Origin of the sequence: Fluviirhizobium alvei (assembly GCF_030551875.1) — a bacterium.
Classification (GTDB): domain Bacteria; phylum Pseudomonadota; class Alphaproteobacteria; order Rhizobiales; family Rhizobiaceae; genus Rhizobium_E; species Rhizobium_E alvei.
Genome location: NZ_JAUOZU010000013.1, coordinates 169,546 through 211,926, shown reverse-complemented (window position 1 = coordinate 211,926; position 42,381 = coordinate 169,546). Strand labels below are relative to the sequence as shown.

Here is a 42,381-nt window from a genome sequence, read left to right as displayed (position 1 = left end):
AGAAAAGCTCCGCTTCGCTATCCGCGAAGGTGGCCGTACCGTCGGTGCAGGCATCGTCGCCTCCATCATCGAGTAATTTTGGGCTTTACAAATCAGGTGGCAGGGGCCTAAAGGGTCCCTGCCATCGTTTGAAGCAAGAATAAACATTCAAAACGGTCCGCTCTGCGGACTTGTTGAACAAGGACTAGTTGAATGAACGGCCAGAATATCCGTATCCGCCTCAAGGCGTTCGATCACCGGATCCTCGATGCCTCCACGCGCGAAATCGTCTCGACGGCGAAGCGTACGGGTGCACAGGTTCGCGGTCCCGTGCCGCTGCCGACGCGGATTGAACGTTTCACCGTGAACCGTTCGCCGCACGTGGACAAGAAGAGCCGCGAGCAGTTTGAAATGCGGACGCACAAGCGTCTTCTCGATATCGTCGATCCGACTCCTCAGACGGTCGACGCGCTGATGAAGCTCGATCTCGCCGCCGGCGTCGACGTCGAAATCAAGCTCTAAGTCCGGCGAAAGCCGAAATAACAAGGAAGGAACGTGGCGCAAGCCAACGGCTTCCAGGAACGGGAAACCGGAAGATCGTGATGATCTGACGGAATCCTTAAACAAGAGGCACGAAGGGGCAAAACCCCGGATGGACTTCTAAGAGGAAATGAACCAATGCGTTCAGGTGTGATTGCACAGAAGGTGGGGATGACCCGCATCTACACAGATGCCGGTGAACATGTTCCCGTAACAGTGTTGCGCATGGAAAACTGCCAGGTGGTGGCCCAGCGCACAGAAGAAAAGAACGGATACACGGCCGTCCAGCTCGGCGCCGGCGTTGCCAAGGTCAAGAATGTGTCCAAGGCCATGCGCGGCAACTTCGCGCTTGCCCAGGTCGAGCCGAAGGCAAAGCTTGCCGAATTCCGCGTGACCCCCGAAAACATGATCGATGTCGGCGCCGAACTCGCCGCTACCCATTTCGTTCCGGGCCAGCTCGTCGACGTGACCGGCACCTCCATCGGTAAGGGTTTTGCCGGTGCGATGAAGCGGCACAATTTCGGCGGTCTCCGCGCGACACACGGCGTGTCCGTCTCGCACCGCTCGCATGGTTCGACGGGTAACCGTCAGGATCCGGGTCGCGTCTTCAAGAACAAGAAGATGGCCGGCCACATGGGTCAGACCCGCGTGACCACGCAGAACCTCGAAGTCGTTTCGACGGACGAGGATCGCGGTCTCATCCTCGTGCGCGGTGCCGTTCCCGGCTCCAAGGGCGCATGGATCATCGTTCGCGACGCCGTCAAGGCGGGCATCCCGGCTGACGCTCCGCGTCCGGCTGGCATCCGCGCAGCCAAGTAAGGGAGCCTCAAAGATGGATCTCACCGTAAAAACGCTCGAAGGCAAGGACGCTGGCAAGGTTGCCGTCTCCGACGCCATTTTCGGCCTTGACCCCCGCGAAGACATCATCGCTCGCATGGTGCGCTATCAGCTCGCCAAGAAGCGCCAGGGTACGCACAAGACCAAGACCCGCAGCGAAATCGCTCGCACCGGTTCCAAGATGTACAAGCAGAAGGGTACGGGTCGCGCTCGTCACCATTCGGCTCGCGCTCCGCAGTTCCGCGGCGGCGGTCGTGCTCACGGCCCGGTTGTTCGCAGCCACGCTCACGATCTTCCGAAGAAGATCCGCGCTCTTGCTCTGCGTCACGCCCTGTCTGCCAAGCTGAAGGCTGAAGACCTGATCGTTGTCGATCAGCTCGTTTCCGCACAGGCAAAGACCAAGGAACTGGTCGGTGCTCTCAGCGGTCTCGGCCTGAACAACGTCCTGTTCATCGGCGGTGCCGAACTTGATGCAAACTTCAAGCTCGCCGCCCAGAACATTCCGAACGTCGACGTGCTGCCGGTTCAGGGCATCAACGTCTATGACATCCTGCGCCGCAACAAGCTCGTTCTTTCCAAGGCTGCGGTTGAAGCTCTGGAGGAGCGGTTCAAATGACTGATCTTCGCCACTATGATGTGATCGTTAAGCCCGTGATCACGGAAAAGTCGACCCTGGTTTCCGAAAACAACCAGGTCGTCTTCAACGTCGACAAGGCCGCTTCGAAGCCGGAAATCAAGGCTGCCGTCGAAGCACTGTTCGGCGTCAAGGTCACCGCGGTCAACACCCTGGTTCGCAAGGGCAAGACCAAGCGCTTCCGCAATACCCTCGGCAAGCAGCAGGACGTCAAGAAGGCCGTCGTAACTCTGGCTGAAGGCCAGACGCTCGACGTGACCACCGGTCTCTGAGGAATAAGACAATGGCATTGAAAACATTCAATCCGGTAACGCCGAGCCAGCGCCAGCTGGTGATCGTCGACCGTTCGGGCCTCCACAAGGGCAAGCCTGTCAAGGCGCTGACCGAGGGTCTTAACTCCAAGGGCGGCCGCAACAACACCGGTCGGGTTACGGCCCGCTACCAGGGTGGTGGTCACAAGCGCTCCTACCGTCTCGTGGACTTCAAGCGTCGCAAGTTCGACATCGAAGCAACCGTCGAGCGTCTGGAATATGACCCGAACCGCACCGCTTTCATCGCGCTGATCAAGTATGCCGATGGCGAGCTGAGCTACATCCTGGCTCCGCAGCGTCTCGCTGCCGGCGACAAGGTGATCGCGTCCACCAAGGGCGTCGATGTGAAGCCCGGCAACGCTATGCCGCTCGCTTACATCCCGGTCGGCTCCATCGTCCACAATGTGGAAATGAAGCCGGGCAAGGGCGGTCAGATGGCTCGTTCGGCTGGCACCTATGTCCAGCTCGTCGGCCGCGACCAGGGCATGGCCATCCTTCGCCTGAATTCGGGTGAACAGCGCCTCGTTCCCGGTTCGTGCATGGCTACCGTCGGTGCCGTGTCCAACCCGGACCATGGCAACATCAACGACGGCAAGGCCGGTCGTTCGATCTGGAAGGGCAAGCGTCCGCACGTTCGCGGCGTTGCGATGAACCCGGTCGACCACCCGCACGGTGGTGGTGAAGGTCGCACCTCTGGTGGTCGCCATCCGGTGACTCCGTGGGGCAAGCCCACCAAGGGCAAGCGTACCCGCACCAACAAGTCGACCAACAAGTTCATCATGCGCTCGCGTCATCAGCGCTAATTGAGAGAGGAAGTCATTAATGGCTCGTTCAGTATGGAAAGGCCCGTTCGTTGACGGCTATCTTCTCAAGAAGGCTGAGAAGGTTCGCTCCGGCGGTCGTGCAGAAGTAATCAAGATGTGGAGCCGTCGCTCCACCATTCTTCCCCAGTTCGTTGGTCTGACGTTCGGCGTCTACAACGGCAACAAGCACGTTCCCGTGCTGGTTTCGGAAGAAATGGTCGGACACAAGTTCGGCGAGTTCTCCCCGACCCGGACCTATTACGGTCACGGCGCGGACAAGAAGGCGAAGAGGAAGTAATCATGGGCAAGGCAAAAACCGAACGCCGGCTCAAGGACAATGAGGCGCAGGCAGTAGCCCGCACCATTCGCGTGAGCCCCCAGAAGCTGAACCTCGTTGCCGCAATGATCCGTGGCAAGAAGGTCGAGCGCGCTCTCGCTGAGCTCGAATTCTCCCGCAAGCGTATCGCTTCGACTGTCAAGAAGACGCTCGAATCGGCTATCGCGAACGCCGAGAACAACCATGACCTCGACGTCGACGCTCTCGTCGTCGCCGAGGCCTATGTCGGCAAGTCGATCGTGATGAAGCGCTTCCACGCCCGTGGCCGTGGCCGTGCATCGCGCATCGAAAAGCCGTTCTCGCATCTCACGATCGTGGTTCGCGAAGTCGCCGAAAAAGGGGAGGCCGCATAATGGGTCAGAAAATCAATCCGATCGGCTTCCGTCTCGGCATCAACCGGACCTGGGATAGCCGCTGGTTCGCAGACAATGCCGAATATGGCCAGCTGCTGCATGAAGACCTTGCCATCCGCAAGTATCTCATGGACGAGCTCAAGGCTGCCGGCATTGCCAAGGTCGTCATCGAACGTCCGCACAAGAAGTGCCGCGTGACCATCCACTCAGCTCGTCCGGGTCTGATCATCGGCAAGAAGGGCGCCGACATCGAGAAGCTTCGCAAGAAGGTCTCGGACATGACTTCCTCCGAAACGCACCTCAACATCGTTGAAGTGCGCAAGCCGGAAATCGACTCGACGCTGGTTGCCCAGGGCATTGCCCAGCAGCTCGAGCGCCGCGTTGCCTTCCGTCGTGCCATGAAGCGTGCGGTTCAGTCGGCCATGCGTCTCGGTGCCGAAGGCATCAAGATCACCTGCGCCGGCCGTCTCGGCGGTGCGGAAATCGCGCGTACCGAATGGTATCGCGAAGGCCGCGTTCCGCTGCACACGCTGCGTGCGGATATCGATTACGGCGTCGCCGAAGCCCACACCGCTTTCGGTGTTTGCGGCATCAAGGTCTGGATCTTCAAGGGTGAAATCCTTGAGCACGATCCGATGGCCTCCGAGCGTCGTGCCGTGGAAGGCGACAACCAGGGCGGCAACAACAATCGCCGCCGCGAGAACGCTTGATAGCGGTCCGGCAGATTTCGGAGAATAGAAAATGTTGCAGCCAAAGCGTACAAAGTTCCGCAAGCAGTTCAAGGGCCGTATCCATGGCGTTGCCAAGGGTGGTTCTGACCTGGCGTTCGGCGAGTACGGCCTGAAGGCCCAGGAGCCCGATCGCGTCAATGCACGTCAGATCGAAGCGGCTCGTCGTGCCATCACCCGTTACATGAAGCGCGCCGGTCGCGTCTGGATCCGCGTGTTCCCGGACGTTCCGGTTACCGCCAAGCCGACCGAAGTTCGTATGGGTAAAGGTAAGGGTTCCGTCGAATACTGGGCTTGCAAGGTCAAGCCGGGTCGAATCATGTTCGAGATCGACGGTGTCAGCGAAGAAATCGCCCGCGAGGCTCTGCGTCTGGGAGCTGCCAAGCTCTCCGTCAAGACGCGCTTCGTCCAGCGTATCGCCGAATAAGGAGAGAGCAGATGAAAGCGTCTGACGTGCGCGCACTGAGCGCCGACCAGCTCACTGAAGAGATCGCGAAGTTGAAGAAGGAGCAGTTCAATCTGCGTTTCCAGCAGGCTACCGGCCAGCTCGAAAAGACAGCCCGCTTCAACGAGATCCGCAAGGATATCGCCCGGATCAAAACTATCGCCCGCCAGAAGGCGGCCGAAGCCAAGGCTTGAAGGAACTAGGAAATGCCGAAACGCATTCTGCAGGGCACCGTAGTCAGCGACAAGAACGACAAGACCGTTGTGGTCCGCGTCGAGCGTCGTTTTGCCCACCCCTTGCTTCAGAAGACGGTGCGCCGTTCCAAGAAGTACAAGGCTCATGACGAAAACAATGCCGTGAAGACCGGTGATGTCGTTTCCATCGAGGAATGCGCACCGATTTCCAAGGACAAGCGCTGGCGGGTTGTGACCGTTCACTCCTGAGAGCGCCTGATAGCTTGACAAGAATGATCGCCCGGAAGACCTCCGGGCGTGAACTCTTTTTGAGAAAAGACTTGCTTTTGGGCGCGTTTCCTATATGACGCGCCCATTCCACTGAAATTGGGACTGAAAAGCCGGGCCAGGGGATGGGGTGTTTTGCCCATGTCCAACCATTCCGGTCATAACAAGAAGGCGACCTGACATGATTCAGATGCAAACAAACCTCGACGTGGCGGACAATTCCGGCGCACGTCGTGTCATGTGCATCAAGGTGCTGGGCGGCTCCAAGCGTAAGTACGCATCGATCGGCGACATCATCGTCGTTTCGATCAAGGAAGCCATCCCGCGCGGCCGCGTTAAGAAGGGTGACGTGATGAAAGCCGTGGTGGTTCGTACCGCCAAGGACATCCGCCGTCCGGATGGAAGCGTGATTCGCTTCGACAGCAACGCAGCCGTTCTCATCGACAACAAGAAAGAGCCGATCGGCACCCGTATCTTCGGACCGGTTCCGCGCGAACTTCGCGCCAAGAACCACATGAAGATCATCTCGCTGGCTCCGGAAGTGCTGTAAGAGAGGGAACGACTGAGATGCAAAAGATTCGCAAGGGCGACAAGGTCGTCATCTTGACCGGCAAGGACAAGGGCCGTTCCGGCGAAGTCCTCCAGGTCATGCCCAAGGAAGACCGCGCCATCGTTCGCGGTATCAACGTGGTGAAGCGCCATCAGCGCCAGTCTGCTTCCCAGGAAGCCGGCATCATCACCAAGGAAGCCCCGATTCACCTGTCCAACATCGCGATCGCCGACCCCAAGGACGGCAAGCCGACCCGCGTCGGTTTCAAGATCGATGGCGACAAGAAGGTTCGCGTGGCAAAGCGTTCGGGGGTATCGATCGATGGCTGAAGCTAAGTACGAGCCGCGGCTCAAGAAGGAATATGTTGGTCGCATCCGCGCTGCGATGCAGGAGCAGTTCTCCTACGCCAACGAGATGATGATCCCGCGTGTCGACAAGATCGTCATCAACATGGGTGTTGGCGAAGCAACGGCTGATTCGAAGAAGCCGACTGTTGCTGCTGCCGACCTCGCAGCTATCGCTGGTCAGAAGCCGGTGATCACCCGCGCCCGCAACTCCATCGCCGGCTTCAAGGTCCGCGAAGGAATGCCGATCGGTGCCAAGGTGACCCTGCGTGGCGCCCGCATGTATGAATTCATGGATCGTCTGGTCAACATCGCGCTGCCGCGCGTTCGCGACTTCCGCGGCCTGAATCCGAAGAGCTTTGATGGCCGTGGCAACTTCGCCATGGGAATCAAGGAGCACATCGTGTTCCCGGAAATCAACTACGACAAGGTTGATCAGATGTGGGGCATGGACATCATCGTTTGCACGACGGCGCAGACGGACGACGAGGCACGGGCTCTCCTGAAAGAGTTCAGCTTCCCGTTCCGCACCTGACCGTAACGACGAGCGTAGAAAAGGAACGTACACATGGCGAAAACAAGCGCAGTTGAAAAGAACAAGCGCCGCCGTAAGCTGGTTGCCCAGCAGGCCAACAAGCGGGCCAAGCTGAAGGCAATCATTTCGGACCGCAATCTTCCGATCGAAGACCGGTTCAAGGCTACCCTCAAGCTGGCCGAACTGCCGCGCAATGGCTCCAAGACCCGTATTCGCAACCGTTGCGAAGTGACCGGTCGTCCGCGCGCATTCTACCGGAAGCTCAAGATGTCGCGTGTCGCTCTGCGTCAGCTCGGCAACTTCGGGCAGATCCCCGGTGTCGTGAAGTCGAGCTGGTAAGGAGGGCTTAAGATGTCTATGACTGATCCTTTGGGCGATATGCTCACACGCATCCGCAACGGCGTTGCCCGTCGCAAGTCGTCGGTTTCCACGCCGGCGTCCAACCTCCGTGCCCGCGTTCTCGACGTTCTGCAGGCTGAAGGTTACATCCGTGGTTACTCCAAGGTCGAGTTCGAGAACGGCAAGGCCGAGCTCAACATCGAGCTGAAGTACTACGAAGGTGCTCCGGTCATCCGCAAGATCGACCGCGTCTCCAAGCCGGGCCGCCGGGTCTATGTCTCGGTCAAGTCCATTCCGCAGGTCGCGAACGGCCTCGGCATCACCATCCTTTCGACTCCGAAGGGTGTGATGGCCGATCACCAGGCTCGCGAACAGAACGTTGGTGGCGAACTGCTTTGCTCGATCTTCTGATCGGGTAAAGCCATCGCATAGCGAACAGACAGGGAAAAAACTATGTCTCGTATCGGTAAGAAGCCCGTTCAGGTTCCTGCAGGAGTGACCGCCACTGTCGAAGGACAGACGGTGACTGCGAAGGGCCCGAAAGGGGAGCTGAAGTTCGTCGTTAACGACGAAGTTCTCGTCAAGCTCGAAGAAAACACCGTTGCCGTTAGCCCGGTCAACGAATCCAAGGACGCCCGCGCCAAGTGGGGCATGTCCCGCACCATGATTGAGAACATTCTCAAGGGTGTGAAGGACGGCTACGAAAAGAAGCTCGAGATCACCGGCGTCGGTTATCGTGCTGCCATGCAGGGCAAGAACCTGCAGCTGCAGCTCGGCTTCTCTCATGACGTCATTTATGAGCCGCCGGTTGGTATCTCGATTGCTACGCCGAAGCCGACGGAAATTACCGTTTCCGGCATCGACAAGCAGCAGGTCGGCCAGGTCGCCGCTGAGATCCGGGAATACCGTGGCCCCGAACCCTACAAGGGCAAGGGCGTCAAGTATGCCGGCGAGCGGATTGTCCGCAAGGAAGGCAAGAAGAAGTAAGGAACGCGCATTATGGCTAGCACAAAAGACAAAATGGTGCGCCGCGCAAGCCGCGTGCGCCGTCAGCTCAAGTCGGTGGCCAATGGCCGTCCGCGTCTCAGCGTTCATCGTTCGTCCAAGAACATCTACGCTCAGATCATCGATGACGTTGCAGGCAAGACCCTTGCTTCGGCTTCCACTCTCGACACCGGCCTGCGCTCGTCGCTGAAGACCGGTGCCGATACCGCTGCCGCTGCTGCTGTTGGCAAGCTCGTTGCCGAGCGCGCCGTTGCTGCAGGCGTCAAGGACGTTGTCTTTGACCGTGGCGCCTTCATCTATCACGGCCGCGTCAAGGCTCTTGCCGACGCTGCCCGCGAAGGCGGTCTGAACTTCTGATCTTTTGCGAGCCCGGTTATCCGGGCTCTCATTCTGAAGCTTTGGCTTCATTTCACTGGACCTCGTTTCTTGCCGAAGGGCAGGGGCGGGGTCTTCCACAAAATGCCGATTGCACCCGGAAAAGAAAAAGGAAGAGGACAATGGCACAGGAAAAGCGGGCTCCGCGCGAAGATCGCCAGAGCCGTGAAGAGCGCGATAGCGAATTCGTCGACAAGCTTGTCGCGATCAACCGCGTCGCAAAGGTGGTCAAGGGTGGCCGCCGTTTTGGTTTCGCAGCACTCGTCGTCGTCGGCGACCAGAAGGGCCGCGTCGGTTTCGGTCATGGCAAGGCACGTGAAGTGCCGGAAGCCATCCGCAAGGCAACCGAAGCTGCCAAGCGCGATCTGATTTTCGTACCGCTGCGCGACGGCCGTACGCTGCATCACGACGTTCCGGGCCGTCACGGCGCCGGCAAGGTTCTGCTGCGCTCGGCTCCGGCCGGTACCGGTATCATCGCCGGTGGTCCGATGCGCGCCGTTTTCGAAACGCTCGGCGTTCATGACGTCGTTGCCAAGTCGACCGGTTCGTCGAACCCCTACAACATGGTTCGCGCAACCTTCGACGCCCTGAAGAATCAGGTTCATCCGAAGGACATCGCAGCCCAGCGCGGCATCAAGTATGCAACGCTTCAGGCTCGCCGCGCCGCCATCACTGGCCAGGCCTCGGAAGAATAAGGAGCTGGATCATGGCGAAAAAGGAAGAAACCAAGAAGACCGTGACCGTGGAACAGATCGGCAGCCCGATCCGTCGCCCCGGCTACCAGCGCCAGACCCTGATCGGTCTCGGCCTTAACAAGATGCACCGCATCCGTACGCTCGAAGACACGCCGTCTGTCCGTGGCATGATCGCCACCGTCAGCCATCTGGTCCGTGTCGTCGACGACAAGTGAGACGGGAGAGACGACGATGAAACTGAATGAGATCAAGGACAACGAAGGCGCTCTGAAGAGCCACAAGCGTGTCGGTCGCGGTATCGGCTCGGGCTCGGGCAAGACCGGTGGCCGCGGCGTGAAGGGTCAGAAGGCCCGTTCCGGCGTTGCGATCAACGGCTTCGAAGGCGGCCAGATGCCCATCTACCGCCGTCTGCCGAAGCGCGGCTTCAACAACATCTTCGCAAGCGACTTCGTGGTCGTTTCGCTCGGCCGCATCCAGGCTGCCGTCGATGCCAAGAAGCTTGATGCTTCCGCCACTGTTGATGGTGCAGCGCTCAAGGCTGCCGGCGTTATCCGCCGCGTCAAGGACGGTGTTCGCATTCTCGCCGATGGCGAGCTGACCGCGAAGCTGACCTTCGAAGTGGCCGGCGCATCCAAGGCCGCGATCGAAAAGATCGAAAAGGCCGGCGGTTCGCTCAAGGCTCTTTCGGCTGCTGCTGAATAAGCGATGAATTCAACGCCCGGTGTGGCTTCACACCGGGCGTTTTCTCTCCTATATGAGAGCCTCACATGTGGCCGCTTCTTGCGGCCGATCGAACGAGGGCTGAAGTGAGGCCGATGTAACTGCATTGCCGCCCGCTTTGTGCCTTCTCGACAAAACGATTTCTTTCCAGCGGATCCATTCGTGATCCGATTGTGGTTTTGCGGAGAATTTCATGGCGTCTGCAGCGGAACAATTGGCTTCCAATCTGAGCTTCTCGACATTTGCCAAGGCGGACGACCTGAAAAAGCGGTTGTGGTTCACGCTCGGCGCGCTTCTCGTCTATCGACTCGGCACCTATATTCCGCTTCCTGGAATCAATCCGGATGCATTCGCCAACGCGTTTCAGTCGCAGTCCGGTGGTATTCTCGGCCTCTTCAACATGTTCTCGGGTGGAGCGGTCAGCCGTATGGCGATCTTCGCACTCGGCATCATGCCCTACATCTCGGCTTCGATCATCGTTCAGTTGATGACGTCAGTGGTTCCGGCGCTCGAACAACTGAAGAAGGAAGGCGAGCAGGGCCGCAAGATCATCAACCAGTATACCCGGTACGGCACCGTGATTCTCGGCGCGCTGCAGGCCTATGGCATTGCGGTGTCGATGGAAGCAGGGCAGGGCATCGTGGCCGATCCGGGCTGGTTCTTCCGCATTTCCACCGTCCTGACGCTGCTTGGCGGCACCATGTTCCTGATGTGGCTCGGCGAGCAGATCACTTCGCGCGGTATCGGTAACGGTATTTCGCTGATTATCTTCACCGGTATCGTTGCATCCATGCCGCACGCCTTGGCCTCAACCCTTGAGCTCGCTCGGACGAATGCAATTTCTACCGCGGTGATCTTCATCGTTTTTGTGGTCGCACTCGCTGCCGTTGCCACCGTTGTTTTCTTCGAACGTGCTCAGCGTCGTTTGTTGATTCAGTATCCGAAGCGCCAGGTCGGCAACCGGATGTTCCAGGGCGATACGTCGCACCTGCCGCTGAAGCTCAACACGTCGGGCGTCATTCCCGCCATCTTTGCCTCGTCGCTGCTGCTGCTGCCGGCAACGCTGGCAGGTTTCTCCGGCAATACCGGTCTGCCGGACTGGGCAACGACCATCGTTGCCGCGCTCGGCCATGGCCAGCCACTCTATATGGTGCTCTATGCCGGTATGATCGCCTTCTTCGCCTTCTTCTATACGGCCATCGTCTTCAATCCGAAGGACACGGCCGATAACCTGAAGAAGCATGGCGGCTTCATCCCTGGTATCCGTCCGGGCGAGCGGACCGCGGAATATATCGATTACGTCCTGACGCGCATTACCGTCATCGGTGCTCTTTATCTTATCGCCGTCTGCATTCTGCCCGAAATCCTGATTGCACAGACCGGCGTCCCATTCTACCTTGGTGGTACTTCGCTTTTGATTGTTGTCAGCGTGACACTTGATACTGTAGCACAGATTCAAGGCCACCTGATCGCGACCCAGTATGAGGGTCTGATCAAGAAGTCGAAACTCCGGGGAGGAAAGAGGGGATAATGAGATTGATTCTGTTGGGGCCTCCGGGCGCCGGAAAGGGCACTCAGGCCCAACGTATTGTCGAAACACACGGTATTCCGCAGCTTTCGACCGGTGACATGCTTCGTGCTGCCGTCAAGGCGGAGACCGAAGTCGGCAAGCGAGCAAAGGCTGTCATGGACGCCGGCAATCTCGTCTCCGACGATATCGTCAATGCGATCGTTTCGGAACGAATCGATGCCGACGATTGTGCGAACGGTTTCATTCTCGACGGATATCCGCGGACTCTAGTCCAGGCTGATTCTGTCGAGGCTATGCTCTCTTCCAAGGGCATGAAACTCGACGTGGTGATCGAGATCCAGGTGGATGATGCGATTCTCGTTGATCGCATTTCTGGCCGCTATACCTGCGCCAACTGCGGCGCCGGCTATCATGACCGGAATCACAAGCCGAAAGTGGATGGCGTCTGCGACAAGTGCGGTTCGACCAGCTTCAAGCGTCGTCCCGACGACAATGCCGATGTGGTGGCGACGCGCCTGCAGGTCTACTACAAGGAAACTTCGCCGCTGATCGGCTATTACCATGCGAAGGGTCTTCTGAAATCGGTTGACGGCATGGCTCCGATCGATGAAGTAACCGCAGCAATCGAAGCGATTCTCGCGAAGCGCTGATTGTCAATTTTCTTTTGGCGGATAGTTGCTTTTCGCGGCCGATTCCGTTAATGACGCGCCAACTCGCGATATTCTAGGCGATCGGCGCGGCTCTCTCCCAAGCGGGGAAGGTCGGTTCGGTCGCTTTTGACATGGCGCGAACTGGTGTTGTTGAACAGGTGGCCGCTCGTCGGACACTTAACGTAAAGCCAATTGCCGGATGGCAACTGGGATTGAAGGAGAATAGGCGTGGCTCGTATCGCTGGCGTCAACATCCCGACTCAGAAGCGCGTTGTTATCGCGCTGACCTATATTCACGGGATCGGTCCGAAATTTGCGCAGGAAATTTGCGAGAAGGTCGGTATTCCGGCCGAGCGTCGCGTTCATCAGCTCACGGATGCGGAAGTTCTGCAGATCCGTGAAACGATCGACCGCGATTATCAGGTCGAAGGTGACCTGCGTCGCGAAACTGCAATGAACATCAAGCGTCTGATGGACCTTGGCTGCTACCGCGGTCTTCGTCATCGTCGCTCCCTGCCGGTGCGCGGTCAGCGCACGCACACCAATGCACGCACCCGCAAGGGTCCGGCAAAGGCGATCGCCGGCAAGAAGAAGTAATTTCAGGTCGGGCTGCATTTTGCGGGTAGCGAATAGGGAACCCTCTATTCGCTACCCGCACTTTAGCTGTCTGGCTCGAAGGTGTAGCCGCTGGAACTACGGCGGCGAAGAGATCAACGAAAGGAAATACCATGGCCAAGGAAGCCGCACGCGTTAAGCGTCGTGAGCGTAAGAACATCACTTCGGGTGTTGCTCACGTCAATTCTACCTTCAACAACACCATGATCACCATCACCGATGCCCAGGGCAATGCGATTGCCTGGTCGTCCGCTGGTGCCAAGGGCTTCAAGGGTTCGCGCAAGTCGACCCCGTTCGCTGCCCAGGTTGCCGCCGAAGACTGCGCCAAGAAGGCCCAGGAACATGGCATGCGCCAGCTCGAAGTCGAAGTCTGCGGCCCGGGTTCGGGTCGTGAATCTGCGCTGCGCGCCCTGCAGGCTGCCGGCTTCACCATCACCTCGATCCGTGATGTGACGCCGATCCCGCACAATGGCTGCCGTCCGCGCAAGAAGCGCCGCGTCTGATCAGATTTTCAACCGCCGTGCTTTCGGGTGCGGCATCCTCGATGTCGATCGCCACGATTGGATGGTGGCGCGAATGGAAGGCTAGAGACACATGATTCAGAAAAACTGGCAGGAATTGATCAAGCCAAACAAGGTGGAATTCACCTCGTCGAGCCGGTCCAAGGCCACCCTCGTGGCCGAACCGCTCGAGCGCGGCTTCGGTCTGACGCTCGGTAATGCGCTTCGTCGCATTCTGCTGTCGTCCCTGCGCGGCGCGGCCGTGACCGCCGTCCAGATCGACGGCGTGCTGCACGAGTTCTCGTCCATTCCGGGCGTCCGCGAAGACGTGACGGATATCGTGCTCAACATCAAGGAAATCGCCATCAAGATGGACGGCGATGACCCCAAGCGCATGGTTGTGCGCAAGCAGGGTCCTGGCCAGGTGACGGCCGGGGACATCCAGACGGTCGGGGATATTGAAATCCTCAACCCGAACCATGTCATCTGCACGCTCGACGAGGGTGCCGAGATCCGCATGGAATTCACTGTCGCCAATGGCAAGGGCTATGTGCCTGCCGACCGCAACCGTTCGGAAGATGCTCCGATCGGCCTCATCCCGGTCGACAGCCTGTTCTCGCCGGTCAAGAAAGTGTCCTACAAGGTGGAAAACACCCGCGAAGGCCAGGTTCTCGACTATGACAAGCTGACGATGACCATCGAAACCGACGGTTCTGTGACCGGTGAAGATGCCGTGGCTTTTGCCGCTCGCATCCTGCAGGATCAGCTGTCGGTGTTCGTGAACTTCGACGAGCCGCAGAAGGAAGCCGAGGAAGAGACCATTACGGAACTCGCCTTCAATCCGGCGCTGCTCAAGAAGGTCGATGAACTCGAACTGTCGGTCCGTTCGGCAAACTGCCTGAAGAACGACAACATCGTCTATATCGGCGACCTCATTCAGAAGACCGAGGCGGAAATGCTTCGTACTCCGAACTTCGGTCGCAAGTCGCTTAACGAGATCAAGGAAGTTCTCGCTTCCATGGGGCTGCACCTCGGAATGGAAGTGCCCGCATGGCCGCCGGAGAACATCGAAGAACTCGCCAAGCGTTACGAAGACCAGTACTGAAACCAATCAAACAGCAGGGTTAACCCTGCATGTGAAGGAGTATAGCAATGCGCCACGGAAATTCGGGCCGCAAGCTCAACCGCACCGCCAGCCACCGCAAGGCCATGTTCAAGAACATGGCGGCTTCGCTCGTCGAACATGAGCAGATCGTCACAACCCTGCCGAAGGCAAAGGAAATCCGCCCGATCGTCGAGAAGCTCGTCACGCTCGGCAAGCGCGGTGACCTGCATGCCCGTCGTCAGCTGATCTCGCAGATCGGTTCCGCCGACCTCGCCGGCAAGCTGATCGCAACGATCGCACCGCGTTATGCCAACCGCAACGGTGGCTACCTGCGCATCATGAAGGCCGGCTTCCGCCATGGCGACAACGCCCCGCTCGCCGTGATCGAGTTCGTCGATCGTGACGTTTCGGCCAAGGGTGCTGCCGACCACGCTCGCGTGGAAGCTGAAAAGGCTGCTGCTGAAGCAGCCTGATCGCTCAAGCGTTCTGATATCGGATCAAGCCGGGCCACAAGGTCCGGCTTTTTCTTTACCTGAATTCCGGGCAAGCCGTTGCGTTTGCCCAAATGTCAGTGGCATGAAGAAGCGTTGAAGCTGCAAGGGAGACCCGGCATGCGACGCTTCCTCCGGATCGGGCTGGCGGTCATTGCTCTGGCCTGGAACACGGGCCTAAAAGCAGAAACGGTTCGTGTTGAACCGGATAGCGCTGTCACGCCGGGATCGACGATCCGGTATCGGGATCTCGTCACTTCCCTTTTGCCGGATATCCTGGGCGATGGATCGAAAGCCGATGTCACGCCGGGCAAGGGTATTCGGCATATCGGTGGAGCGGATATGCTCGCCTATACCGTCCAGACCGAGCCGCAGTCGATTTCGCGCCTTGATTTCGTCAGCCCAGCCGGCAAACGGGCGCTCATTCTCTTTGATTTTGGCACGGCTGAGGATGCGGCGCAGAGCGTTGCGATTCTCGGGCTCTATGATCTTGCAGGTGAGCCGAAGCTGCTCGATGCGGCCGATGTGGGTTATGACCGGTTCACATCCTTCCAGGCGCCTGAGATTGCCTTTGCCGCGCCCGACGCACCTGTAACCTTCTTCCGCAGTTCCCACCTCAATGCAGGGGAGGAATATGTGCAGACATCGCTGGTGTCTTTGGCAGGTGACAGGATCAACCTTATTGACTCAATCGGAACCATGAACTGGAACGGCTGTGCATGGTCGATCATGTCGGATCTCGGCTTCCGAGCCACAAGCGGAACGATCCGCGCGACGATCCATATCCGCAAGACGAAACTCGACGGGACAGGATGCGAGCCGAACCGCAATGAGCGGCGGATCAGGCCGGGCCGGATCGACGGGACCTATGTGTGGGAGGCAAGCCGGAAACGGTTCAAGGCGCGGACGGCGGCTTTCAAATCCATTCCTTTTCCGGGTGGCGACGAATGATCGATGAGGCAGGCGAGATGACAGACGGGAAGGGCGGGGAGGGTGAGGCCGATCTCTACGGCAATGCCCTCGTCAAAGGCGAGGTGTCTGGGCAGGTTCTCTTTTCGGATACCGGATTGAGCTTCTGGGGTGGGATCGATCCCGAGACAGGAAATGTCATCGATCGGGGACATCCTCTGTTCGGCAAGTGCATCGCCGGTCGCATTCTCGCCATTCCTGCGGGGCGTGGTTCCTGCACAGGAAGCTCCGTGCTGCTGCAGTTGATGATCAATGGTGTCGCACCCGCTGCGATGATCTTTTCGACGCGCGAAGAAATTCTGACCCTCGGCGTGTTCGTCGCGGAGGAAATGTTCGGCCCTACGCTGCCTGTCGTGCAACTGGCACCGGAGATGTTCGCCCGGCTGGCAGAGGTCGACCGGGCGACGGTCTCGGATGGCAGGGTCCTCTGCGGTGCCGGTTCGGTCGGTGTGGACAGGCCGCATCATCCGGATACCGCGCCAAAACCGCTGCTGCTGAGCACAGAGGACCTGGCCCTTCTTGACGATGGATCGCCAGAGGCCACCCGGACCGCCATGCGCATCATCATCCGGATGGCGGAACTGCTGGGCGCCGAACGGCTGATCCCGGTCTCGCGGGCCCATATCGACGGATGCATCTATACCGGTCCGGCGAGCCTGGACTTTGCCGAAAAGCTTGTGGCCGCCGGCGGCAGGGTTGCCGTTCCGACCACGCTCAATGCAATCTCGGTCGACCGGATGGCCTGGCAACGGCAGGGCACCGATCCTGCGCTGTCGCGGGCTGCCGCCGCGCTTGCCGATGCCTATCTGGCGCTCGGTGCCCGGACCTCTTTCACCTGCGCCCCCTATCTGCGCGAGGATTCGCCCGCTAGCGGCGATGACATCGCCTGGGCGGAATCAAACGCGGTTGTCTATGCCAACTCCGTTCTCGGGGCGCGGACGATGAAATATCCCGATTTTCTCGATGCGTTGATTGCCCTGACCGGACGCGCACCGCTGGCGGGCTGCCATATCGCAGAGAACCGGCGGGCGAAGCTGATCATAGAGGTTCAGCCGCCGCAGGGCTTCGACGACAGTTTCTGGCCGCTCCTCGGCTACCATATCGGATCGCTGGCGCCGACCAAAATCCCGGCCGTCACCGGCCTTGCGGATCTTGATCCGAAGACAGACGATCTCAAGGCCTTCGGTGCGGCGTTTGCGACGACCTCTGGCGCACCGATGTTTCATCTGGTCGGGATAACCCCGGAGGCCACCAGTCTGAAGGACGCAACCGGTCAGGTTGAGGGGCTGCCGGTTCTAACCATATCGGGGGCGGACCTCCGAGGATCCTGGCAAAAGCTGCAATCGACCGACGAGACCGCAATCGATCTGGTGGCGCTTGGCAATCCGCATTTTTCCCTGACGGAAATCGCCGACCTGGCCCGCCTTGTGGCCGGGCGCACCCGTGCACCTTTGACCCGGATGACGATCACGACATCACGCGCCACGCTCGATCGGGCCATATCGGCGGGCCATGCCGCAACATTGCAGTCGTTCGGTGCCGAGTTCGTTGTCGATGCCTGCTGGTGCACGGTGCTCGAACCGATCGTGCCGCCAGAAGCGACGACGATCCTGACCAATTCGGGCAAATACGCCCATTACGGCCCGGGACTGACCGGAAAAGCACTTCGGTTTGCAAGTCTTGCCACATGTGTCGATGCAGCCTGTCGCGGTCAGGTCGATGCCCGGCTTCCGGGTTGGCTTGTCGGTTACCCGTGACGCCAGACCATGAAAAATGAAAAGGCGGGAAACGACCGTGCCGTTTCCCGCCTTGCAGATTGCGACCGGTTCAGGCCGATCAGTACACGACCACGCCGCGCACGCTTTCGCCCGAATGCATGAGGTCAAAGCCCTTGTTGATGTCCTCAAGCGGCATCACATGGGTGATCATCGGATCGATCTGGATCTTGCCGTCCATATACCAGTCGACGATCTTCGGAACGTCGGTGCGGCCACGCGCGCCGCCAAAGGCGGTGCCCATCCAGGTACGGCCGGTGACCAGCTGGAACGGACGGGTGGAGATTTCCTGGCCGGCGCCGGCCACGCCGATGATGACCGACTTGCCCCAGCCGCGATGGCTGGCTTCGAGCGCCTGACGCATGACCTTGGTGTTGCCGGTGCAATCGAATGTATAGTCTGCGCCGCCGATGAGATCGGCGCCACGCTTGGTCATATTGACCAGATAGGGAACGATGTCGCCCTCGACTTCCTTCGGATTGACGAAATGGGTCATGCCGAAGCGTTCGCCCCAGGCCTTCTTGTCATTGTTGATATCGACGCCGATGATCATGTCGGCACCGGCGAGACGCAGGCCCTGGATGACGTTGAGGCCGATGCCGCCGAGACCGAAGACGATGGCTGTTGCCCCCATCTCGACCTGGGCGGTGTTGATAACCGCACCGATGCCGGTGGTGACGCCGCAACCGATATAGCAGATCTTGTCGAAGGGGGCGTCTTCACGCACCTTTGCCACCGCGATTTCCGGCAGCACGGTGTAGTTTGCGAAGGTGGAGCAGCCCATATAGTGATGGATCTTGTCCTTGCCGATCGAGAAGCGGCTGGTGCCATCCGGCATCACGCCCTGGCCCTGGGTCGAGCGGATCGCGGTGCAGAGATTGGTCTTGCGCGACAGACAGGAGGGGCAGGAACGGCATTCCGGCGTATAGAGCGGAATGACATGGTCGCCCTTCTTCACCGAGGTCACGCCCGGGCCGACATCGACGACGATGCCCGCACCTTCATGGCCGAGAATGGCCGGAAACAGGCCTTCCGGATCGGCGCCCGAAAGAGTGAAATCGTCCGTATGGCAGATGCCGGTGGCCTTGACCTCGATCAGTACTTCGCCGGCTTTCGGGCCTTCGAGCTGTACGGTCATGATTTCGAGCGGCTTGCCCGCCTGTACGGCGACTGCGGCGCGAACGTCCATGGTATTCCTCCATTGGCTTTGCAAATCAATGGCGCCTAGAAACCATGGCGGCAGGGCGAAGGGCAAGGCCGCAACGCGGATTTTTTGGTCGGTTGCGCGACATGAAGGGGGACGTCGAATGGTCCGCAGTTGACGTAAACGGAAATATTCGCCACTCTCCGCCTGTCTTGGGGGAGGCAATCATGGAATTCGATTATGTCATCGTTGGCGGTGGGTCTGCCGGCTCGGTTCTCGCAGCGCGGCTGAGCGAGAATCCATCCGTAACTGTCTGCCTTCTGGAGGCGGGCGGCGAGGGGCGGGATCTTGCCATCCGCATGCCGTTCGGAACCATTGCGATGCTGCGCGGCAAACCGCGTTACAACAACTGGGCTTTCGAAACCGAGCCGCAACGGGAGTTGAATGGCCGCAGAGGCTACCAGCCGCGCGGCAAGACGCTGGGTGGTTCGAGCGCCATCAATGCCATGCTCTATGTGCGCGGCCATCCAAGCGATTATGATCGCTGGGCGGAGAACGGTTGCACCGGTTGGGGCTGGGACGACGTGCTGCCATGGTTCCGCCGGTCGGAAGCCAATGAACGTGGCGCGGATTCACTGCATGGTGACAAGGGCGCTTTACAGGTTGGCAACCAGCGCACACCGCGCGATCTCTCGATGGATTTCGTGCGGGCGGGCGTGGAAGCCGGCTTCAAGGCCAATGATGATTTCAATGGGCCCGATCAGGAAGGGATCGGTCTCTACCAGGTGACACAATTCTGGAATGGCGAGAAACGCGGCCAGCGTTGCTCGGCGGCTGCCGCTTATCTCCACCCGGTGACCGGGCGTCCCAACCTCCATATCCTGACGCGGAGCATGGCGACAGAAGTGCTTTTTACCGAGAACCGGGCCAACGGCGTGCGCTTTCTGCGCAATGGCGCTCTGGAAACGGTCGCGGCCAGGCGGGAAGTGATCCTGAGCGGCGGCGCCTTCGGTTCGCCGCATCTTCTCATGTTGTCCGGCATCGGTCCCGGAGATGAGTTGCGCAAAGCCGGAATCGCCGTTCGTCGTGAAGTGGATGCTGTTGGCAAGAACCTGCAGGACCATCTCGATTTCATCATTGCTTCGCGTTCGCGCGAAAAGGATTCCGTTGCCATCAATTCGACCGGCGGCATTCGCCTCCTGAAGGAATATCTAAGATGGCGCAAGGATGGGACGGGGCTTCTGGCAACACCCTTCGCCGAGGGGGGTGCCTTCCTGAAATCGCGTCCGGAGCTTGCCGTACCGGATCTGCAACTGCATTTCGTGATCGGGGTGCTCGAGGATCATGCGCGCCGGTTGCGCTGGGGCCATGGTTTTTCGACCCATATGTGCGTGTTGCGGCCTTACAGCCGTGGGACCGTCGGGCTGAAGAGCCGCGATCCGCTCGCTGCCCCCCGGATCGATCCGAACTTCCTCAGCGATCCGCGCGACCGGCAGACGATGATCGATGGGGTGCGGGTGCTCAAATCCATCCTCGACGCGCCATCGCTTGCCCGGCATCGGGTGTCTGACCTCTATCCGTTGAAGGACCTGTCGGACGATGAAATCCTCAGACATATCCGGGCACGGTCCGACACGATCTATCACCCGGTCGGCACCTGCCGGATGGGCAGCGACGATCAGTCGGTCGTCGATCCCGATCTGCGCGTCAGGGGGATCGATGGTTTGCGGGTTGTCGATGCGTCGGTGATGCCGACACTGATCGGCGGCAATACCAACGCGCCGACCATCATGATGGCGGAAAAGATCGCCGACAAGATGCAACGTACGGGCTAACGCGGCTTGGCGGCAGGCGCGTTCCATGCCAAAAGGCGCGTTCCTGCTGCCGCCGACCGAGAGTGCCATGTCCCCCATTCCGACCGACCCGCGTTCGCAATTGCTCAAGGGTGCGGGCATCATGGCCTTTGCGATGCTGATCCTGCCCTGCATGGATGCGATTGCAAAATATCTTGCGACCTTTCAAGCCATGTCACCCGGCCAGGTGTCCTTCTATCGCTTCTTTTTCCAGCTCGTCCTGACCTTGCCGCTTCTCTTGTCGGTCAGCGGCGCCCATGCGTTCAAGGCAAAACGACCCTGGATCAATATTTTTCGCGGCGTGCTTCACGCAGCGGCAACCTTCCTGTTTTTCGCTGCCGTCAAATATATGCCGCTGGCCGATGTGTTTGCCATCTATTTCGTCGAACCGTTCATGCTGACGGCCATGTCGGCGCTCTTTCTCGGCGAGAAGGTCGGCTGGCGCCGCTGGACTGCGATCGCCGTCGGCTTTGGCGGCGCGCTGATCGTCATTCAGCCGAGCTTCGAGATCTTCGGTATCAAGGCTCTGCTGCCAGTTGCCTGTGCCTTTCTGTTTGCGCTCTATCTGTTTCTCAATCGGGCGATTGGCGAGGCCGATCCGCCGCTGACGATGCAGACGCTTGCCGGCCTTGGCGGCACGATCTTCATGGCGCTCGTGCTTCTGGGCGGCTCGTCAGCGGGCGTCCCTGATTTTGCGATCTCGTTGCCCCAATCCTGGATGGTCCTTGGTCTCATTGTGGTTCTGGGAGCGCTTTCGGGCTATGGCCATCTCCTGGTGGTTCAGGCTTTTCGGCTTGCACCTGTCTCGGTTCTGGCGCCATTCCAGTATTTTGAAATCATTTCGGCGACCGTTCTCGGTTTTCTTCTGTTCGGAGAATTCCCGAGCGCGTCCAAATGGTTGGGCGTTATCATCATCGTCGCTTCAGGCCTCTTCATCATCTGGCGGGCGCACCGGCAACAGCAGAATGCAGCGGCACATTAACTGCGCGTTCACCATAGTTTTTATGCCGGCCTTTACGGTTGCTGTGGAAAATCAATTCCGCTTCATGATGAGGCCGGAGTTGAAAAATGACACAGATGCGACCGACCTATCCGGCCTCCGCGCTGATAGGCCAGCGAAGGCTGGATGAGCTTGACGTTCTTCTCGTACGAAGACACGTCTTTCCTGAGGGGCTTACCTCGGCTGACGATGCAGAGGTCCTTCTTTCCATCCATCGGTCGGCATCTGAAACCACGTCGGACTGGGACGCATGGTTTGTCGAGGCGATGGTCGCCTTCATCGTCTTTCATTCCTGGCCGCAATATAGTCTCGATGAATTCAACGCCAACTGGATCGTCGCCTCGATTGCGCCGGAAGGAGTGGTTGCGACACAGGCGGAGCTCGAATTCCTGCTGCATGCGATCGAAGTGTCGCGTTCGGTTCCGGATCTGCTTTCGGCCCTCGCGATTGATCAGTTGCGGATCGCCATCGAGGGCGGCGGCGCGCTTTCCTTCCTGCGACTCAGCAAGCGTCCCGGCATCTCACGGGAGGATGTCGATTACCTCTACCGGATCCTCAAAGGTTCCTTCGGCGGCGGCAGAATGCGGCTGACGGCACGCGAATATGCGGTCATTGCCGCGATCGAAGACCGGGTCCGGTCCCATTTCAATCATCCGGCATGGCACGATCTCCTTCGGAGCCTCGAGCAGGTGGATGATGCAGGCCTGCGCAATGCAAGCGGCTGGCTGCAATCCTTCGAAAGCGTCGAAGAGAGTTGCGTCGCCTGAGGCCTTTGTAATCGGAGACTGAGATCAGGCAGCCGTCGCCTCGACCGGCAATTCGACGCAGAACAGGGCGCCACCGTCTTCCGGCTGACTGTAATAGGCGCGGCCATGATGCAGGCGAGCGATTTCTGCGACAAGGGCCAGGCCCAGGCCCCAGCCGCCTGCCGCCTCGCTACGCCCTTCCGGACGATAGAACGGTTCGAAGATCCGCTCGACTTCGTGTGATTTCAATCCGTTGCCATGGTCCCTGACCGTAAGGCAAACATTTCCACCGGTCACCGACAGATACACATCGATGGGCGGTTTTCCATGCCTTGCAGCATTCTGCAAGAGATTGCGGATCATGCGTCGCAGGTAGCGCTCGTTGCCGCGGATGGTAACGGAATCGCCATCGATGCTGGCATCCACGAGACTGGCTTCCTCGGCGGCGAGGGCGAGAAGATCGACGATCTGATCGGTTGCGATCGGCTGGTTGGAGCCGAGCCGACTTTTCATCAGGATCTCTTCGACCAGTTCATCGAGTTCGGCGAGGTTCTTGTCGATTTCCTGCCGCATCGAATCCGATGGATTATGCTGAAAGATCTCGCATGCCATCCTCAAGCGCGCCAAGGGGGAGCGCAATTCGTGGCTGGCATTGGCGAGCAGGCTCTTCTGCGAATTGACGAGCGCTTCGACGCGGTTGGCGGCCTCGTTGAAGGCGCGGGCGACGGTGGCGATCTCATCCTTGCCAATCACGGTGGCGCGGGCCGTGAGATCTCCCTGGCCCCATTTCTCCACGCCCAGGCGCAGAAGATCCAGTCGCCGCGTCAGATGCCGGACAGCGGGATAGGCGGCAACTGCTGTGGCCGCTGCGATCGCCAGGATGGAGAAAATCAGATTGAAGCGTGGCGGGCGCGGTGGTTCGAGCCTCAGTTTTACCAAGGTACCATCCGCGAGCGTCGCCCGAAAATCGCGCAGACGGTCGCTCGACTTTTGCGAAGGCATTTGCATCGGCTCGCGCTTCCATGCGCCGGCACCGAGCAGGAATTTGCCCTGCTTGTCGTAAAGGGCGATGTCTGCACCAAGCGCATCGGCGAGCCGATCGACCATTTCGGCGCGTTCTGGCTGGTCCTTGCCTTCCATCAGCATGACGGAGACGAAATGGTTGAGACGATCGGCAAAATTGCTTTCACCGTCGAACCGTCCGACATAGGCCATGGTTCCGATGATCACGACCACCAGCGCGAGACTCGTCAGAACGGTCAGATAGATCTTGATGTAGAGACGACTACGGATCATGGGACTGCCGGCCCCTCATCCTGATTGCGGGCGAAAAGATAGCCTGCGCCACGAAGGGTGATGATGCGCCTGGGATGTTTGGGATCTGTTTCGATCGCGGCGCGGATACGGGAAACATGCACGTCGATCGAACGATCGAAGGCTTCAAGCTCTTCGCCCTTTGTCAGATCCATCAGTTTTTCGCGGCTGAGCACCCGGCCGGGATGTTCGGCGAGCGTCAGGAGGAGCGAGAACTGATAGCCGGTTAAAACCTTCTCCTCGCCATTGACGCGGACGACGCGCTGGCCGCGATCGATTTCGAGACGGCCAAACCGCAGAATATCCTGTGGGCTCTGGCTGTCCTGCGGATTGCTGCGGCGGAGCACGGCCTTCAGACGGGCAGCCAGCTCTCGCGGGCTGAAGGGTTTGGGCACATAGTCATCCGCGCCGAGTTCCAGCCCAACGATCCTGTCGGTTTCCTCACCTTTGGCGGTAAGCATCAGGATGGGTAGGCTAGACCCGGCGCGGATGCGACGGCAGATTTCGAATCCGTCGTGATCGGGGAGCATCACGTCGAGGATAACGGCGTCGGGGGATCGCCGGGCGATTTCCTGGAGGCCAAGGTCGCCGGTCGCAGCCGTTCTGGTCTTGAAACCTGCCGATTGCAGATAATCGGCCAGCATGGCGGAAAGACGCGTGTCATCGTCAATGATCAGGACTTCCGCCATGCTCTCTTCCTTCCTGCCGAACGTTACCAGCGGCCGGGACCATCGCCCGGACCGAAATCCTCAAGTTCATCGGCCAGCTTCTTGCGCTGGTCCGGTGTCAGGATCTCTGCAGCATCGCCGATAGCCTTGGCAATCACTTTCGAACGTGCATCCATTTCGGCGACATGTTTGACGCGCAGGGCCTCGATCGCGGCACGATCGATGGTGGGTGCTTCCAGAAGCTTCAGGGCTTCATCGCGCATGGCCCGGCGTTCACTGCGTTCCGGTCGGACCTCATCGATCGTCGCGCTGACGAGGGTCTTCAATTTGGCCTTCTGTTCATCGGAGGCGCCGATATCCGTCAGGACGCGATCGGTGCGGTATTCGATGAAATCGCGCATCATGCCGCGATGGCCGAAATGTCCTGCGCCGGCAAAGGCGGCGGCGCCGGCGCCCAGAAGAGCAACGGCTGCAATGGAGCCGATAACAAGGCCGCGACGCTTCCTGGGGGCAGGGGCTGCCTGTGGAACTGCGGGCTGTTCCTGTTGGTCGGTCATGGTGTTTCCTTTCCTGTTTCGGAATTTCTATGACCTTAAAATAGGAAGCCCCTGTTTCACGTCCGTTTCGCTGCGGTAAAGTTTTGTAAATCCTGGCAGGACCGGGGGATGGGGCGTGATATGTTCTGCCATGAGTTTGATTTCATTATTGTATTACTTCGCAAAATGCGTCGCGGATGGCGCGTTTTTTCATAGACCGTTGAGGGTTTTTGGGTTAGCACGACACAGGCACGTAAACGTCCGTGAAGAGAAACAACATGTAAGCAGAAAGCAGGTCGACAGAGGCCAAGCCTCGTGCAGACCTGCAGAACAATCGGAAGAGGGGCTAAGCTATGCAAGAGGATAGCGTAGACGAACTCGAAATGGCCCCTACGCCTGATAACAGGCCTGAACTCTCGGACATCTATACCGAGGACGGGTCGGTCCGGCATGACTTCCTGATGATGGTCGGCGCAGCGATAGCTGATCGCGACGTGATCTTCCTGCGCAACAATGTCGGCCGCCTGCATATCTCCGAACTTGGCGACGTGCTCGAGGCAATCCTGCCCGAGCAGCGCATCGCGCTCATCAATCTCCTGGGCGACGAATTCGACCTTGCAGCGCTCACGGAAGTGGACGAGGCGATCCGTCTCGAGATCGTCGAACAGATTCCCAACGAGGCGATCGCAGCGGCGATCGGCGAGCTTGATTCGGACGATGCCGTCTACATTCTCGAAGACCTCGACCAGGAGGACCGCGAGGACATTCTCGCAAAGCTTCCCTTCACGGAACGGGTGCGGCTGAGGCGGGCGCTGGATTATCCGGAAAGCTCGGCCGGCCGCCGCATGCAGTCCGAGTTCGTCGCGGTGCCGCCGTTCTGGACGGTCGGCCAGTGTATCGACTACATGCGGGAAGACGAGGATCTGCCCGAAACCTTCACGCAGATTTTCGTCATCGATCCGACGTTCAAGCTGCTCGGCAACGTCGATCTCGACCGTATTCTGCGCAGCCAGCGATCCACCAAGATCGAAGACGTCATGCGCGAGATGAACCATTCCATCCCCGCTGAGATGGACCAGGAAGAAGCAGCGCAGCTCTTCCAGCAGTATGACCTTCTGTCTGCCGCCGTCGTTGATGAAAACGGCCGGCTTGTCGGCGTTCTGACCATCGACGACGTGGTTGACGTCATCCATGAAGAGGCGGAAGAGGACATCAAGCGTCTGGCCGGCGTGGGTGACGAAGAGCTGTCGGACAATGTGCTTTCGACCGTTCGTTCGCGCTTCCTGTGGCTGTTCATCAATCTCGGTACGGCCTTTCTCTCTTCATCGGTGATCGGCCTGTTCGATGCCACGATCGAGCAGATGGTGGCGCTTGCGGTGCTGATGCCGATCGTCGCTTCCATGGGTGGCAATGCCGGGACCCAGACCATGACGGTGACCGTGCGGGCGCTCGCGACGCGTGATCTCGATATCTACAATGCCGGTCGTATCATCCGGCGCGAGCTTGGCGTCGGATCCAGCAACGGTCTAATGTTCGCGATCATGGTCGGACTGGCGGCAGGGCTGATGTATCATGATGTGCAGCTAGGCGTCGTGATCGGCATTGCGTTGTTCATCAACTTCATCGCCGCTGCGATGGCCGGAAATCTGGTGCCGCTGCTCCTCAACCGCTTCGGAGCGGATCCGGCAGTCGCGTCATCGGTCTTCGTGACGATGGTGACGGACCTGACCGGCTTTTTCGGTTTCCTCGGTCTTGCGACCCTCTGGTTCGGCCTGCACTAGCCGCAATTGACGTAAATTGACTTTTACGTAAGAGTTAATATAATGCCCTCCCTGAACCGAAATGGGTGGAACCGCAAGTGACCAAGTACTACAGCATTACCGAGCTGACGCGCGAATTTGATATTTCGACGCGCACGCTCCGATTCTATGAGGACGAAGGTCTTATCCATCCCGAACGGCGGGGACGAACCCGTCTCTACAGGGTTGCCGATCGCCACCTGATCCAGCAGATCCTGCGCGGTCGCCGTATCGGTTTCACGATTGCCGAAATCCGCGAGATCATTCAGGTCTATAATGCGCCGCCGGGCGAGGCGGGTCAGTTGCGTCTTCTTCTGGCCAAGGTCGAAGAAAAGCGCGACGGATTGCGCCAGAAGCGCAAGGACATCGACGAGACGATCGGCGAACTCGACAATATCGAGGAAGCCTGTCTCAACCGTCTGGCGGAAATCGGCGTTTCCACCTGATCGAACCTGCTTCGCGCCGGTTACAGCCAGGCGCGAACGCGGCGGCGATAGCGTTCGAACTCGTAGCCGAAGCGCGCATGAAGATGCATTTCTTCGCGCCGGATGACGATGAGATGGGTAAAGGCGGCGGCTGCGAGCGCTGCTGAGACAATCCAGAGATTCTTGTAGAACAGTCCCACCCCGATGACCGCCAGCGTATAGCCGAGATAGGTCGGATTACGGGAAAACTGGAACGGACCACAGGTGACCAGATGGCTGGCGCAGCGGTTCGGCAACATCGTCGTGCCGCGACGATAGAGGGTGAACAGAGCCCAGAGATCGAGCGAAATGCCGGCGACAAAGAACAGGATGCCGACCAGACGATAGGTCGAGCCTGCAATCAGCAGCGGATAGACTAGCTGCAGGGCCAATCCGCCGAAAGCGGCGCCAACATAGACGAGCGGTGGCCAGGGGAAATTCAGGGGTCTTGCGCGGTAGGCATTCATGCAATCAGTCCTTCCGGAGGCAGCCCTCATTCGAGGGCTGGTACAGAGCATTGAACGGCAATGGCCTTGATCCTCTCATCATGCTCTGCCGAGATTGCCCCGGACTGGAATGCTGAAAAAAGATTTTGCGCCTGCAGTTCTTCCAGCGTGCATTGGCAAAAGACCCGACAAAGCGCCTTGTCCTGTTCCTTGCTGCAGCCCGCCACGCAGCTTTCCAGATAGGATGCGACCGGATCTGCCTGCGGTGCGGGCACGATCTGCGAAAACATCCAGAGAAGAGCGATCAGCACCGGCTGGTGAACCAGATATAAGGTCAGACTGTGGCGGCCGAAAAAGACAAGCAGACGACTCACAGGATTCTTGCCACTTATCCCTTGTGCAAAATGCCGCAGGGCCGCCGTAGCCGTGGAACTCTGGCCGAGCGCCATGCCGAGAAGGAACGGGCAGAGCCAGGGCAGGATCGGCACATAGTCGAACGACAGTCTCGTTTCGGTGGAAAGGCCGACCCACCAGAGCCAGGGCGTGTTGAAGCTCTCTGATGCAAAATAACGCGGCGCCAGAAAGGCGAGCGCGGCAAGGATCACGTTGAACCAGGCCGGAAGCCGGAGAGCCAGAAGCCCGATGACGCTCATGGCGGCAATGGCGTGCAGGATTCCGAAAAAGATCAATCCCTGCGGCATCGCCAGAGCACTCGCCAGACTGACAAGGGCAGCTGCAGCAACGATTTTGCCGAGGCGAATGAGGTAGGCGCGGGCGCGAAAGCCCTGTTCATGCCCGAGCACCATCGACAGGCCGGCGAGAAAGAGGAAGGTCGAGGCGATGCATCGCGCATAGATCTTCGGCCAGCCGGTGGCCGGGTAGGAGGGATCGAGATAGCCAAAATCCCCGAGATCCCAGAGGAAATGGTAGCTCGCCATGGCAATGAGCGCTGTGCCGCGCAGGATGTCGAGGAGCAGAATGCGGCGCTTGGGGGCCGCCTCAACGGTCGTGGTCTGTTCGGTCATTAAATCACTTTGTCGGCTCAAGATCGCGAATGATCACGTCGCGGGCGTCGGAGAAAAACTGACGGCGCAAAAGGATCAGGATCACGAAGGCGGTCACGGCCATGAAAACCCAGGCATTGATGAACCATCCGAGATAGCCGATCGACAGGAATGTGGCGCGCAGGCCGGCATTGAAGTTTTTTGCGGCGATGATGTTGATGTCGATGACACGGTCGGCGGCCATTTTTGTGGCGATCTCGTCGCGTCTTGCGTCGCCCGTCATCGGAATGGCGCCAAACAGGATCGAGCAATAGTTGAAGAGCCGGTAAGCCCAGCCGAACTTGAAATAGGAATAGCCGAAGATTGCGGCGAGGCCGCCGACCTTCAGCTCATAGGCGGTCCGGCCGCCGTGAAAAACGTAAGGCAGGTCGGAGAAGATCGCCTGGACCTGTTCGGTTGCGCCCAGAAGTGCAAAACAGCCACCGAGCGCGAAGATTGCGGTGGAAGCGAAAAAGGCGGTGCCGTTCTGCAGGCCAGCGATGATCTGTGTATCGATCATCTTGAGGTCGCGGGTCAGCGAATTGCGGATCCAGCGTTCGCGATGGATCGCCATGCCGCGGGTCAGGCTCATGCGCTTGAAATTGCGCTTTCCATCGGTGAGCCAGTTGAAGGCCCACCAGAGTGTGATGAAGACGACGAGTGCGCAATAGTCCAGTACGCTCATGTTTCTCTCTGAGTCCGGTTGTCATCGGTCGTTCAGGGGCGCAAGCGCTGTCGCAGGTCCCATGTCGCCCGCGTGGCAGTGCGTGCCGGAGTTCCGCTACCACATTCTGATGACAGGATGCTAATTTGACGATTCATAATGCCTCGGTTCGACCGAAGAGGGGATAGCATGTTTCTTTCCGTGTTTGATGTGTTCAAGATCGGCATCGGCCCGTCAAGCTCCCATACGATGGGACCGATGACGGCGGCGAATCTTTTTCTGAAACTCATCCTGTCATCAGACTGGCCGCGCCCGGTCGGCGCCCAGATTGCGCATATCAAGGCGAGCCTGCACGGATCCCTGGCCCATACCGGCATCGGGCATGCATCCGACCGCGCCGTCATTCTCGGACTGATGGGCCAGACAGCGGAAACGATCGACCCCGATGCGATGGACGAGATGGTCGCCTCGGTCGAAAGGTCGGGCCGTATCAACCCGGATGGTCACCCCGGATACCGGTTCCGGCCGAAGGACGATCTGCTGCTCGACAAGAAGAACCCGTTGCCGGGCCATGCCAACGGCATGACGTTCAGTGCCTTCGATGCTTCGGGCCGGCTGCTGCTCAAGCAGATCTACTATTCGATCGGCGGTGGTTTCGTTGTCACCGACACCGAACTGGAAAAGATGCGGGCAGCCAAGGACAAGGAGAGCCAGAAGGTTCCCTATCCCTTTGCCACGGCCCAGCAGATGCTGGACATGGCGCGCCGCTCCGGCCTGACGATCGCGCAGATGAAACGCGCCAACGAGGAGGCGACGATGGGCCGCGAGGCTCTCGACGCCAAGCTCGACAAGATCTGGGATGTGATGCGCAGCTGTATCGATCGCGGTCTTGCTGTCGAGGGCATCATGCCGGGCGGATTGAAGGTTCGCCGCCGCGCCAAGCAGATCCATGACAAGCTCAATGAAGAGTGGCGCTCCAACAAGGCCAATCCGTTGCTCGCCAATGACTGGCTGTCCGTCTATGCCATGGCGGTGAATGAAGAAAACGCCGCTGGAGGCCGCATCGTCACGGCGCCCACCAATGGTGCCGCCGGCGTCATTCCGGCGACAATCCGCTATTACGAGCATTTCCATGAGGATTGGGATCAGGATGGCATCCGTGATTATCTGCTGACGGCAGCAGCGGTCGGTGGCATCATCAAGCACAATGCCTCGATTTCCGGTGCGGAAGTGGGGTGCCAGGGCGAGGTGGGTTCGGCTGCTGCCATGGCTGCGGCCGGTCTTGCCGCCGTCATGGGCGGAACTCCCGAGCAGATCGAAAATGCCGCCGAAATCGCCCTCGAACACCATCTCGGCATGACTTGTGATCCGGTCGCCGGGCTCGTCCAGGTCCCCTGTATCGAGCGCAATGCGCTCGGCGCGGTCAAGGCGGTGACGGCAGCCTCGCTGGCGCTCAAGGGCGATGGCACCCACTTCGTGCCACTCGATGCCTGTATCGAGACCATGCGGCAGACCGGCCACGACATGAGCGAGAAATACAAGGAAACGTCGACCGGTGGTTTGGCCGTCAATGTGGTGGAATGTTGATAGCGCTTATTGGCTGTTGACGTGAGGAACCGGATCGGGAATGGAAGGGCATGGCCCTCAACCTGATCAAACTTTGTGTCGGCGCTGACTCCCTTGACGATCTCAGGGAGTGGGTAAACGAGCGCTCGCTCCATGCTCTTGCCAACGGCCTGGAGCCACATTCATCGCACACCACGCGCATGGTGCCCAAGCGGAAGGACGATTTGCTCGCCGGCGGTTCGCTCTACTGGGTGATCAAGGGGCAGGTGGCGGCCCGGCAAAGGCTGCTCGATATCGTCGAATTCACCGGCGATGACGGTATCGGTCGTTGCCATCTGGTGCTGGGGCCAGAAGTTATCGAAACGCTGCCGCAACCCAAGCGGCCCTTTCAGGGCTGGCGTTATCTCGAGACCAAGGATGCACCGGCGGACCTTTTTGGAGCCGGCGCTGGCGATATGCCGGCCGATCTCAAGCGCGAACTGGCGCAACTCGGCTTGCTCTGAGCGGTCGCAACGGTCGACCGTCGTTTTCAAGCCAATTCTCGATCAGCGCCATTCTCGATCAGCGAATGCGAAGCCTGAGCGGATGTTTGCCCGAGGGTGTCCGGACATGCAGATGCAGGCTGGCGCGTGGTTGCGTGAGACGCCAGGCGCGGGCGCCATGACCCATGAGCATGGCGACGAGATCGCGCGTCTTGGCCGATGGTTTGCCGCGTCCGAGGCTGGCGATCCGGAGAGCGGCCTCGTGCAACGGATGCAGGCCTGTGTTGCGCGCTGCCTTGCGGGCGTTGCCGGCTTCCGGGGGCAGGTTGGTATTTTCGTTCTGGGCCATCATCAACCTCGTACGCAAAACAATCGAGGATCACATTTCAGTCAGCCAAGACGAAGACCGACCGGTTACATCACTTCCGTCCAACGAAAAACGGCCGACATCGTGCCGGCCGCTCTCCAAATCACTGCAGGCTTGCCCAGCAGCCGATGCCCTTGCGCTTCAGGGCCTTGCAGGCATTGACTGCTGCATCCTGCCCGGAGAAGCCGCCGAAACGGGCGCGGTAGACCTGCTCATTGCCCTTCACATAGGCAACGGTGAATGGGGTGGCGGAACGCAATACCTTTCCGCCTTTATCCTGCGCTTTCTGCAGGAGTGCCATGGCCTCCTTCTTGCCCGGCGCGGCGCCAACCTGGATTACCCAGCCCTTGGAGCCATTGTCGGTGGAGGCAGTCGTCAGTTCATCGACCTTGTTGTTGTCATTGGCGACCGGGGTGGCCGGGATCGGCGCGTCTTCCACTGCGGTCGTCTTCGGCAGTTCAATGGCGCTGGTTTCGGCGATCGACGCAACCTTCGTTTCGCGGGCCGATTTCTTGATCACCACTTCCTCTTCGTAGCGAACATCCGGAACCGGGCCATTGGTCGGCAGTTCGATCGCACGGGTGGCGCTGGCGACTTCGACATCGTCCTGCTTCACGGGTTCGGCATAGGCGAGAACTTTTTCAGAAACCGGTCTTTCAGAGGCCACGAACGCATCTGCATCGCCACCGCGACGGCTGGCCTTCGGCAGATAGGCCTGCACGAGCCGCGTCATCTTGGCGTTACGGGCGGCACCCGAGGGGCTTCCAAGAACGACGGCGACAATCGAGCGGCCATCGATCTGCGCCGAGGTGGCCAGGTTGAAGCCAGCTGCGCGGGTGAAGCCGGTCTTGATGCCATCGACACCCTTCACAGCGCCGAGCAGACGGTTGTGGTTGCCGATGACCTGACGGCCATATTTGAAGCTGCGGGTGGAGAAATAGCCGTAATACTGCGGGAAATGCTTGCGCAGCGCGGCGCTGAGCTTGGCCTGATCGCGCGCCGTGGTGACCTGACGTGCATCGGGAAGACCGTTGGCATTGTGATAGACGGTGCGCGTCATGCCGAGCGCGCGCGCCTTGGCCGTCATCATCTTGCCGAAGCGCGGCTCGGTGCCGCCAAGGAATTCTGCGAAAGCCGTGGCGCAATCGTTGGCCGAGCGCGTCACGAGCGCCAGGATTCCCTGTTCGACGGTGAACGTCTGTCCGGAACGAACCCCGAGCTTGGAGGGGGCTTGCGCAGCGGCATGTTTGGAAACCGGGACCGGGGTCCGAAGCGAAATCCGTCCGGATTCCAGAGCATCAAAGACCATGTAGAGTGTCATCATCTTCGTGAGCGATGCCGGATAGCGCAGGCCATCGGGATCTTCCTGGAACATGACCTTGCCCGTGCGGGCATCAACGACGATGCTGGCCGGTTTCGGGCCAGCTTCAGCCTGATGGGTCGGCGACATCACAAGAACAGCTGCCATCGCGATAGGAGTAACGATTTTTGCGAAGGAGCGGCACATTCCCTTAAGGGCGGGAAACAGAAGCTTGGATTGAGGCACAACGATACTCGACAATTTATGTTGCAACTTCCGGGGCAAGGTCCGGCAGAACTTAGTAAAAAGATGTAACCCCGATAGCGTTACCAATCGGTTTATGAATGCATGCAGAATCCTGAATATGTGCAATTGCGAGAAACTTTTCGGCCAGCCGGCCGTGACGTTTCAGGGCACCTGTGTGCCATTGCCGGACTCGATTGCCCGGTCTGCGAAAGCGACCATCGCCTTGTCGATGTCCGCCCAATGATCGAGAAGACGGGAAGAAAACCGGTAAAGCAGGGTCAGATCTCGGCCAACATGGATATCGCGCTGGCAGTCGGCGGAACTGGACGGCGCCCCGTCGCGCGGCAGGATGCAGCGCACAACATAGGGCCGTTCGCCCTTGCGCTCTGCCGTCAGGATCTGTTCGCTGCCATAGCCGCTTTTCGGATCGAGTTCATGGATGGTCAAGCCGCCAGGGCCAGGGCTTTCCTTGCCGGTAAACAGACGTTTATAAATCGGCTCAAGGCGTCCCGACATGTCGCGTGACATGATGCTCTGACTAAATTCAGCGAATATGACGCTGTCGGTGCTGTTCTTGTCGGTGAAGAGTGCCGCATTTTCCTGGCTATAGCCTTGCAATCCCGGCCAGACGAGCGCGAGATGGACTGCATCTTGGCGACCCGATTGGCGTTCGGAGGCAAAGCGTAGCATGTTTGCCGGCAGTTTCAGCACATCCTGACCCACGATCAGGTGAAGAGGCGACGTCTCGTCGGTGAAATCCTCGCGTGCCAGCGTTTTGCCCAGCATATGGCCGCCAATGGTCATCCCGATCATCAGCAGCGCCATGAGCGAAATTGCGATGAGAATTCTGACCAGCAGCCTGTTGGACAGAATATGGTCGCTGGTCACACGATCATCCTCCGGCTCCTTGCCTTTCATCGATGCTTGGCACGACTAAACGGTCTCAATCCTGTGCCAGACTGGAGCATGCACGGGTGGCACGAAGCTTGCTGGGCGAAGCTTGTAAAAACCTTGAACGGATAGGCTTGGAGAGCATGAATTCAGGTGATGTGTTTGTTTCCCTGGTTGTCGGCTTTGCGGTACCGCTTGCCATAGCCGATCTTGCCAAGGCCCTGTTGGACCAGCGTCTGCCGGTTCAGAGCAACAGCATTCAACTGGAGCGCCGATTTGTCGTCTGGTTTCTGGCGCTCATTGCCGGACCGGGCTTTCTGGTCGATCGTCTGGCCGAAGTCTGGCGTGAAGGCAAGGTGAGCCGCCAGGATCTTGCCTGTGGCGTCATTGTCGCATTCGGCTGGGCGTGGATCTACGGGCTCGTCGTTCTGGGATTTGTTCGCAAAATCGAACTTCTCTAGGCTCGGCAGCATCCAAAAAAAGAGCCGGCCCCGGGGACAACGGGGCCGGCAACGACCGGATCTGGGGGACGGGGATTGGACTGATCCGGCCGGAACTCTGTCTATGATTGGCTCAACTGCTCCGGGCGACCGGTGCAGTTGGTGCCAGAATTACATGGCGCCAAGGGCTGGCGAATGGTCATCGTCGATCTTCACCCACTGACCGGCATTCCTGGTCGATTGGCGCTTGAGGAATGTATATTCGGTGTCCGACCACAGAAGGACCTTGTTGCGCATATTGTCGAGAACGAAGTCGCCGCGGTCGGTTCGAACCGTGAGTACAGCATGGCCATCACCATTTGGCTGCAACACCACGGTGATCAGAAGATTGGCCGGAGACACGCCGCGATCCATCAGCATCTTGCGCTTGAGAAGAACATAGTCCTCGCAATCGCCAACCGAGGTTGGCATGGCCCAGACCTCTTCCTTGCCGAAGATCTCCTGATCGGTTAGCGGCTCGATCTTAGAGTTGGCATCGTAGTTGACCTTGAGAATGGTCTTCCACAATTTCTCGGTCAGTTGCAGCGGACCGCTGTCGGAGCCGTTCGAGCCACATTCATTGCCGTTGATCATGCAATATTCATAATGGCCGATCGGCGGATTGGTCTTGCCGGCCGTGTTCATGTTGGGTGAGGCCGCGAATGTCACGGTGCTGATCGTGGCGGCCAGGATTGCGAGAATGCCCTTCCATGCGACTTTGTTTTTCATTTTTCGTCTCCCCGTCTGAGATGGGGAAACTATGGCAGGCACTATTTTATCGGTCGCGAAATTCCGAAGTAAAATAAAGTATTGATTTGAGTATATTGAATATAAAGCTCGATCATTACTTTAGTAAAAATATCTTAAAACAATACGAGAATTGAAATAAAACAAGATGCATTATTGAGGAAAATTGTCGCGAAATTTGCTTCAAATTGCAGCCGGTTTGCGCGAACGGTCTGATTTGATTGATGGTTTTTGATCGAACGAAGACGCTTGAACCCGCTAGCGACGCTCGGACGTCGCGCGGAGCAGGCGCTGCCCAATGCTGCTTAATTCTGTAGCGGGATCGTAACACGAGCTGTTTCAGCGCCAAAACAGGACAAATCGGGGTCAAAACAGCCCGGAATTATTTTCAAAATGGCACGACTTTTTTTGAGTGAGGGCGGAAAAAGCGGCAAAATCCGGGCGAAAATAGGATCAGGAACTGAAAGCGATGCCGTTTCGCGGTGAGATGGGGCGCCGAAGGCGTTTATCAGGCCTTTGAAACAGGGAATGTTTAACAACGTTCCGTGTTGGCATTTTAGGTTTGGCTGACGCGAAGAATGGGCTTGCCCAAGCAAAAGGCCGAGGTCTCATGGACGCCCGGCCTCAAATATTATGGTAGAGTTATGCGGCCGGTTCGCCCGGTCTTGATCAGATGTACTTTTCGAGGCTTTCGCGCGACAGCATGACCGAGAACTCGACCGCCACGCCTTCCTGGAAATGACGGACGATCCGGCCGCGCATATGGCCAAGCCGAACCGGAGTGCCGATTGCGGGCCTGAAATCGATTTCCACGGCGGCGCCGGAAAGCGACAGGTCGATGATCTTGCAGGGAAAGACGCGACCGTCATCCAGCCCGATTTCGCTGCGCGTATTACGTGGCATCAGGCGCTCGTGGCGACGATCCTCCGGCAGGCCGAGAGCCGTCTTGTTGGCCATCCAGTTCAGTTGGGCGGCAAGCTTGTCGCGCTTGCGATCGGTTGCGATCAGGCGAATGACGAAGCCATGCTCGATATGGCCTGTAACCGTGCCTTCGAGACGTCCCAGATGTTCGATATAGGCGACAATGCGTTCGCCGACATTCGGGAAGGCATTGCAATGGAAATGAACTTCGTTCGGCGACATTTCGATCGCACGGCAATCATGTTCTGAAAAATCCGAACGCATCAGTCGACCGGGCAGCTTCACGGACACAAGTCCGTTGCCCTGGTCGCTGGCCTGAAAGGCTGCTCGAGGATCGGATGGCATTGCTGAATACATCATGAGGACCTTTATTCTCCGTCCCCCAGACTAAGCCACTCCAGTTAACATAGGGTTTTTGGAATCAAAATCGTCCAACTTTGTTCGCTTCCGGGATCAGATGTCGAGATTCTCGGCAAAGGCGGATCGCTCCTGGATGAAGCGGAAACGGGCCTCGGGCTTGGTTCCCATCAGGTTGTCGACTGCTTCGCGCGTGCCCTCGTAATCGATTTCGTCAATCTCGACCCGCAGCAAGGTCCGCGTCTTCGGATCCATGGTCGTTTCCTTGAGCTGCGCCGGCATCATTTCGCCCAGTCCCTTGAAACGACCGATTTCGACCTTCTTGCCCTTGAAGACGGTTTCCATCAGTTCCTGGCGATGGCGGTCATCGCGCGCATAGAGCGTCTTGGCGCCCTGGCTGATGCGATAAAGCGGCGGCACGGCGAGGAAGAGGTGCCCCTTGCGGACCAGTTCCGGCATTTCCTGATAGAAGAAGGTGATCAGGAGCGAGGCGATATGGGCGCCGTCGACGTCGGCATCGGTCATGATGATGATGCGTTCGTAGCGCAGTTCGTCTTCGCGATATTTCGATCTTGTGCCACAGCCGAGCGCCTGGATGAGGTCGGCAATCAACTGGTTGGCCGAAAGCTTGTCGCGACCGGCACTGGCAACGTTGAGGATCTTGCCGCGCAACGGCAGAATGGCCTGGTTGGAACGGTTGCGCGCCTGTTTGGCGGAGCCGCCGGCCGAATCGCCTTCGACGATGAAGAGTTCCGCGCCCTCGGCCGTGTTCTGCGAACAATCGGCGAGCTTTCCGGGCAGTCGCAGCTTGCGGACTGCCGTCTTGCGGTTGACTTCCTTTTCCTTGCGCCGGCGCATGCGCTCTTCGGAGCGCTCGATCACCCATTCGAGCAGCTTGTCGGCTTCGGAAGGATTATCCGTCAGATAATGGTCGAACGGATCGCGGATGACGTTTTCGACGATACGCTGGGCTTCGGCACTGGCGAGCTTGTCCTTGGTCTGGCCGACGAATTCGGGTTCGCGGATGAAGACCGACAGCATGCCGGCGACCGAGATCATCACGTCATCGGTGGTGATGCCGGCCGCGCGCTTGTTGCCCTTGAGTTCGGCATAGGCTTTCAGCCCCTTGGTGAGCGCGATGCGCAAGCCGGCTTCATGGGTGCCGCCTTCCGGGGTCGGGATCGTGTTGCAATAGGAATGCAGCATCATGTCGCCGCCATACCAGGTCACGGCCCATTCGACCGAACCGTGACCACCGGGCCGTTCGGTCTTGCCGGAGAAGATATCGCGGGTGACGGTAAAGTCCTTGCCGATCTGGGCCGCCAGATAATCCTTGAGCCCGCCCGGGAAGTGGAAGACCGCCTTTTCCGGGATTTCGGTCCCCGTCACCAGTTCGGGCGCGCAGGACCAGCGAATTTCGACGCCGCCAAAAAGATAGGCCTTCGAGCGCGACATGCGGAAGAGGCGGCCGGGATCGAATTTGGCGTGATTGCCGAAAATCTGCGCATCGGGATGGAAACGGACGCGCGTGCCGCGGCGATTGTGGATCTCGCCGAGATCCTCGAGCGGGCCTTGCGGAATGCCGCGCGAAAAACGCTGGCGATAGAGCCGCTTGTTGCGGGCCACTTCGACTTCGACGAAATCGGAAAGCGCATTGACCACCGAGATACCGACGCCGTGCAGACCGCCCGATGTTTCATAGGCCTTGCCATCGAATTTGCCGCCAGCATGTAACTTGGTCATGATGACTTCGAGGGTCGATTTTCCGGGAACCTGCGGATGCAGCTCGACCGGAATGCCGCGGCCATTGTCGGTGACGGTGAGATAGCCGTTGGCATCGAGATTGACGTCGATGAAATTCGCATGGCCCGCGACCGCCTCGTCCATCGAATTGTCGATGACTTCGGCAAAGAGATGGTGGAGCGCCTTTTCGTCGGTACCGCCGATATACATGCCCGGGCGCATGCGCACCGGTTCGAGCCCTTCGAGCACGCGAATGGCAGAGGCATCGTAATCATCGCTCTTCTGCGGTGCCTGCGGAACAGCGGCTGCGCGTGTGGGTTCTGGCGCAATCGGTTCGGCTGCCGCCGGCTTTTCGACACGGGGCATGTCAGGGATGGCAGAAAAAAGGTCGTTGCCGTCAGTCATGGGTCTCGTTTCACAAGCGTCGGAGGGAGGCGAATCAGCCGATTCTGCCAGAATGCGCCTCATTTCGCGAATGCGAGGAGGATTGCTTTCTCGTCGCCGGGATGGCAAGGCGCTGGGGTCGTAACTTCCCGGAACGCACAGGATGTCCACAGTTCGTTGGCCTCGCGCCATTGTCGCCCTTCCCATTTTGCTGGTTTTCGGCGCGGTCGCCTCTGCTACAGCCGAACTCAAGCCCTACAAGGACGAGCTGTTCGCCTATCCGGCAATCCTCGAAACGCGTGACGGCGGAAATTTCCTCAAGGTCGATTACCAGGAACTGCGTGACATCAACGAGCGCGACGAAGTGCCGGAGCGGCGGGTGAGGGGGCGTTACGTTTCGCTCAAGCCGAAGTCGGCGCAGGAAAACGAAACGTTAAGCGCTGACGGGCGCAGGCTCGATGTCATGCGTGTCGGCAATGTCGAAAATGCCGCATTCGCCGTCATTTTCCTGCATGGTCGCGGTGGCGACCGCCGGCTGGGTGCCAACGACTATTCGTTCGGCGGCAATTTCAACCGGCTCAAGAACCTCGCCATGCAGAATGCCGGGGTCTATTTCGCGCCGAGCGTACGGACCTTCGATGCGGAAGGTGCCGCCGATATCGCCATGCTGATCCGGCATATCCGGGCCAATGCGCCGGGCGCCAGGATCGTTCTTTCCTGTGCATCGATGGGCAGCTTCGTCTGCTGGTCGATCGCGCGCGACAAGGATGTGGCAGGCCAACTTGCGGGCATGATGATCATGGGCGGCGTCACGGATCCCGATTTCCGCAAGACGGCCGCCTATGCAGCAAGGCTGCCGATGTTTTTCAGCCATGGATCGTCCGACAGCGTCTATCCGGCAGCGGACCAGATTGCGCTCTACGAAAGTCTCTCCAAGGAGAAATATCCGACGCGGTTCGTTCTGTTCGAAACCGGATCGCACGGAACCCCGATCCGGATGACGGATTGGCGTGACAGTCTCAACTGGCTGTTCGAGGCGCGCTGAACGCGATCACGATCGCAGGAGCACCTTCGTCGAATCGACCGCCGTCGAGATCTGCTGATAGTGAAGATAGCGGCGTTCGGAATTCTCGCTGGCACGTAAGAGCGTCGTCTTTGCCTCTTCGATCACCGCAGTTGCCTGTTCCATGGCGCGGGGGACGGCATCCTTGCGAATGGCCGTATAGCTGCGGGTTTTCTTGAAGCGCGGATTGGCGTTCTTCTGCGCTTGCAACTTCGGTTTTGACCTATCCGCATTTTCGGAGACGATTGCCGCCAGCTTGCGGCTGGCCTGTCGGAGCACGCGCTCGGTTTCGACATATTCGCTGTTTTTCGGCAGGCTGTCGGCAATCAGGTCCAGGCCCTGGCGCAGGCAGTCGATCCGGTAGACGTCGTCATAGGTCGAGCATTCACCCACCACCGCCCGCAGATCGAGGACGATCTTGCGCGTCGTCATCCGGTTGAGCGCATTGTATTCCAGCCCCGGGCCGTCGTTCCCGTAGGTCTCGTTGTCTGGTGTGTCGACGGTCTGGTGCGGCGGCGACATGTTCATGGCTGCGAGAATCAGGCTGTCCACGTCCCGAACGGGCGCGTTCGGCACCAGATGAGGAATCGCGGCGAAGGAGGGGCTGCCGACGAGGCTGAGGCTCCCTGCAACGACAAGTGACATGCCTTTCAACAATGGACGCATCGTCATAGGTGGAATACCTCTCCTCAATCAGTGGTCTCGCCATAGGCGATCCGCATGCTTCGCTGGGTGCCCTGGCCGAAGGCGCCGTCGATGCTGCCTTTGTAGAAATTGTTCTTGGCCAGTTCGGCCTGCAGCGCCTTGCGCGTTTCCGGCTTGAACTGGTTCGGGCGGTTCGTCAGCTGTTCGAGAACATCCTTCACCCCGGAACGAAGGGCCGCATAAAGATAGCGGGCCGCATCTTCCGGACCCTTTCCGGCGACGACGCCATCATCGATCAAGGCGGCGGCATTGAACATGGCCTGCGGATGCCGAAGGTCAGCCGCTTTCAAGAACAGGTCGACGGCCTTCTGCGGGTCGCGTTTCAGGCCGATGCCGCCCTGATAGTACAGAAAGCCGAGATCGTTGATCGCGTCGGCAAAACCAAGTTCGGCCGATTTCTGATAGAGCCGGAGCGCTTCGTCGAGGTTTTGCGGCGTGCCGATGCCCTTTTCATAGAGCTTGGCAAGCTCGAACATCGCTTCGGGCTCGCCATTTTTTGCAGCGGCGGAGAACATGGCGACGGCGCGTTCTGGCTTGAAGCGGGATTTTTCCGGATTGAGCGACATATAACCCAATCCAAGCATGGCGCGGACATTGCCGTCTTCGGCAAGCGAGGCCAGCTGCATTTCCTGGTCTGCCGCCAGTGCGCTCCAGGCCTTGGTACGATCCGAAAGAGCCGCAACATTGATGTCGGAACCGCCGAGGAAATAGGGGATGCCAGAGAGGGAGCCGTAGAAGTGTGGCTCCTGCTTGTTCTTGGTGGCGATCAAAACTGCATCGCGCACGCGACGAAACACCATGCCGATCTCGACATTCGGCGTCGGCAATTCGCTGATGAGTGCGCGGGCAAACGGGCTGTGGCCGCCTTCGCCATCAAGCGCGACTTCGCCTTCCTTGGCGGCATAAACGACCAGCATGCCCTTGTCGGGCGAGGGGGCCGCAAGACCGCCCTTGCGCAGTTCCCCGGCAACCCCCGTGACATAAGTGGCATCGCCAGCCTTGGCCACTTCCTGGACCGGCCATGTGGCGAAGGGATTGTTGCGGCAGGAATCAAGGATGACCACGCGCAGCTTGCGGGCATTTTCGACCGCTTCGAGGAGATTGCGCAGCGTAATCGCCTGCGAGCCGATATCTTCCGGTTTCCGGATATTCACATCGACCGGGATCAGAAAATTCTCGCCGCTCAGTTCGACGCCATGACCGGCATAATAGATCATGGCGATATCGGCCGTTTCCGCCGTGACGGAAAATCGGTTGACCGTTTCGACCAGATCCTTGAGCGGCAGATCGATCGCGGTTTCAACCTGGAAGCCGAGCGCTCGCAGCGTTTTCGAGATTTCGCGCGCGTCGTTTTCGGTGTTGGCAAGTGCGGGAATGTTGGCATAGCGCGCCATGCCGATCACGAGCGCCACGCGAGGCGCTGCGGCATTGGCGGTGCCCGGAACAAGGACCGATAGCGAGAGGAACAACAGGCAAAGGACTGCCGCCGATATGCGCGCTGTTCTCTTCATGTTTCCAGCTTTCGCTCGTGGGCTTCTCAAGTTGCTTTCAGCCATCCGCGTAACGGCTCATCTTCCGGTTTTATTCACGCATTCCATTGTGTCAATTCTTCCGGCTCCGATCGACGGAAGTTTAGCTTGCGGCTTTTTCCGCCTTTCTGCTAGGGCAACGACAGGATTTTTACGTGAGGAGATCGATATGACGCCGGAAATCAAGCCGCTCGTTGCCGGAAACTGGAAGATGAACGGAACCCGCGAGCAGCTCAACGAGCTCAAGGCGATGGCTGAAGGTGTCGCGCCGCTTGCTGGCAAGATCGATACGCTCAT

General features: G+C 59.1%; 55 protein-coding genes (1 of these 55 only partly in view). 40 read left to right on the top strand and 15 right to left on the bottom strand.

Annotation, left to right across the window (positions count from 1 at the left end; all coding sequences use genetic code 11):
* From Q4481_RS18170 to lhpI, 30 genes are all read left to right on the top strand, one after another.
* Window positions 1-76 (top strand): EF-Tu C-terminal domain-related protein (locus Q4481_RS18170; RefSeq protein WP_144623229.1); only part of this gene is annotated, 76 nt, incomplete at its 5' end.
* Window positions 77-192: 116 nt separating this feature from the next.
* On the top strand, window positions 193-501 hold the full coding sequence (gene rpsJ, locus Q4481_RS18165) for a 30S ribosomal protein S10 (RefSeq protein ID WP_137156080.1): 309 nt from the start codon (window positions 193-195) through the stop codon (window positions 499-501).
* A gap of 156 nt (window positions 502-657) precedes the next feature.
* Complete coding sequence (gene rplC, locus Q4481_RS18160; protein ID WP_304377816.1) at window positions 658-1,338, top strand: 50S ribosomal protein L3; 681 nt, start codon at window positions 658-660, stop codon at window positions 1,336-1,338.
* 13 nt (window positions 1,339-1,351) lie between these two features.
* Window positions 1,352-1,972 (top strand): 50S ribosomal protein L4, encoded by a 621-nt coding sequence (rplD, locus tag Q4481_RS18155; protein ID WP_304377815.1) that lies wholly within the window; start codon window positions 1,352-1,354, stop codon window positions 1,970-1,972.
* Window positions 1,969-2,262 (top strand): 50S ribosomal protein L23, encoded by a 294-nt coding sequence (locus tag Q4481_RS18150; protein WP_304377814.1) that lies wholly within the window; start codon window positions 1,969-1,971, stop codon window positions 2,260-2,262. Before rplD ends, Q4481_RS18150 begins: the two co-directional genes overlap by 4 nt.
* Window positions 2,263-2,273: 11 nt before the next feature.
* On the top strand, window positions 2,274-3,104 hold the full coding sequence (rplB, locus tag Q4481_RS18145; RefSeq protein WP_304377813.1) for a 50S ribosomal protein L2: 831 nt from the start codon (window positions 2,274-2,276) through the stop codon (window positions 3,102-3,104).
* Between the two features lie 19 nt (window positions 3,105-3,123).
* Window positions 3,124-3,402, top strand: coding sequence for a 30S ribosomal protein S19 (gene rpsS / locus Q4481_RS18140; RefSeq protein WP_304377812.1), 279 nt, complete (start codon window positions 3,124-3,126; stop codon window positions 3,400-3,402).
* A 2-nt stretch (window positions 3,403-3,404) separates the two neighbouring features.
* Entirely contained in the window at window positions 3,405-3,794 is a 390-nt protein-coding gene (gene rplV, locus Q4481_RS18135; protein ID WP_304377811.1) for a 50S ribosomal protein L22, read from the top strand.
* Window positions 3,794-4,504, top strand: coding sequence for a 30S ribosomal protein S3 (gene rpsC / locus Q4481_RS18130; RefSeq protein ID WP_304377810.1), 711 nt, complete (start codon window positions 3,794-3,796; stop codon window positions 4,502-4,504). Before rplV ends, rpsC begins: the two co-directional genes overlap by 1 nt.
* A gap of 31 nt (window positions 4,505-4,535) precedes the next feature.
* Window positions 4,536-4,949, top strand: coding sequence for a 50S ribosomal protein L16 (rplP, locus tag Q4481_RS18125; RefSeq protein WP_304377809.1), 414 nt, complete (start codon window positions 4,536-4,538; stop codon window positions 4,947-4,949).
* An 11-nt stretch (window positions 4,950-4,960) separates the two neighbouring features.
* Window positions 4,961-5,161 (top strand): 50S ribosomal protein L29, encoded by a 201-nt coding sequence (rpmC, locus tag Q4481_RS18120; protein WP_304377808.1) that lies wholly within the window; start codon window positions 4,961-4,963, stop codon window positions 5,159-5,161.
* 12 nt (window positions 5,162-5,173) lie between these two features.
* The gene (gene rpsQ / locus Q4481_RS18115) at window positions 5,174-5,410 is read left to right on the top strand and encodes a 30S ribosomal protein S17 (RefSeq protein ID WP_304377807.1); all 237 of its coding nucleotides are present in this window, start codon (window positions 5,174-5,176) and stop codon (window positions 5,408-5,410) included.
* Between the two features lie 199 nt (window positions 5,411-5,609).
* Window positions 5,610-5,978 (top strand): 50S ribosomal protein L14, encoded by a 369-nt coding sequence (gene rplN, locus Q4481_RS18110; RefSeq protein WP_304377806.1) that lies wholly within the window; start codon window positions 5,610-5,612, stop codon window positions 5,976-5,978.
* Between the two features lie 17 nt (window positions 5,979-5,995).
* Entirely contained in the window at window positions 5,996-6,307 is a 312-nt protein-coding gene (gene rplX / locus Q4481_RS18105) for a 50S ribosomal protein L24 (RefSeq protein WP_304377805.1), read from the top strand.
* Window positions 6,300-6,857 (top strand): 50S ribosomal protein L5, encoded by a 558-nt coding sequence (rplE, locus tag Q4481_RS18100; protein ID WP_304377804.1) that lies wholly within the window; start codon window positions 6,300-6,302, stop codon window positions 6,855-6,857. The genes rplX and rplE overlap by 8 nt, the downstream gene beginning before the upstream one ends.
* Before the next feature lie 33 nt (window positions 6,858-6,890).
* A complete protein-coding gene (rpsN, locus tag Q4481_RS18095; protein ID WP_304377803.1) occupies window positions 6,891-7,196 on the top strand; it encodes a 30S ribosomal protein S14 in 306 nt (101 codons plus the stop codon).
* Window positions 7,197-7,208: 12 nt separating this feature from the next.
* On the top strand, window positions 7,209-7,607 hold the full coding sequence (gene rpsH, locus Q4481_RS18090; protein ID WP_304377802.1) for a 30S ribosomal protein S8: 399 nt from the start codon (window positions 7,209-7,211) through the stop codon (window positions 7,605-7,607).
* Between the two features lie 42 nt (window positions 7,608-7,649).
* Entirely contained in the window at window positions 7,650-8,183 is a 534-nt protein-coding gene (rplF, locus tag Q4481_RS18085) for a 50S ribosomal protein L6 (RefSeq protein ID WP_304377801.1), read from the top strand.
* Between the two features lie 12 nt (window positions 8,184-8,195).
* The gene (gene rplR / locus Q4481_RS18080; RefSeq protein ID WP_304377800.1) at window positions 8,196-8,558 is read left to right on the top strand and encodes a 50S ribosomal protein L18; all 363 of its coding nucleotides are present in this window, start codon (window positions 8,196-8,198) and stop codon (window positions 8,556-8,558) included.
* Window positions 8,559-8,698: 140 nt separating this feature from the next.
* Entirely contained in the window at window positions 8,699-9,271 is a 573-nt protein-coding gene (gene rpsE, locus Q4481_RS18075; RefSeq protein ID WP_304377799.1) for a 30S ribosomal protein S5, read from the top strand.
* An 11-nt stretch (window positions 9,272-9,282) separates the two neighbouring features.
* A complete protein-coding gene (rpmD, locus tag Q4481_RS18070) occupies window positions 9,283-9,486 on the top strand; it encodes a 50S ribosomal protein L30 (RefSeq protein ID WP_304377798.1) in 204 nt (67 codons plus the stop codon).
* Between the two features lie 16 nt (window positions 9,487-9,502).
* The gene (gene rplO, locus Q4481_RS18065) at window positions 9,503-9,973 is read left to right on the top strand and encodes a 50S ribosomal protein L15 (RefSeq protein WP_304377797.1); all 471 of its coding nucleotides are present in this window, start codon (window positions 9,503-9,505) and stop codon (window positions 9,971-9,973) included.
* Window positions 9,974-10,184: 211 nt separating this feature from the next.
* On the top strand, window positions 10,185-11,522 hold the full coding sequence (gene secY / locus Q4481_RS18060) for a preprotein translocase subunit SecY (RefSeq protein WP_304377796.1): 1,338 nt from the start codon (window positions 10,185-10,187) through the stop codon (window positions 11,520-11,522).
* Window positions 11,522-12,172 (top strand): adenylate kinase, encoded by a 651-nt coding sequence (locus Q4481_RS18055; protein ID WP_304377795.1) that lies wholly within the window; start codon window positions 11,522-11,524, stop codon window positions 12,170-12,172. The genes secY and Q4481_RS18055 overlap by 1 nt, the downstream gene beginning before the upstream one ends.
* Before the next feature lie 228 nt (window positions 12,173-12,400).
* Window positions 12,401-12,769 (top strand): 30S ribosomal protein S13, encoded by a 369-nt coding sequence (gene rpsM, locus Q4481_RS18050; RefSeq protein ID WP_304377794.1) that lies wholly within the window; start codon window positions 12,401-12,403, stop codon window positions 12,767-12,769.
* A 131-nt stretch (window positions 12,770-12,900) separates the two neighbouring features.
* Window positions 12,901-13,290, top strand: a complete 390-nt coding sequence (gene rpsK / locus Q4481_RS18045; RefSeq protein ID WP_304377793.1) for a 30S ribosomal protein S11 — start codon at window positions 12,901-12,903, stop codon at window positions 13,288-13,290.
* A 91-nt stretch (window positions 13,291-13,381) separates the two neighbouring features.
* On the top strand, window positions 13,382-14,392 hold the full coding sequence (locus tag Q4481_RS18040) for a DNA-directed RNA polymerase subunit alpha (RefSeq protein ID WP_304377792.1): 1,011 nt from the start codon (window positions 13,382-13,384) through the stop codon (window positions 14,390-14,392).
* Window positions 14,393-14,439: 47 nt separating this feature from the next.
* Complete coding sequence (rplQ, locus tag Q4481_RS18035; RefSeq protein WP_304377791.1) at window positions 14,440-14,865, top strand: 50S ribosomal protein L17; 426 nt, start codon at window positions 14,440-14,442, stop codon at window positions 14,863-14,865.
* Window positions 14,866-15,003: 138 nt separating this feature from the next.
* Window positions 15,004-15,834 (top strand): hypothetical protein, encoded by an 831-nt coding sequence (locus Q4481_RS18030; RefSeq protein WP_304377790.1) that lies wholly within the window; start codon window positions 15,004-15,006, stop codon window positions 15,832-15,834.
* A 17-nt stretch (window positions 15,835-15,851) separates the two neighbouring features.
* Window positions 15,852-17,609, top strand: a complete 1,758-nt coding sequence (gene lhpI / locus Q4481_RS18025; RefSeq protein ID WP_304377789.1) for a cis-3-hydroxy-L-proline dehydratase — start codon at window positions 15,852-15,854, stop codon at window positions 17,607-17,609.
* Window positions 17,610-17,688: 79 nt separating this feature from the next.
* Here the strand turns inward: lhpI and Q4481_RS18020 are convergent, their stop codons facing one another.
* A complete protein-coding gene (locus Q4481_RS18020) occupies window positions 17,689-18,816 on the bottom strand; it encodes an S-(hydroxymethyl)glutathione dehydrogenase/class III alcohol dehydrogenase (protein ID WP_304377788.1) in 1,128 nt (375 codons plus the stop codon).
* Window positions 18,817-18,998: 182 nt separating this feature from the next.
* On the opposite strand from Q4481_RS18020, the gene Q4481_RS18015 reads away from it, so the two are divergent.
* The 3 genes from Q4481_RS18015 to Q4481_RS18005 all read left to right on the top strand — a co-directional run bounded on the left by Q4481_RS18015 (window position 18,999) and on the right by Q4481_RS18005 (window position 22,391).
* Window positions 18,999-20,606 carry a GMC family oxidoreductase gene (locus Q4481_RS18015; RefSeq protein ID WP_304377787.1) on the top strand — a complete coding sequence of 536 codons (1,608 nt, stop codon included), beginning with the start codon at window positions 18,999-19,001 and terminating at the stop codon, window positions 20,604-20,606.
* Between the two features lie 67 nt (window positions 20,607-20,673).
* Complete coding sequence (locus Q4481_RS18010) at window positions 20,674-21,606, top strand: DMT family transporter (RefSeq protein WP_304377823.1); 933 nt, start codon at window positions 20,674-20,676, stop codon at window positions 21,604-21,606.
* Between the two features lie 86 nt (window positions 21,607-21,692).
* Window positions 21,693-22,391 carry a hypothetical protein gene (locus tag Q4481_RS18005; protein WP_304377786.1) on the top strand — a complete coding sequence of 233 codons (699 nt, stop codon included), beginning with the start codon at window positions 21,693-21,695 and terminating at the stop codon, window positions 22,389-22,391.
* 24 nt (window positions 22,392-22,415) lie between these two features.
* Here Q4481_RS18005 and Q4481_RS18000 read toward each other — a convergent pair whose 3' ends face one another.
* Genes Q4481_RS18000 through Q4481_RS17990 form a run of 3 tightly spaced genes read right to left on the bottom strand, consistent with a single transcriptional unit; the run spans window position 22,416 to window position 24,909 of the window.
* Window positions 22,416-23,666: a sensor histidine kinase gene (locus tag Q4481_RS18000; protein WP_304377785.1), complete on the bottom strand. Its 1,251-nt coding sequence runs from the start codon at window positions 23,664-23,666 to the stop codon at window positions 22,416-22,418.
* On the bottom strand, window positions 23,663-24,373 hold the full coding sequence (locus Q4481_RS17995) for a response regulator (RefSeq protein WP_304377784.1): 711 nt from the start codon (window positions 24,371-24,373) through the stop codon (window positions 23,663-23,665). The genes Q4481_RS18000 and Q4481_RS17995 overlap by 4 nt, the downstream gene beginning before the upstream one ends.
* Before the next feature lie 23 nt (window positions 24,374-24,396).
* Window positions 24,397-24,909, bottom strand: coding sequence for a Spy/CpxP family protein refolding chaperone (locus Q4481_RS17990; RefSeq protein WP_304377783.1), 513 nt, complete (start codon window positions 24,907-24,909; stop codon window positions 24,397-24,399).
* A gap of 362 nt (window positions 24,910-25,271) precedes the next feature.
* On the opposite strand from Q4481_RS17990, the gene mgtE reads away from it, so the two are divergent.
* Complete coding sequence (mgtE, locus tag Q4481_RS17985; protein WP_304377822.1) at window positions 25,272-26,669, top strand: magnesium transporter; 1,398 nt, start codon at window positions 25,272-25,274, stop codon at window positions 26,667-26,669.
* Window positions 26,670-26,746: 77 nt separating this feature from the next.
* Window positions 26,747-27,133: a MerR family transcriptional regulator gene (locus tag Q4481_RS17980; RefSeq protein ID WP_304377782.1), complete on the top strand. Its 387-nt coding sequence runs from the start codon at window positions 26,747-26,749 to the stop codon at window positions 27,131-27,133.
* A 20-nt stretch (window positions 27,134-27,153) separates the two neighbouring features.
* On the opposite strand, the gene Q4481_RS17975 is transcribed toward Q4481_RS17980, so the two are convergent.
* The 3 genes from Q4481_RS17975 to Q4481_RS17965 are packed head-to-tail and all read right to left on the bottom strand — an operon-like array spanning window position 27,154 to window position 29,325.
* A complete protein-coding gene (locus Q4481_RS17975; RefSeq protein ID WP_304377781.1) occupies window positions 27,154-27,618 on the bottom strand; it encodes a methyltransferase family protein in 465 nt (154 codons plus the stop codon).
* 26 nt (window positions 27,619-27,644) lie between these two features.
* Complete coding sequence (locus Q4481_RS17970) at window positions 27,645-28,622, bottom strand: acetyltransferase domain-containing protein (RefSeq protein WP_304377780.1); 978 nt, start codon at window positions 28,620-28,622, stop codon at window positions 27,645-27,647.
* Between the two features lie 4 nt (window positions 28,623-28,626).
* On the bottom strand, window positions 28,627-29,325 hold the full coding sequence (locus Q4481_RS17965; protein WP_304377779.1) for a DUF599 domain-containing protein: 699 nt from the start codon (window positions 29,323-29,325) through the stop codon (window positions 28,627-28,629).
* Between the two features lie 168 nt (window positions 29,326-29,493).
* On the opposite strand from Q4481_RS17965, the gene Q4481_RS17960 reads away from it, so the two are divergent.
* Both Q4481_RS17960 and Q4481_RS17955 read left to right on the top strand, forming a co-directional pair.
* Complete coding sequence (locus Q4481_RS17960) at window positions 29,494-30,891, top strand: L-serine ammonia-lyase (protein ID WP_304377778.1); 1,398 nt, start codon at window positions 29,494-29,496, stop codon at window positions 30,889-30,891.
* A 50-nt stretch (window positions 30,892-30,941) separates the two neighbouring features.
* The gene (locus tag Q4481_RS17955; protein WP_304377777.1) at window positions 30,942-31,373 is read left to right on the top strand and encodes a DUF1489 family protein; all 432 of its coding nucleotides are present in this window, start codon (window positions 30,942-30,944) and stop codon (window positions 31,371-31,373) included.
* A gap of 58 nt (window positions 31,374-31,431) precedes the next feature.
* On the opposite strand, the gene Q4481_RS17950 is transcribed toward Q4481_RS17955, so the two are convergent.
* The 3 genes from Q4481_RS17950 to Q4481_RS17940 all read right to left on the bottom strand — a co-directional run bounded on the left by Q4481_RS17950 (window position 31,432) and on the right by Q4481_RS17940 (window position 34,153).
* Entirely contained in the window at window positions 31,432-31,701 is a 270-nt protein-coding gene (locus Q4481_RS17950; RefSeq protein ID WP_304377776.1) for a hypothetical protein, read from the bottom strand.
* 121 nt (window positions 31,702-31,822) lie between these two features.
* Entirely contained in the window at window positions 31,823-33,187 is a 1,365-nt protein-coding gene (locus tag Q4481_RS17945; protein ID WP_304377775.1) for a D-alanyl-D-alanine carboxypeptidase, read from the bottom strand.
* Between the two features lie 240 nt (window positions 33,188-33,427).
* On the bottom strand, window positions 33,428-34,153 hold the full coding sequence (locus tag Q4481_RS17940; protein WP_304377774.1) for a hypothetical protein: 726 nt from the start codon (window positions 34,151-34,153) through the stop codon (window positions 33,428-33,430).
* Window positions 34,154-34,299: 146 nt separating this feature from the next.
* Here Q4481_RS17940 and Q4481_RS17935 point away from each other — a divergent pair, with 146 nt between their 5' ends.
* On the top strand, window positions 34,300-34,617 hold the full coding sequence (locus Q4481_RS17935; RefSeq protein WP_304377773.1) for a DUF6949 family protein: 318 nt from the start codon (window positions 34,300-34,302) through the stop codon (window positions 34,615-34,617).
* Between the two features lie 150 nt (window positions 34,618-34,767).
* On the opposite strand, the gene Q4481_RS17930 is transcribed toward Q4481_RS17935, so the two are convergent.
* From Q4481_RS17930 to parE, 3 genes are all read right to left on the bottom strand, one after another.
* Window positions 34,768-35,364 (bottom strand): transglutaminase-like cysteine peptidase, encoded by a 597-nt coding sequence (locus Q4481_RS17930; RefSeq protein ID WP_304377772.1) that lies wholly within the window; start codon window positions 35,362-35,364, stop codon window positions 34,768-34,770.
* 687 nt (window positions 35,365-36,051) lie between these two features.
* Entirely contained in the window at window positions 36,052-36,660 is a 609-nt protein-coding gene (locus Q4481_RS17925) for a PilZ domain-containing protein (protein WP_377353113.1), read from the bottom strand.
* 96 nt (window positions 36,661-36,756) lie between these two features.
* Entirely contained in the window at window positions 36,757-38,808 is a 2,052-nt protein-coding gene (gene parE, locus Q4481_RS17920; RefSeq protein WP_304377770.1) for a DNA topoisomerase IV subunit B, read from the bottom strand.
* Between the two features lie 142 nt (window positions 38,809-38,950).
* Here parE and Q4481_RS17915 point away from each other — a divergent pair, with 142 nt between their 5' ends.
* On the top strand, window positions 38,951-39,832 hold the full coding sequence (locus Q4481_RS17915) for a phospholipase (RefSeq protein WP_304377769.1): 882 nt from the start codon (window positions 38,951-38,953) through the stop codon (window positions 39,830-39,832).
* Window positions 39,833-39,838: 6 nt separating this feature from the next.
* Here the strand turns inward: Q4481_RS17915 and Q4481_RS17910 are convergent, their stop codons facing one another.
* Both Q4481_RS17910 and Q4481_RS17905 read right to left on the bottom strand, forming a co-directional pair.
* Complete coding sequence (locus Q4481_RS17910; protein WP_304377768.1) at window positions 39,839-40,522, bottom strand: hypothetical protein; 684 nt, start codon at window positions 40,520-40,522, stop codon at window positions 39,839-39,841.
* Between the two features lie 17 nt (window positions 40,523-40,539).
* The gene (locus Q4481_RS17905; RefSeq protein WP_304377767.1) at window positions 40,540-42,066 is read right to left on the bottom strand and encodes a caspase family protein; all 1,527 of its coding nucleotides are present in this window, start codon (window positions 42,064-42,066) and stop codon (window positions 40,540-40,542) included.
* Window positions 42,067-42,253: 187 nt separating this feature from the next.
* On the opposite strand from Q4481_RS17905, the gene tpiA reads away from it, so the two are divergent.
* Window positions 42,254-42,381, top strand: the 5' portion of a protein-coding gene (tpiA, locus tag Q4481_RS17900; protein ID WP_304377766.1) for a triose-phosphate isomerase. 634 nt of this gene lie beyond the right edge of the window; only the first 128 of its 762 coding nucleotides appear in the window; it begins with the start codon at window positions 42,254-42,256; its stop codon lies off the right edge, out of view.

Coding starts and splice junctions, on each gene's coding strand:
- rpsJ (WP_137156080.1), top strand. CDS start 193: ATGAACGGCCAGAATATCCGTATCCGCCTCAAGGCGTTCGATCACCGG.
- rplC (WP_304377816.1), top strand. CDS start 658: ATGCGTTCAGGTGTGATTGCACAGAAGGTGGGGATGACCCGCATCTAC.
- rplD (WP_304377815.1), top strand. CDS start 1,352: ATGGATCTCACCGTAAAAACGCTCGAAGGCAAGGACGCTGGCAAGGTT.
- Q4481_RS18150 (WP_304377814.1), top strand. CDS start 1,969: ATGACTGATCTTCGCCACTATGATGTGATCGTTAAGCCCGTGATCACG.
- rplB (WP_304377813.1), top strand. CDS start 2,274: ATGGCATTGAAAACATTCAATCCGGTAACGCCGAGCCAGCGCCAGCTG.
- rpsS (WP_304377812.1), top strand. CDS start 3,124: ATGGCTCGTTCAGTATGGAAAGGCCCGTTCGTTGACGGCTATCTTCTC.
- rplV (WP_304377811.1), top strand. CDS start 3,405: ATGGGCAAGGCAAAAACCGAACGCCGGCTCAAGGACAATGAGGCGCAG.
- rpsC (WP_304377810.1), top strand. CDS start 3,794: ATGGGTCAGAAAATCAATCCGATCGGCTTCCGTCTCGGCATCAACCGG.
- rplP (WP_304377809.1), top strand. CDS start 4,536: ATGTTGCAGCCAAAGCGTACAAAGTTCCGCAAGCAGTTCAAGGGCCGT.
- rpmC (WP_304377808.1), top strand. CDS start 4,961: ATGAAAGCGTCTGACGTGCGCGCACTGAGCGCCGACCAGCTCACTGAA.
- rpsQ (WP_304377807.1), top strand. CDS start 5,174: ATGCCGAAACGCATTCTGCAGGGCACCGTAGTCAGCGACAAGAACGAC.
- rplN (WP_304377806.1), top strand. CDS start 5,610: ATGATTCAGATGCAAACAAACCTCGACGTGGCGGACAATTCCGGCGCA.
- rplX (WP_304377805.1), top strand. CDS start 5,996: ATGCAAAAGATTCGCAAGGGCGACAAGGTCGTCATCTTGACCGGCAAG.
- rplE (WP_304377804.1), top strand. CDS start 6,300: ATGGCTGAAGCTAAGTACGAGCCGCGGCTCAAGAAGGAATATGTTGGT.
- rpsN (WP_304377803.1), top strand. CDS start 6,891: ATGGCGAAAACAAGCGCAGTTGAAAAGAACAAGCGCCGCCGTAAGCTG.
- rpsH (WP_304377802.1), top strand. CDS start 7,209: ATGTCTATGACTGATCCTTTGGGCGATATGCTCACACGCATCCGCAAC.
- rplF (WP_304377801.1), top strand. CDS start 7,650: ATGTCTCGTATCGGTAAGAAGCCCGTTCAGGTTCCTGCAGGAGTGACC.
- rplR (WP_304377800.1), top strand. CDS start 8,196: ATGGCTAGCACAAAAGACAAAATGGTGCGCCGCGCAAGCCGCGTGCGC.
- rpsE (WP_304377799.1), top strand. CDS start 8,699: ATGGCACAGGAAAAGCGGGCTCCGCGCGAAGATCGCCAGAGCCGTGAA.
- rpmD (WP_304377798.1), top strand. CDS start 9,283: ATGGCGAAAAAGGAAGAAACCAAGAAGACCGTGACCGTGGAACAGATC.
- rplO (WP_304377797.1), top strand. CDS start 9,503: ATGAAACTGAATGAGATCAAGGACAACGAAGGCGCTCTGAAGAGCCAC.
- secY (WP_304377796.1), top strand. CDS start 10,185: ATGGCGTCTGCAGCGGAACAATTGGCTTCCAATCTGAGCTTCTCGACA.
- Q4481_RS18055 (WP_304377795.1), top strand. CDS start 11,522: ATGAGATTGATTCTGTTGGGGCCTCCGGGCGCCGGAAAGGGCACTCAG.
- rpsK (WP_304377793.1), top strand. CDS start 12,901: ATGGCCAAGGAAGCCGCACGCGTTAAGCGTCGTGAGCGTAAGAACATC.
- Q4481_RS18040 (WP_304377792.1), top strand. CDS start 13,382: ATGATTCAGAAAAACTGGCAGGAATTGATCAAGCCAAACAAGGTGGAA.
- rplQ (WP_304377791.1), top strand. CDS start 14,440: ATGCGCCACGGAAATTCGGGCCGCAAGCTCAACCGCACCGCCAGCCAC.
- Q4481_RS18030 (WP_304377790.1), top strand. CDS start 15,004: ATGCGACGCTTCCTCCGGATCGGGCTGGCGGTCATTGCTCTGGCCTGG.
- lhpI (WP_304377789.1), top strand. CDS start 15,852: ATGACAGACGGGAAGGGCGGGGAGGGTGAGGCCGATCTCTACGGCAAT.
- Q4481_RS18020 (WP_304377788.1), bottom strand. CDS start 18,816: ATGGACGTTCGCGCCGCAGTCGCCGTACAGGCGGGCAAGCCGCTCGAA.
- Q4481_RS18015 (WP_304377787.1), top strand. CDS start 18,999: ATGGAATTCGATTATGTCATCGTTGGCGGTGGGTCTGCCGGCTCGGTT.
- Q4481_RS18010 (WP_304377823.1), top strand. CDS start 20,674: ATGTCCCCCATTCCGACCGACCCGCGTTCGCAATTGCTCAAGGGTGCG.
- Q4481_RS18005 (WP_304377786.1), top strand. CDS start 21,693: ATGACACAGATGCGACCGACCTATCCGGCCTCCGCGCTGATAGGCCAG.
- Q4481_RS18000 (WP_304377785.1), bottom strand. CDS start 23,666: ATGATCCGTAGTCGTCTCTACATCAAGATCTATCTGACCGTTCTGACG.
- Q4481_RS17995 (WP_304377784.1), bottom strand. CDS start 24,373: ATGGCGGAAGTCCTGATCATTGACGATGACACGCGTCTTTCCGCCATG.
- Q4481_RS17990 (WP_304377783.1), bottom strand. CDS start 24,909: ATGACCGACCAACAGGAACAGCCCGCAGTTCCACAGGCAGCCCCTGCC.
- mgtE (WP_304377822.1), top strand. CDS start 25,272: ATGGCCCCTACGCCTGATAACAGGCCTGAACTCTCGGACATCTATACC.
- Q4481_RS17975 (WP_304377781.1), bottom strand. CDS start 27,618: ATGAATGCCTACCGCGCAAGACCCCTGAATTTCCCCTGGCCACCGCTC.
- Q4481_RS17970 (WP_304377780.1), bottom strand. CDS start 28,622: ATGACCGAACAGACCACGACCGTTGAGGCGGCCCCCAAGCGCCGCATT.
- Q4481_RS17965 (WP_304377779.1), bottom strand. CDS start 29,325: ATGAGCGTACTGGACTATTGCGCACTCGTCGTCTTCATCACACTCTGG.
- Q4481_RS17960 (WP_304377778.1), top strand. CDS start 29,494: ATGTTTCTTTCCGTGTTTGATGTGTTCAAGATCGGCATCGGCCCGTCA.
- Q4481_RS17955 (WP_304377777.1), top strand. CDS start 30,942: ATGGCCCTCAACCTGATCAAACTTTGTGTCGGCGCTGACTCCCTTGAC.
- Q4481_RS17950 (WP_304377776.1), bottom strand. CDS start 31,701: ATGGCCCAGAACGAAAATACCAACCTGCCCCCGGAAGCCGGCAACGCC.
- Q4481_RS17945 (WP_304377775.1), bottom strand. CDS start 33,187: ATGGCAGCTGTTCTTGTGATGTCGCCGACCCATCAGGCTGAAGCTGGC.
- Q4481_RS17935 (WP_304377773.1), top strand. CDS start 34,300: ATGAATTCAGGTGATGTGTTTGTTTCCCTGGTTGTCGGCTTTGCGGTA.
- Q4481_RS17930 (WP_304377772.1), bottom strand. CDS start 35,364: ATGAAAAACAAAGTCGCATGGAAGGGCATTCTCGCAATCCTGGCCGCC.
- Q4481_RS17925 (WP_377353113.1), bottom strand. CDS start 36,660: ATGTATTCAGCAATGCCATCCGATCCTCGAGCAGCCTTTCAGGCCAGC.
- parE (WP_304377770.1), bottom strand. CDS start 38,808: ATGACTGACGGCAACGACCTTTTTTCTGCCATCCCTGACATGCCCCGT.
- Q4481_RS17915 (WP_304377769.1), top strand. CDS start 38,951: ATGTCCACAGTTCGTTGGCCTCGCGCCATTGTCGCCCTTCCCATTTTG.
- Q4481_RS17910 (WP_304377768.1), bottom strand. CDS start 40,522: ATGACGATGCGTCCATTGTTGAAAGGCATGTCACTTGTCGTTGCAGGG.
- Q4481_RS17905 (WP_304377767.1), bottom strand. CDS start 42,066: ATGAAGAGAACAGCGCGCATATCGGCGGCAGTCCTTTGCCTGTTGTTC.